Origin of the sequence: Kitasatospora sp. NBC_01287 (genome assembly GCF_026340565.1) — a bacterium.
Taxonomy (GTDB): Bacteria; Actinomycetota; Actinomycetes; order Streptomycetales; family Streptomycetaceae; genus Kitasatospora.
Genome location: NZ_JAPEPB010000001.1, coordinates 2,339,001 through 2,396,671, shown reverse-complemented (window position 1 = coordinate 2,396,671; position 57,671 = coordinate 2,339,001). Strand labels below are relative to the sequence as shown.

Annotated in this window: 27 protein-coding genes (2 of these 27 cut by a window edge); 14 read left to right on the top strand and 13 right to left on the bottom strand. The window is 72.7% G+C overall.

Annotated elements, in window-relative coordinates:
- The 10 genes from OG455_RS09990 to OG455_RS09945 all read right to left on the bottom strand — a co-directional run.
- Positions 1-632, bottom strand: partial view of a phenylacetate--CoA ligase family protein gene (locus OG455_RS09990; RefSeq protein WP_266292240.1) — the 5' portion only. Its footprint begins 625 nt before the window's first position; the window shows 632 of its 1,257 coding nt (coding positions 1-632); the start codon lies at positions 630-632; its stop codon lies beyond the left edge, outside the window.
- An 8-nt stretch (positions 633-640) separates the two neighbouring features.
- Positions 641-1,552 (bottom strand): SDR family NAD(P)-dependent oxidoreductase, encoded by a 912-nt coding sequence (locus OG455_RS09985; protein ID WP_266292238.1) that lies wholly within the window; start codon positions 1,550-1,552, stop codon positions 641-643.
- On the bottom strand, positions 1,549-2,844 hold the full coding sequence (locus tag OG455_RS09980; RefSeq protein WP_266292236.1) for an MFS transporter: 1,296 nt from the start codon (positions 2,842-2,844) through the stop codon (positions 1,549-1,551). The genes OG455_RS09985 and OG455_RS09980 overlap by 4 nt, the downstream gene beginning before the upstream one ends.
- Positions 2,841-4,067: a phenylacetate--CoA ligase family protein gene (locus tag OG455_RS09975; protein ID WP_266292234.1), complete on the bottom strand. Its 1,227-nt coding sequence runs from the start codon at positions 4,065-4,067 to the stop codon at positions 2,841-2,843. Before OG455_RS09975 ends, OG455_RS09980 begins: the two co-directional genes overlap by 4 nt.
- Positions 4,064-5,170, bottom strand: coding sequence for a RimK family alpha-L-glutamate ligase (locus OG455_RS09970; RefSeq protein WP_266292232.1), 1,107 nt, complete (start codon positions 5,168-5,170; stop codon positions 4,064-4,066). The genes OG455_RS09975 and OG455_RS09970 overlap by 4 nt, the downstream gene beginning before the upstream one ends.
- A gap of 21 nt (positions 5,171-5,191) precedes the next feature.
- The gene (locus OG455_RS09965; protein WP_266292230.1) at positions 5,192-6,595 is read right to left on the bottom strand and encodes a KamA family radical SAM protein; all 1,404 of its coding nucleotides are present in this window, start codon (positions 6,593-6,595) and stop codon (positions 5,192-5,194) included.
- Between the two features lie 6 nt (positions 6,596-6,601).
- Complete coding sequence (locus OG455_RS09960; RefSeq protein WP_266292228.1) at positions 6,602-8,308, bottom strand: class I adenylate-forming enzyme family protein; 1,707 nt, start codon at positions 8,306-8,308, stop codon at positions 6,602-6,604.
- 199 nt (positions 8,309-8,507) lie between these two features.
- A complete protein-coding gene (locus OG455_RS09955; RefSeq protein WP_266292226.1) occupies positions 8,508-9,839 on the bottom strand; it encodes an FAD-dependent oxidoreductase in 1,332 nt (443 codons plus the stop codon).
- Positions 9,836-10,243: an acyl carrier protein gene (locus OG455_RS09950; protein ID WP_266292224.1), complete on the bottom strand. Its 408-nt coding sequence runs from the start codon at positions 10,241-10,243 to the stop codon at positions 9,836-9,838. Before OG455_RS09950 ends, OG455_RS09955 begins: the two co-directional genes overlap by 4 nt.
- Positions 10,240-11,841, bottom strand: a complete 1,602-nt coding sequence (locus OG455_RS09945) for an AMP-binding protein (protein WP_266300714.1) — start codon at positions 11,839-11,841, stop codon at positions 10,240-10,242. Before OG455_RS09945 ends, OG455_RS09950 begins: the two co-directional genes overlap by 4 nt.
- A 906-nt stretch (positions 11,842-12,747) precedes the next feature.
- On the opposite strand from OG455_RS09945, the gene OG455_RS09940 reads away from it, so the two are divergent.
- Complete coding sequence (locus OG455_RS09940; RefSeq protein ID WP_266292222.1) at positions 12,748-13,035, top strand: hypothetical protein; 288 nt, start codon at positions 12,748-12,750, stop codon at positions 13,033-13,035.
- A gap of 434 nt (positions 13,036-13,469) precedes the next feature.
- Positions 13,470-14,264, top strand: coding sequence for a hypothetical protein (locus OG455_RS09935; RefSeq protein WP_266292220.1), 795 nt, complete (start codon positions 13,470-13,472; stop codon positions 14,262-14,264).
- Positions 14,265-14,318: 54 nt separating this feature from the next.
- On the opposite strand, the gene OG455_RS09930 is transcribed toward OG455_RS09935, so the two are convergent.
- The 3 genes from OG455_RS09930 to eccCa all read right to left on the bottom strand — a co-directional run bounded on the left by OG455_RS09930 (position 14,319) and on the right by eccCa (position 23,951).
- Positions 14,319-17,243, bottom strand: coding sequence for a BTAD domain-containing putative transcriptional regulator (locus tag OG455_RS09930; protein ID WP_266292218.1), 2,925 nt, complete (start codon positions 17,241-17,243; stop codon positions 14,319-14,321).
- Positions 17,244-17,467: 224 nt separating this feature from the next.
- The gene (locus OG455_RS09925; RefSeq protein WP_266292216.1) at positions 17,468-19,972 is read right to left on the bottom strand and encodes a hypothetical protein; all 2,505 of its coding nucleotides are present in this window, start codon (positions 19,970-19,972) and stop codon (positions 17,468-17,470) included.
- A 40-nt stretch (positions 19,973-20,012) separates the two neighbouring features.
- Positions 20,013-23,951, bottom strand: a complete 3,939-nt coding sequence (gene eccCa / locus OG455_RS09920) for a type VII secretion protein EccCa (protein ID WP_266300713.1) — start codon at positions 23,949-23,951, stop codon at positions 20,013-20,015.
- Between the two features lie 229 nt (positions 23,952-24,180).
- On the opposite strand from eccCa, the gene eccD reads away from it, so the two are divergent.
- From eccD to OG455_RS09860, 12 genes are all read left to right on the top strand, one after another.
- Positions 24,181-25,563 (top strand): type VII secretion integral membrane protein EccD, encoded by a 1,383-nt coding sequence (gene eccD / locus OG455_RS09915; protein ID WP_266292214.1) that lies wholly within the window; start codon positions 24,181-24,183, stop codon positions 25,561-25,563.
- A 62-nt stretch (positions 25,564-25,625) separates the two neighbouring features.
- Entirely contained in the window at positions 25,626-27,110 is a 1,485-nt protein-coding gene (gene eccB / locus OG455_RS09910) for a type VII secretion protein EccB (protein ID WP_266292212.1), read from the top strand.
- A 59-nt stretch (positions 27,111-27,169) separates the two neighbouring features.
- Positions 27,170-27,520, top strand: coding sequence for a hypothetical protein (locus OG455_RS09905; protein WP_266292210.1), 351 nt, complete (start codon positions 27,170-27,172; stop codon positions 27,518-27,520).
- Between the two features lie 51 nt (positions 27,521-27,571).
- Positions 27,572-27,862: a WXG100 family type VII secretion target gene (locus OG455_RS09900; RefSeq protein WP_266292208.1), complete on the top strand. Its 291-nt coding sequence runs from the start codon at positions 27,572-27,574 to the stop codon at positions 27,860-27,862.
- Positions 27,859-28,338, top strand: coding sequence for a hypothetical protein (locus OG455_RS09895; RefSeq protein WP_266292206.1), 480 nt, complete (start codon positions 27,859-27,861; stop codon positions 28,336-28,338). Before OG455_RS09900 ends, OG455_RS09895 begins: the two co-directional genes overlap by 4 nt.
- Before the next feature lie 137 nt (positions 28,339-28,475).
- Positions 28,476-30,701 carry a hypothetical protein gene (locus tag OG455_RS09890; protein ID WP_266292204.1) on the top strand — a complete coding sequence of 742 codons (2,226 nt, stop codon included), beginning with the start codon at positions 28,476-28,478 and terminating at the stop codon, positions 30,699-30,701.
- A 125-nt stretch (positions 30,702-30,826) separates the two neighbouring features.
- Complete coding sequence (locus tag OG455_RS09885) at positions 30,827-31,270, top strand: YbaB/EbfC family nucleoid-associated protein (protein WP_266292202.1); 444 nt, start codon at positions 30,827-30,829, stop codon at positions 31,268-31,270.
- Complete coding sequence (locus OG455_RS09880; RefSeq protein WP_266292200.1) at positions 31,263-31,568, top strand: hypothetical protein; 306 nt, start codon at positions 31,263-31,265, stop codon at positions 31,566-31,568. The genes OG455_RS09885 and OG455_RS09880 overlap by 8 nt, the downstream gene beginning before the upstream one ends.
- A 110-nt stretch (positions 31,569-31,678) precedes the next feature.
- Positions 31,679-54,661: a protein-glutamine glutaminase family protein gene (locus OG455_RS09875; protein WP_266292198.1), complete on the top strand. Its 22,983-nt coding sequence runs from the start codon at positions 31,679-31,681 to the stop codon at positions 54,659-54,661.
- Positions 54,662-54,764: 103 nt separating this feature from the next.
- On the top strand, positions 54,765-55,211 hold the full coding sequence (locus tag OG455_RS09870; RefSeq protein ID WP_266292196.1) for a hypothetical protein: 447 nt from the start codon (positions 54,765-54,767) through the stop codon (positions 55,209-55,211).
- Positions 55,212-55,270: 59 nt separating this feature from the next.
- Entirely contained in the window at positions 55,271-56,878 is a 1,608-nt protein-coding gene (locus OG455_RS09865) for a hypothetical protein (protein ID WP_266292194.1), read from the top strand.
- Between the two features lie 166 nt (positions 56,879-57,044).
- Positions 57,045-57,671: the start of a right-handed parallel beta-helix repeat-containing protein gene (locus tag OG455_RS09860; RefSeq protein ID WP_266292192.1), read on the top strand. The gene runs 2,742 nt beyond the window's last position; 627 of the gene's 3,369 nt are visible here — the first part of the coding sequence; its start codon is at positions 57,045-57,047; its stop codon lies off the right edge, out of view.

Below are 57,671 nucleotides of genomic sequence, written 5' to 3'. Positions count from 1 at the left end.
GCGGCGTTCGGGAAGGCCCGGGTCAGGATCGGCCGCAGGTCGTTGAAGAGCAGGTCGCCGGCGAAGAAGAGCAGTTCGACGGAGTCGGCCCGTTGCCCGCCCTTGATGACGGCCTCGGCCACCGAGCTGAGCTTCATCGGCTCGCCCGCCAGCACGTGGATGCCGAGCGATTCGATCAGGTCGGCGACGTACTCGCCCGAGGTGAGGGCGCCGATCGACAGGCGCACGTTCTCCACCGGCGCGTGGTGCAGGGCGTTCTCGATGTAGAGGAAGCCGCCGTAGAGTTCGCCGGCGTGGAACAGGTTGGCCACCCGGTGCCCCGGCTTGAGGCCGGCCAGCGCCATGCCCGCGCCGAACGCGGTCACCGAGTCGGCGTGTTCGGTGCGGCTCCAGGGCGAGAGCTTCGGGATGCCGCTGGTGCCGCCGGTCTTGTAGACGCCGGCGTCGGTCAGCGGCCCGGTCAGCACCTGGTTGTCCGTCCAGGTGTTGGCGGCCCAGAACGCGGTGTGGTCGAGGATCGGCAGCTCGGTGAGGTGCGAGACCGTCTTGGGGACGTCGCGGTAGGCCGCCGCGTAGAACGGGGAGCGGGTCCGGGCGAAGTCGACCAGGTCCTGCAGGGATTTCGAGGGCACTGCTGCTCCTACTCGCTGAGGTGGGAAGGGATGGCCGGCCGCCCGATCCAGGTGCGGGCGAGGGTCTGCACCGTCGCGCCGTCCCGGTCGGCCAGCTTCTGGTCCAGGTACTCGGCCGCCCACGGGCCGGACGGGACCCGGAAGGCCGGGCGGTCGGCGCGCAGGGTCCGCACCACGACGTCGGCCACCTGGTGCGCCAACTGCCCGGCCCCTTCCCAGCCCTGGCTGCCGATCCAGGCGATGTAGTCGGCGAAGGTGGGCGCGTAGGGGCCGGAGTCGGCCTGGATGGTCTTGCGGTTGATGTCGGGGAAGACGCCGAACTCGGTGTCGGAGACGAAGCCCGGCACCACCACGGAGACCTTGACGCCGTGCGCCTCGGCCACCGGCGCCAGGCTCTCCATGAAGCCCTCGATCGCGAACTTCGCCGCGCAGTAGGCCTCGTTGAAGGGCTGGCCGACGATCCCGTGCACGCTGCCGATGGTGACCAGCCGCCCGCCCACCGCCCGCAGCAGCGGCATCGCGGCCCGGCTCACCTCGATGACGCCGAAGAAGTTCACCTCCAGGTTGGCCCGCAGCGCCGCCATCGTCGACATCTCCATGGTGGGGTCGAAGTTGGAGATGCCGGCGTTGTTGACCAGCGCGTCCAGGCGCCCGTGGTCGCGGGCGACGGCGGCCAGGCAGGCCGCCACCGAGTCGGCGTCGGTGACGTCCAGGGGGCGCACGTCCACCGCGACCCCGGCGTCGGCCGCCGCCGTCCGCAGTGCCTGGGCCCGGTCCGGGTCCCGCATGGTGGCCACGGTGGTGAACCCGGCCCGCGCGGCGGCCACGGCGGTGGCCAGCCCGATGCCGGAGGAGGTTCCGGTGATCAGCAGGACCTTGTCCGGCGCGTCGCCGCGATGCTCGAACTGATGCTCCGTCATGACGCGCTGTCCGCCAACTCGGCTTCGGCGTCCGCCTGCTGGGCGGACACCCGGGTCGCCGCGTCCAGCAGCGGCTGGATCCGCACCGCCGACACGAAGGAGAGCGCCGCCAGCAGGGTGCCGCCGGCCATCACCGCCCGCGCCGCGTCGAGGATCCCCAGTGAGCCGGTCAGCAGGGTGACGGCCACGCCGCCGACCAGCGCGGCCAGCGGGATCACGCCCCAGGTCAGGGTCCGGTAGGCCGCGTGCATCACGCCCTGGTTCTCGGCGGACATCCGGGCCTGGCGGGTGGGCGCGCTGCAGACGTTGATGAAGGACATGAAGAAGCCGTAGCAGCCCATCGTCACGGCGATCACCGCGCCGGCCGGCAGCGCCGGCGCGGCGAAGACACCGAGGCCGACCAGGCAGTGCAGCAGCAGCGCCCAGGCGAACGTCCGCCCCAGGCCGAGCCGTTCGCTGACCTTGGGGGCCACCACGGCGCCGATCAGCGCGCCGACCGCCGCCACCGACATGGCCGCGCCGTAGGTGGCGACCGACAGGTGAAGACCCCGGTAGCCGAGGATCGGCAGCACGGTGACGAAGATCGGGCCGCCGCTGTTGAGCGTCACCGCGGCGATGACCACCCGGCGCAGCACCGGGTCGGCCCAGTTGAGCCGGAAGCCCAGGGTCAGCCGCTCCCGCACCGAGCCCGGCACGACGGTCCGCTCGCCCCAGGGCCGCATGGAGCGGAAGCAGAGGGCCGAGACGAGGTAGCTGGCCGCGTCCACCACCAGGGCGGCCACGCCCAGCACGCCGTAGAGGCCGGCCGCGATCGAGGGGCCGGCCACCGAGGCGACCGAACTGCTGCCCTCCAGGCGGGAGTAGGCGCGGACCAGGTGGTCCTGCTCCGGCACGACGGCCGGCACGGCCACCAGGTAGCCGACGTTGAAGAAGATCGTCGCGCCGCTGGTCACCGCCACGCAGGCGAAGAGCAGGGGGGTGGAGAGCCAGCCCTGCCAGTACGCCAGCGGGATGACCAGCACCGCCACCAGCCGGATCAGGTCGCAGGCCAGCATCGTCCAGCGCTTGTCCCACCGGTCCACCAGCACCCCGGCCACCGGGCCGAGCAGCGGGATGCCCAGGTACTGTGCCATCGAGACGATGCCCACCTGGAGGGCGGACGCGTGCAGCGCGAAGATCATCAGGGTCGGCACCACGAACACGGTGACCTGGTCGCCGACCATGCTGACCGTCTGGCCGGTCCAGAAGACGCTGAACCCGCGTCCCAGGGAGGGCGGCAGCCGCAGCTTCACGACTCCTCCCGCACCACGAAGTCGGCGGTCTTGCCGGTGCGGTCGTTGCTGACCAACTGGTCGACCGCGCGCACCTGGAACGACTCCGGGTCGTGCTGGAACGCGGTGCTGAGCGTGAACGTCGCGGAGAGCACCTCCTTGCGCAGCCGCGCGAGGTCCACCGCGGCGGCCCGGTCGGTGAGCAGCAGGACGTCCACGCCGCCGACCCGGCCGCCCTGCTGGGTGATCACCACCTGGGCCCGGGAGACGCCCGGCTCCCGCTTCACCCGCGCGATGATGTCGTCCACGTGCAGCCCCAGGCCGCGCACCTGCACCACACTGTCCCGCCGCCCCAGCACCCGCATCGCGGCGCCGGGACGCCCGCACGGGCAGGCGACCAACCGGCCCGCGTCGCCGGTGCGGTAGCGCAGCACCGGGTTCAGCATCTCGGGGTTGAGCGTGGTGAAGTCCAGCAGCTCGTCCGGGCCGACGTGCACCAGTTGCTCGGGCAGCGGGTGGAAGGTGTCGGCCGGGCAGTCGGGGGTGTTGGTGCCCACCACCCAGGTCTCGGTGCTGCCGAACATGCCCCAGCGGCGTGCCTCGGGCGCCACCTCGGCCATGTCCTCGTCGAGTTGGGGCTGCCAGGCCTCGCCGAGCCAGAGCACCTTGCGCAGCGCCGGCAGCTTCAGCCCGGCGGCCCGCGCGTGCGCGAACCAGAGCCGCAGCACGCTCGGCGTGCCGCCGATCGCCGTCACCCTCCGGTCGGCGAAGAAGGCCAGCCAGTCGGCGTACTCGTCCTTGGTGACCGAGCCCAGCGCGATCACCTGGCACCGGGCCAGGTCGGCGAGCGCGGCGACCAGGAAGTGCGCGCCCCACATCCGCCCGGCGCCCCAGGCGTTGACGAAGACGTCCTCGCGGTCCAGCGGCTGCCAGTGCGCATGCACACCGGCCATGTAGAAGCCGGTGGGCGCGTAGCCGACCTTGGGCGCGCCGGTGCTGCCGCCGCTCTGGAAGAGCCAGGTGGCGCCGTGCTCGGCCTTGGGCTCCAGGTGGGCCAGGGCGGTGTTCAGGTCGTCCTTCAGCAGCGGTGCCAGCGCGGCGAGGTCCGCCAGCGTCTCCACCGGGGCGTGGCCGGCGTAGCGCGGTGCCAGCGCGGGCACCGTCTTCAGCTGCTCCAGCGAGTGCCGGGCCACGTGCAGCAGCGGCTCGGCGTCCTGCGGCGGGAGCGAGAACTCCTGGGTCATCGTGCGTCCGTCCCCGTGGCGCGGGCGCCGGCGGCGCGCTCGGAGTCGGTGCGGCCGGAGTCGGTGCGGCCGGAGTCGGCGCGCTCGGCGAGCCACCTCGCGTGGGCGTCCCGGTAGGCGGTGAACCGGGCGCGGGTGATGTCCCGCTGGATCGAGCGGTTCGGGTCGTCGAAGTCCGGCAGGATCACCCCGTCCGGCTCCAGTTCGGAGAACCAGAACCGCTCCCCGTCGAAGAGGAAGTCGACGCAGAAGAACGGGATCGCCAGCCGCTCGGCGAAGTAGGCGGTGGCCGCGGCCAGTTCGTCCGGGATCTCCGGGAACTCCATGGTGGCACCGCGGCTGGCGTTGGCCACCAGCGAGCCGGCCTCCGGCACCCGCTTGATCACGGCGTACGGCTTGCCGTCGATGACGTACACCCGGTAGTCGACCGTGCCGTCACCCAGGTAGGGCTGGACCACGAGCGTGGTGTCGCCGCCCTGCGCCAGGCTGGCCAGGCCGCGCAGGTCCTCGGAGTCGCGGGCCAGGTTGATGCCGCCGCCGCCGCACCACCCGGCCGGCTTGACGATGGCCGGGAAGGTCAGGTTCTCCAGTGCCACCTCGTAGAGGTGCCGGCCGATGTCCCGACCGGTGCCGATCCGCAGCGACGGGATCGCGGGCACCGGGGAGTCGGCGAAGAAGAGCAGGGTGGCCAGCTTGTCGTTGCCGATGAGCGACACCTGCGGCGGGAACGGCAGGTAGAAGCCGGCCTGTTCGAGCACCGCGTAGAGCGCGTACTGGTTGAAGATGTCCATCGACTGGTACGGCAGCGAGTAGAGCGCGGTGATGAAGAGCGTGTCCTGCGGGGTGACCAGCTCCTCGTCCACGTAGACCCGCGGCGCGCCGGGCACGGTGGCGTCCACCGTCACCGCGTCGGGGGAGTGGCGGGTCCAGCTCAGCCCCAGGTCCTTGGCCACCTCGGCGTAGAGGTCCCAGAAGAAGTCCTGCCAGAACGCGGTCGCCCGGGTCGACTCCCGGTCGGGGAAGATCCAGCACAGGCGGCGCAGGGTGCTGGGCAACTGCGGCGCGGGGGAGGGTTGTTGGCTGCTTGCAAGGGTCGGGTTCACTGCGGTCCTTCTGGGGGAGGGTCAGGAGCGAGGTCCGCCGGGCTGCCCGGACCACCAGCGGCGGCCGGGCTCCGGGAGGGTGTCCACCGGGTCGTAGTAGGGGTGGCGCCGGTCGAGCGGGTCGTCGGCGCCGGCCTCGTCGGCCCCGCCGGCCGCGTGGACCTCGCGCTCGGTGCGGTAGTTCTTCGTCCAGTACGAGATGCCGCGCTCGCGGTCGTAGGCCACCGCCTGGTGGACCCAGCGCTTGCCCAGGTCCGGCACGTCGCAGACCAGCCGCGGGGTGGCGTAGCCGGGCAGGTAGCCCATGATCGCCTCCTGCAGCAGCTGGGCCTGGTGCACGGAGGTGCGCCAGTGCTCGGCGTTCGGGATCATGTCGCAGAGGTAGAAGTAGTAGGGCAGGATGTTCGCTTCGCCCTGCAGGGCGAAGCAGAGGTCGAGCAGGTCCTCGGGAGTGGCGTTGACGCCGCGCATCAGCACGCCCTGGTTGCGCACGTCCCGCACGCCCGCGTCCAGCAGCGCCCGGGCCGCCTCGGCGACCAGCGGGGTCACCGACTGCACGTGGTTGGCGTGCGTGTGCACGGCGAGGTTGACCGCGCGCCGGGCCGCGAGCGCCGCCACCCGGCCCAGCCCCTCGACCACCCGGGGCTGCAGCCAGTGCTGCGGCAGGCCGACCACCGCCTTGCTGGCGAGCCGGATGTCGCGCACCGAGCCCAGCTCCAGCAGCCGTGTCAGGAAGGACTCCAGTTGCGGCCAGGGCACGTTGGCGACGTCGCCGCCGGAGACCACCACGTCGCGCACGCTCGGGGTGCGCTTGAGGTAGTCGAGCATCTGCTCCTGCCGGTCGGCAGGGCGCAGCACCAGCTTGGTCTTGGTCACCTGCGGCGTGGAGGTGCCGACCAGGTCCATCCGGGTGCAGTGGCCGCAGTACTGCGGGCAGGTGGCGACCAACTCGGCCAGCACCTTGGTGGGGTAGCGGTGGGTGAGCCCCTCCACCACCCACATCTCGGCCTCGTGCAGCGAGTCTCGCTCGGCCTTCGGGTGGCTGGGCCAGTGCGGGTGCCGGTCCGCGCGCACCGGCAGCATGTAGCGGCGGACCGGGTCGGCCAGGAACGCGTCGGTGAACGCGGCCGGCACGGTCGGGGCGTGCGGCGCCATGGTGTTGAGCATCTGCGGCGGCAGCAGCATCGACATGGTGGCGAACTGTGCCTGATCGGCGGCGAGTTCCTCGTAGAACCGGTCGGTGAGCAGCTCGCCGGCCACCGCCCGCAGCTGCCGCGGGTTCTTGACGCAGTGCGCGCGCTGCCACTGGGCGTCGCGCCACTGCGCTTCGGTGACGTCGCGCCAGCCCGGCAGCCGGCGCCAGTCCGGTTCGACCAGGGGGGTTCGGGCGTACGCGTAGGGCTGCCGGATCGTCTGCTCGTCCATCGGCTGCTACTGGCCGGTGAAGAGGGTGGCGAAGCGGGTGCGCAGCTCGCGCTTGAGCACCTTGCCGGTGGGCCCCAGTGGGAAGTCCTGCGGGGTGGTGGCGATGCGCACCGCGGCGAGGGTGGCCAGTCCGGCCCCGGTCAGCGCCTTGTCGGCCGCCTCCCGGACCTCCTCGGCGGTGCGGTGCGCGGCCTCGGCCTGCAACTGGACGACGGCGATCGGCCGTTGGCCCTGCCCGGCCGGCCCCGGCACGCCGACCACCGAGCAGTCCCGCACCAACTCGGCGCAGTCGGCCAGCAGCACCTCCTCGATCGGCAGGCTGTGGACCGGGCCGTCGGCGGTGTCGATGACGTCCACCGTGCGGTCGAGGTGGTAGAAGTTCCCCTCGGCGTCGCGTCGCGCCAGGTCGCCGGTGAGCCAGTAGCCGGCCAGCTCGAAGGTGCTGGTGAGCTTGGCGTTGTTCCAGTAGCCGGGGGTCCGCGAGGGGGTGATGACGGCGAGCATGCCGACCGTGCCGTCCGGCACCTGCGCGCCGTCCTCGTCCAGCACCGCGGCCTTGGTGACCACTTCGAGCGGCTTGCCCACGCAGCGGTCGTTGCGGGTGCTCTCCGGGGTGGTCACCTGGCCGAAGAGCGCCATGCCCATCTCGGAGGAGCCCAGGCCGTCGATGAACTGCGAACCGGGCAGCGCCGGGCGCTCGTCGCGCTGCTGCGGCAGCAGCCAGGGTTCGATCAGCCCGGCCGGGCGCTCGCCGAGCCCCACCAGCCGGCGGATGTGCCCGTAGTGCGCGCTGTCGCCGGTGTTGAACCAGGAGTGCACCTTCGCCGCGCCCTTGACGGGCAGCTCGCCGGTGGCCAGCTCGACGAAGGTCCGCGGGAAGGAGGCGACCATGGTGGGCTGGAAGGCCTCCATCACGGGCTCCACCACCGAGCGGCGCCAGTCGGACATCACCACGGTGGGCAGGCCGAGCAGGGCGGCGGTGAGGAAGTAGCTCAGGCCGCCCGCGTGGGTGTGCGGCATCAGCGACATCAGCCGGTCGTACGGCTCGGCGGGGAAGCGCACCATGCGCGGCTGCTTGCCGTCCCAGAACTGGCGGTGCGCCAGCATGGTGGCCTTCGGCGTGCCGGTGGTGCCCGAGGAGTGGATCAGCGCGACCACGTCGTCCGCGGCGTGCTGGTACGGGTAGGCCTCGGGCAGGTGGGCCGACGCGAGGTCGAAGGCCTGGATCTCGGCCGCCATGGCGATGAAGCGCGGACGGCGCCGCGGGTCCTCGCGGTAGGCCGCGGCGAGCCGGGTCGGGTCGTCCGCGACGATGCCGACCACGCCCACGTGGTTGAGGTAGCGGACCATGACATCGTGCCGCATGGCGTCGTTGATCAGCGCCGGGACCGCGCCCAGCGCACTGAGCGCGAGGAAGTGCAGCAGCGGCTCCAGGCCCTCGCCGACCACCACGCCGACCGGCTCGCCGGGGCGCACGCCGTTCGCCCGGTACCAGGCCGCGTAGTTGTCGCGCAGGGCGGCGAGTTCGAGCAGGCTGTGACCGCGCAGCACCACCGCGCCGCGGTGGTCGGTGTGGTGGCTGTAGGCGAACGGGACCGCGCGGTTCGGGTTGACCGCGATGGCCCGGTCGAGGAAGTTGCCGGCCCCGAGGGTGGGATCGGTCATCAGCTGCTGTCTGGCGGCGAGGGGGGCGATGGATGTCTGGTCGCTCATGGCGCTCTCCCAGGGCGGGGCGCCCGACCTGGGTTCTCGTGAAACCGGGGTCGGGCGAACGGGGGGTGACGAGAAGCAGTCCGTGGCGGACTGGTGGATCAGCGGCCGGGGGGGGTGGTGCTACGGCGGGGAGGGTGGCTCAAGGGTGCGGGCCCGTGGGGGAGCGGGGCCCTGCGGTCGGTCCGGTGCCGGACAGGGTTCAGGGCCGGGCGAGGATCTCCGCGGCCACCCGGTGGCCGGAGCGGATCGCGCCCTCCATGAGGCCGAAGTACTCGGTGCTCGTCTCGGTGCCGGCCCAGTGCACCCGCTGGTGCGGCTCGGTCAGCGTCGGGCCCTGTCGCAGCCAGTCGCCCGGGCCGAAGAGCGCGGCGTAACAGCCCTTGCTGTACTGCTCGTTGACCCAGTCGGTGACGTGGTAGCCGATCGGCTCGGGCAGCATCGGGAAGAGTCGGGCGGCCTGCTCGACGGCCGCCGCGCGCTGCGCGGCCGGGTCGAGGGCCGCGAAGCGGTGCGCCTCGCCGCCGGTGACGAAGCCGGTCAGCACGCCGACCCCGCCCTCGGGCGGCGAGTCGTCCACCGTGGACAGCAGCGGGCCCTCGGCGTTGACCGACCAGCCGGAGAGACCGTGATCGCGCCAACCGGGCGTCGGGTACACCAGGTTGATCTTGACCGCGCAGCCGGGGGCGGTGCGCCCGCTCGCCCGGCGGGCCGGCGCCGGTGGCCGCTGCTCGATGGCGTCGGCCAGCAGCGGCGGCAGCGCCAGCACCGCGACGTCCGCGCGGTGGGTGCCGAGCGCGGAGCGCACGCTGACCCCGTCGGCGTCCTGGTGCAGCGCGGTGACCGGCTCGCCGAGCCGCACCCGGGCGCCGAGCCGCTCCGCCAGCCGCTCGCAGGCCAGGTGGGCGCCGCCGGCGATCCGGTCCTGCTGGGCACCGCCCTCGAAGGCGTTGAGGTAGCGGATGCCGCCGCCCGAGCGCAGGTAGAACGCCATGTGCAGGACGGAGACGTCGGCCGGGTCGGCGGCCATCATCTCGCCGAGGAAGAGCGGGAAGAAGAGCCGGGCGTCCGGATGGGCCAGGTGCTGCTCGGCCCACTGCGCGGCGGTCAGCGTGTCCAGCCGCTCGGCGTCCGGGGTGAGCCACGGCGCCTCGGGCCGCACGGCGGCGGTGAGTTCGTCCAGCAGCTCGAACATGTCGCCCAGCGCCACGGCGTTGAGCGGCGGGAACCGCCCGTCCCGGGTGGTGTCCTCGGCACCGAGCGCGAAGCGGCTCGCGCCGGTCATCGTGGTCGGGGTGGTCTTGAGGTCCAACTCGGCCATCAACGCGTGAAGTTCGGTGTGCCGCTCGCCGAGGTAGGCGGCGCCGGCGTCGATCCAGCGCCCGGGCGCGACTTCGAGGCCGTGGGTGCGGCCGCCGACCCGCTCGCGCGCCTCCAGCACGGTGACCTCGATGCCGCGCGCCAGCAGGTCGGCGGCGGCGGTCAGGCCGGCCAGCCCGGCCCCGACCACGACGGCACTGGTGACGCCGCTCATCGGGCACCCGCGCTCCGGGTTGCCACGCTCCGGGTTGCCACGCTCTGGGTTGCCACGCTCTGGGTTGCCATGGTCCGGGTTGCCACGGCCTGCGCGGTCACGGCCTGCGCGGCCACGATGTGGGCGGCGAGGCCTTCGGGGGTGGGCGCGAGCAGGAAGTCCTCGAAGGACAGCTCCACCCCGTGACCGCGGGCGATCGCGCTCAGCACCCGGGTGGCGATCAGCGAGTCGCCGCCGAACCGGAAGAAGTCCGAGTCCGCCGTGACCTCCTCGCTCTCCAGCACCCGGCGGAAGACCGCCACCACGCCCTCGACCACGGCCTCGGTGGCGGGGCCGGCCGCGGACACGGCGGCGGGGTCGGTGGCCGCCCCGCCGGCGGTGGGGGCAGTGGTGTCAACGCTCATCGGAGGTCTCCTTTGACCTGGTCGGTGGTTGCGTGCAGCTGGTGCGAGGCCGCGCGGTCGACCTTGCCGCTCGCGGTGTGCACGAGGTGGGGGACGACGGTGATCCGGCCGGGCACGAGATGGCCCGGGACCCGCTCCCGCAGGTGCTCCAGGAGGTCGGAGTCCAGCGTCCGGGCGTCGGCGCGCGGCCGCGGCACCACGTAGGCGACCAGCGTGGACCGGCCGGCGCGGGTGACGCCCGCGACGGCCACGGCGGCCACCGCGGGGTGGCCCGCGATGTGGGCCTCGACCTCGGCCGGGTCCACCCGGATGCCGCGCACCTTGAGCTCGTGGTCCAGCCGGCCCTGGTGGGTGAGCACGCCGTCCGGCGCGCTGCTCACCCGGTCGCCGGTGCGGAACCGCCGCTCGCCGTCGACCACGGTGAACCGGGCTCCGGTGGCCTCGGGCAGCCCGAGGTAGCCCAGCGCGAGCGCGGGCCCGGCGATCAGCAACTCGCCCTGGTCGCTGATGTGCTCGACGACGTGCGGCAGCGCCCGGCCGATCGGCGCGGCCACGCCGGCGCCCCACCGCCGACCGGGGGCGGGGACCTCGGGGCCGTGCAGGTCGACGGCGTGCGTGATCAGGGTGGTCTCGGTGCAGCCGTAGGTGTTGACCAGCCGGATCCGTCCGGTGTCCAGGCCGCTCCAGTCGGCCAGCCGGGCCCCGCTCGCCGCCTCGCCGCCGATCACCAGCAGCCGGACGCAGTCGGGCAGGGTCAGCCTGTCCTCGGCCAGGTGGAGCACCAGCTCGTGCCAGAAGGCGGTGGGCAGGTCGAGGACGCTGATCCGCTCCCGCTCGACCATCCGCAGGAACCGGGGGAACGAACCCGAGTGCGCCTCGGCGTCGAGCACGAGGGCGGCGCCCGTGGTCAGCGCGGGCAGGATCTCCTCGAAGCAGGTGTCCCAGTTCAGCGAGGCGAACTGCAGCACCCGGTCGTCGGGCGTGAGCTCGAAGAGCCCGCGCAGTGAGTGCACGGTGGCGGAGATGGCCCGGCGCGGGGTGACGACGGGCTTGGGCTGCCCAGTGGAGCCCGAGGTGAAGAGGATGTAGGCCGGCGCGTCCGGGTCCACGTCCGGGTCCACGTCCGGGTCCACGTCCGCCTCCGGGTCCACGTCCGCCTCCGGGTCCACGTCCGCGTCCGGGCAGCGGCCCTGCGGCGCGCTGACGGCAGTGGCCGCGAGAGGGCCCGGGGCCACCTGGGCCAGGCCGAGTCGGGCCGCCTGGCCCGGATCGTCGGTGACCATCGCGCGGGCGCCGGCGGCCGCCACCATCGCCCGCTGGCGCTGCTCGGGAAAGGCCGGATCGATCGGGCAGTAGGCGCCCCGGGCCGCGAGCACGCCGAGCAGCCCGATGACGGTCTCCGGTGCGTGGGTCGCCCGCACGGCGACCACCCCGGGACCGGGACCCAGACGCGCGGCCAGCTCGGCCGCCCGCTCGCCGAGTTGGCGATAAGTCAGGGCGTGTCCTTGGTGGACAATCGCCGGGCGCTCCGGATATCGGCGTGAAATTTCCGTGAACGCGTCAAGCAGGTCGGAAGTGACCTCAAGGGTGCCGTACATCATTGACATGCCCGCCCCAAACAATGCCCGCGAGCGCTCATCCGTGCTCGGCGAACCGGGACTCTACCTTCGAACAAGCGTTGCCACAATGGGCTGGTAAAGGCCTTTGAGTTTGCGTCAATTCTCTTTACCCGAAGCTGAATCAATCAACTCAGTGACCTGACAAGGCAGTTCTGCGGGCCCTTCGCGCGTGGCGGCCGGGTGGCCGATGCCCGGCCGCCACCCGGCGCCGTGACTCGCGTGGGCTTTGGGGGGTTTGGGGTCTTCGCGTGCCTTGCGGGCCCCGCGTTGCGCACGGGTTCGGCAGAGGTGTGGACCGGCAGACCTGCGCGGAGCCCGCGGGGCGGGCGGGGTGCCGGAAGCGCGGCGCCGAGCTGCCGAGTTCATGCGGGGCAACCACTGAGGGGCGATCAGCTTTCGTATGCGGAGCTCTTGTTCCGGTCGAATGGTGGAATGCCCGCCGCAATCATGCGGGGAACGCGCTGCGACGGTCCTGCCGAATGCCGGTGGACCAGCGGTGAAGCTCGCGTGTGGGCCCCCGCGCACCCAGCAGGCCCTCGTCCGTGTACCAGCTACCCCGGGCGGCTGCCGGTGGCGTAATTGTCCCAGCTCCGGCGCGGAATTCCGCGATGGGACGGAAAGGCGGTCAACTGCTCGGCGCCACCCCCCGGTCCGGTGGCCGTGGCGGCTTCACGGAAGCGGGGGGAATGGTGGAGTGCCGCTGGTGTGGAAAGGCCGGTCGCGGAATTCCCTTGCCGCGAACGGGTTGTGGCGTCGCTCCGCTCGGCGGGTGGGCGGGCGCAACCGGTGGAGGGCGGCGGGCGGTGTCAGAGCCTGCCTTGAGGTACGGGCGGCGCCGATCTGTCACGCTGGCCGGAGGGGGCTCTCTCGACGGAGGTGCGACGCATGGACGGTGGCGGACATTCGGGTGGCGGCGACTTCGGCGGTCACCATGGCGGGCACGGGGGCGGTCACCATGGCGGGGGCCACCACGGCGGTCGCCACCACGGCGGTCGCCACCACGGCGGTGAGCAGCGCGGCTTGGACCAGGGCTGGTTCGTCAGCAGCGGCAGCAACGTAGGCGTCGGGCCGGACGGCCGGAGGCGGCGCTCCGGCCGGTCACCCCTGCTGCGACCGCCGGTGGCGCTCGTGGTGGTGGCGGCGGTGCTCCTGCTGCTCTGGGCGGCGCACTGATGGGCGCGGCGCCCGCGGTCAGTGGCTGACCGCGGGCGCCGGTAGCGCGGTGGCGGGGGTGGTGACGGTCGTGCCGAGGCCACGGTGGAGCACGGGCACGGTGGGACCCTTCGGGAGTGGCCGGCTCCAGGGAGCGGGCGCGGCCGGGTGGAACCGGAGTGGCTAGGTGCCGCCGTCCATTTCAGCGGGTGCCTGAACCTGCGTCAGCAGCCACCGTGAATCGCTTGGACGATTGGCCGGAACTGCTCGCCTGGTGGCTGGAATCTGCCCGTCCGGCGCTTCCCCGGGCGGGCGGACCACGGGGAGGCCGTGCTCCCGGGCCCGGCCGATGCCGACGGGACGGTGGGTCGAACCCCGGGTGCGCGGGTGGCCGTTCCCCTGGGTGGAGGGGTCCGGCGCCGGACCCCGGCGGCACGAGCGCGGAGGTGGCTCCCATGGCCTGGTACGAAGGCCCCTGCAGGATCACGGTCGTCGGCGTGACCGCGGCCTGGCCGCAGCGCGTGGTGGTGCGGATCCGCCACGGCCGCACCGTGGTGATCCCGGGCACGGTCGGCGCGAGCGAGGTCATCGACGACGGCGGCTCCGGGCACGGCTGGGACCTCGCGCTGGAGCACGAGTACGGCGGCCAGTGGCGGCCGAACATCCGCGCGGTCCAGGGCAAGTGGACGGAGGCGGACAGCGGGCGCAGCCAGCTGATCCGGAGCAAGGACTACGACTGGCCCAACCGCTCCAACCGGGAGGACAACCTGGTGATCCGGATCGACCGGGCCGCTCCGCCCCGGCAGGCGGCCCCCGCGCCCGAGGCCAGGCCGGTGCCGGTGGGCACCGAGTCGACCTCGGGCCAGGGGCAGCAGCACCTGGTGCCGGCGATGCGGGTGGGCATGACGATGCGGACGGGAGCGCTCGCGCAGCCTGCGGTGGCACCGGGAACGGCGCCGGCGGCCGGGACGGAGACGGCACTGCGGCGGTCGGTGGCCGGGGTACGGGCGACCGCCGCGCGCGAAGCCGTCCCCGCCGCCGGGCGGGTGGCGACGAGCGGCGGCGCGGTGCCGGCCGACAACGGCCGCCCGACCAGCGGCGGGGGAGCCGCGGCCGACAACGGCCGCCCGACCACCAGCGGTCGCCCGACCACCAGCGGCGGGGGAGCCGCGGCCGAGAGCGGTCGGCCCGCCACCAGCGGCGGCGGCGCGGCCGGCGCCAATGGCAGGACCACTTCGTCGAGCGGCTGAGCTGCGGCCGCTGGACCGCTGGACCGCTGGACAACTGCCGCTCACCGGCCGCCGTCAGCCCGTCAGCCCGTCAGCGGGCGCGGCGCGGTCGGTGTCCGCGAGGGTGGCCTCGATCATCGCCAGGCGCTCGGTCACCGCGTCCGCGAGGTGGCCGTGGAGCTGGTGCAGGTCGATGGCCGCGCGCAGGTGCGCGGCGGCGTCCGCCGGGCGGCCGATGTCGAGCAGGTAGTCGGCGAACCCCTGCTCGCCGGAGGCCTGCAGGTGCAGGAAGCCGGCATCGCGGATGGTGGCCAGCATCGAGGTCCAGATCGGCTCGGCATTGGCGGACAGGCCCAACTGGTGCAGGGCCTGGGCCTCGTTCATCATCGCCCAGAGGCGCACGGTGGCGGCCGGGTAGGCGGCGAGCAGGCGGCAGGCCTCACGGGCCTGGCCCAGCGCGGTCGCGGAGTCGCCCGCCATGTTGCGGACCGCGGCGGCGTAGCTGAGCACGGCGGCCCGGTGTTCGGGCAGCAGGCCGTCGCCGCTCAGCGCCAGGGCCTGGGCGGACACCGGCAGGGCCGCCATCGCGTCGCCGAAGGTGGCGGTGATGAGCGCGAGCGTGTAGAGGGCGCGGACGTGGGTGTTGCCGTCCGCGGGGCTGGTGCGCTCGATCGCCTGCTGGACCAGCCGCACCGCCTCGGCGGAGAAGCCCACGCTGTACAGGGCGTTGGCGCAGGAGCCCTCCAGCACCGCGATGGCCTGCGGTGATCCGGTGCGCTCGGCGGCCCGCAGCCCGGCGAGCAGGCAGGTGAGCGAGTCGTTGAGCCGGCCGGCGCCGTAGTAGAGACTCTCCGAGATCCGGGCCAGCCGCCAGGCCCGCTCGTGCCGGCCGTCGTCGGCGCTGGTGGTGACCAGTGCGCGGATCGTCGACTCCTCGGGACGGAACCAGGCCAGCGCCGCGCGGCTGTCCGGTGGCTGCGGCAGGCTGAGCGGCGGGTGCTCCGGCTCGCCGAAGCTCTCGATGCCGGGGTCGAGGTGGTCGGCGGCCACCCGGGCGGCCACCAGGTAGTAGTCCAGCAGCCGGTCGGTGGCGAGCCGGCGGAACTCGGCCGGCTCGGCCGCGAAGAGCTCGGCACTGAAGAGCCGGATCAGGTCGTGCCGGGTGTAGCGGCCGGGGGTGTTCTCGGTGAGCAGGTGGTAGGCGGCCAGCTCGCCGAGGGTGCGCCGGGCCGCCCGCAGCTCGCCGCCGAGCAGTGCCGCCGCCGCCAGGGCGTCCACCTCGCGGCCCGGATGGGCGGCCAGCAGTGACAGCAACTGGGTCGCCGTGGAAGAAAGATGACGGTACGTCAGAACCAGGGCGGTGCGGACGCTGACCGAGCCACGGTTGTCCAGGGCGAGCAACCTGGTTCGCTCGTCGGTGAGTTCGGCGACCAGGTCGGCGATCCGCCAGCCCGGACGGGAGGCCAGCCGGGAGGCGGCGATCCGCAGCGCGAGCGGCAGGCGGTCGCAGAGCGCGATCAGCCGGTGGGCCGCCTCGGGCTCGGCCTGCACCCGACCCGCCGTCAGCGCCCGGTCCAGCAGCCGCAGGGCGTCGGCGTCCGGCAGCGCCTCCAGCCGCAGCAGCGTGGCACCCTCGGTGACCACCAGGTCCTCCAGCGTGTTGCGACTGGTGACGACCGTCGCGCAGGCCGGGCCGCTGGGCAGCAGGTCGACCACGTCGGCCGGCCCGCGCGCGTTGTCCAGCAGCACCAGCAGCCGCCGGTGCTCGGTCCGTTCGCGGTAGAGGGCGGCCCGGTCGGCCTCGTCCTGGGGGACGGCGGCCTCCGGCAGGCCGAGCGCGAGCAGGAACTGCCCGAGGACCTCGCAGCGGTCCACCGGGCCGATGGGGTCGAAGCCGCGCAGGTCGGCGAAGAGCAGGCCGTCGGGAAAGCCCGGGGCCGCGCCGTGCGCCCAGCGGATCGCGGTGGCGCTCTTGCCGACCCCGGCCGGCCCGACCAGGACGGCGAGCCCGCTGCCGGTCCGGTCCGGCCCGCACTCCTGGTCCAACCGCCGGAACTCCTCGCCGCGCCCGACGAATCCGCTGCTCTGCCGCGGCAGGTGGCGCGCGATGCCGGGCGCCGGGGCCGGCGCCTCGCGCGGGGCGGGCGCGGGGGTGGGGGCGGGCCCAGGCGCGGCGGAGGGCTGCGGGGTGGTCGGCGGCACCACTGTCGTCGGACCCGGGTTGCTGCCGCCGCCGCTGCCCTCGCCGCTCCCCTTGTTGCTGCCCTCGCCACCGGCCGTGCCACCGGCCTCGGCGAACGCGGCGCGCAGCGCCCGGCCCGGCGGCAGGCCCAGCTCGCTGTCGAGCCGCTCCCTGGCCTGGTGGTACACGGTCAGCGCGTCGGCGGACCGCCCGGCCTGGTGCAGGCAGCGGATCAGCAGGGCCACCACGGGCTCGCGCAGTCCGTCGGCCCGCACGCTCTGCTCCAGCGCCGGGACCGCGCGCACGCCGGCGTCCAGCCGCAGGCACCGCTCCGCCCAGCTCATCAGCACGCCGGTCCGCGACTCGTCGAGCTGCTCCGCCAGCGTCCGGCGCAGCGCGGTGTCGGGCAGATCGCCCAGCGCGGCGCCGGCCCAGAGGCCGAGCGCGTGCTGCAGCAGGCGGGCCGCCTCGCCGTCGTCGGACTCGTCCGCCGCCCGGGCCGCGAGCCGCTCGAAGCGCCGCGTGTCGACCTGGTCGGGCGGCCCGAGCAGCAGGTAGCCGGGCGCCCGGGTCTGCAGGATGAACGGTCCGGGCGCCAGCAGCTTGCGCAGCGCGGCGATGTGCCCCTGCAGCGCGGCCCTGGCCTGGGCCGGGGGCTGCTCCGCCCAGAGCAGCTCGACGAACCGGTCCACCGCGACCACTCGGTCCAACTCCATTGCGAGCAGCGCGAGTACGGCGCGCCGCTGGGGGCCGGCGATCTCGCCGAGGCGTCCGTCGGCGGTGCGCAGCTCTACCGAGCCGAGTAGTCGAATGTCCATCAGGTGTCCATCAGGCCTTCTCGCGACTGGAGCGCCGGCACGATCCGGCGGGGGAGTCTCCGCGCTCATCGTTGCACGGGCCGTCAGATCACCGGTGTCGCGGGTGCGGCCGAGGAGCGGACCGACCGTGACGGGTCGGCCCGCTGAGTCCTGCCTGCGCCGGGGCGGCGGTGTCGGCGGGTACGCCTGATGATGTCGCTGGTCAGCGGCCGTTCAGCTGCTGTTCAGTCACTGTTCGACTGATGCTCGGTCGGTGCTGCGGGGGCGGCTCCCAGGTCGAGGTGGAAGTGGGCCGGGTTGGCCGGGCGGACGCGGTTCTCGGGGGCGGTGGCGTCGCGGCGGGCCAGCCAGCCGCGCAGCCGGTCGGGGGCCGCTCGCAGGCCGGTGCTCTCGTGCAGCAGGACCCGGGCCGGGCGGCCGCTGTCGGCGTCCGCCGGGTCGAGCTCCAGCACCTCGAAGGCGGTGCCCGGCGCGAAGACCACGGTCGGTTGCTCACCGGGCTCGCCGAAGGCCGAGGTGCGGCGCCCGGTGGCCGACCAGACGGCGAACTCCAGCTCGATGCCGTCGCCGAGGTCGGCGCCCACGGTGGAGAGTCCGCTGACCGGGGCGGGTTCGCGGAGCACCGTGCCGGGGGCGAAGCGGGTCAGGTCGAGAGGGCCGGGCGGAGCCGCGAACAGGACGGCGCCGTGGTGGCTGGGCAGCCGGCGCAGGCCCGCGGCGAGGCAGCGCAGGTACGGGCGCAGCGGACCGTCCGTGCCCTCGCGGGTGGCGGCGACGAGCTCGGCGCGGGAGGCGGGCACCGGGGAGTCGGCGTGGTGGAGCAGCACGGCGACCAGCTCGGGGCGGGGGTCGTCGCCGCCCGCCGCGCGCAGGCCGGGCAGCCGGGTGGCGACCTGGTCGGCACGGCTGGCCCAGCGCTGGTACGGGGCGCCGATCAGGGCCTGCAGGGCGTCCCGGTCCTGGGCGGGGGTGGTGGGCGCGGGTGGGGGCGTGGGTGCGGGTGCGGGTGCGGGGATGGGCGCGGGTTCGGGCGCAGGCTCGGGCTCTGGTGCGAGCGAGGGCGCGGGTTCGGGCGCAGGCTCGGGTTCGGGCGCAGGCTCGGGGATGCGGATCGCTGCCATGCTGAGGGTGGGCGCCTCCGTCGACGGCGTGACGCTCAGCAGCAGGGTGGGGTGGTCGGACGCGGTGGGGATGGGCAGGGGCGCGGGCTCGGGGAGTTCCGGCTCGGGTGCGGGTGCGGGTGCGGGTGCGGGTGCGGGTGCGGGTGCGGGCTCGGGAACGGGTGCGGGCTCGGGAACGGCTTCGGGTGCGGGCTCGGCAGCGGGGCCGGCCATGACGGCCACCCGCACCGGCGCGGCGATCGGCTCCACCTCCGGCTCCACCTGCGGCACGGCCACCGGCTCCCGCTCCACCGTCCGCACGGCCACCGGCTCCGGCACCGGCAGAGCGGCCGGCGCGGCCGCCACCGCCACCGCGGCCCTCGCCCCCGGGTCCGCGCCCAGCCAGGTGAGCCGGTGGATCCGCGCGCTGAACCGCCCCACGGTCTCCGACTCCGCGTCCATCGTCCCGGCCACCGTCACCGCGAGCCGCACCGCGGGCCCGGCGCCGAGCGACGGCAGCCCGGCGAGCAGCCCGCCGAGGTGCTCCCAGACCTCCTCGGTGACCGGGTGCCCGGGGGCGCCGATCACCAGCACCGGCTGCGCCGGGTCGGGACGGCGCAGCCGGGGCGCGCGCTCCACCGTGGCGCCGGCCGGGCGCAGCCAGAGGCCGGCCGAGACCGCCTCCAACTCCCAACCGGGGAAGGCGTGGTAGCGGGCCGGACCGGCGGGCGTCCAGCCGCCGGGGTGCTCGCGCCAGCCGACCGCGGTCACCGTGCGGGCGACCGGGCAGGCGGTCAGCTCGGTCAGGTACGGCTCCCAGCCGGGCGTGCCGTCCGCGGCCAGGTGCATGCCCCGGTGACCGGTCGCGGTGACCAGCGGCAGGCCGATGGCGGCGTGCACCTCGCGGTCGAGCGAGGCCGCGAGCACGGCGGACAGCTCGACCAACTCGATCGGTTCGGCCCAGGGCGCGCTGAGCAGCAGCCGCTGCTCGCCGGTGGCGGTGAGCAGTGCGGACGCGGCGGTGGCGAGCCGAACGGCGGTCGGCAGCGGACCACCGGGCTCGCCGAGCACCAGCAGCAGGGTGCCGATCGGCGCCGAGGCGAACTCGAGGATGGCCGGCACGGTGGTGGGTGTGGCCCGGGTGAGCCAGAACGCGCCGCTGCGCAGCGGGCTGATCGCCGCGCCGCCCGGCCAGCGTTCGCCGAGCGGTTCGGCACCGCCGCCGGGCCGGCAGTACCACCAGGAGCCGCCCGCCGCCAGCAGCGTCCCGTCCGCCTCGACGGAGACCACGACGTCGGGCGCGACCACCGTCAACCCCGTGCGCCGCGCCAGCAGTTCGGCCGGCCGGCGGCCGTCGGGGCCGCTGGCGGCCAGGCCGGAGGCGGCCAGCACCAGCGTGTCGGCGCCCCGGGCGGTGGCGATCCGGGTCAGCTCGTCCAGCGAGGCGCGCAGCACCGGGGCGGCGTCCACCGCCGCGGCGAGCAGCACCAGGGTCTGCGGCTCGACCCGCACCGGGTCCAGCACCGCCGCGAGGCCGGCCTGTTCGGATCCGGGCGGTGCGATGACGAGGTGCGCTCCCACCGGGCGCAGCGTGGACCGCGCGGTGAGCTGGGATGGTGCCGAGTCCATGGCCGGCCTCCGGTCTGCTGAGAGTGGGCCCCTGCCGGGACTACGGGCCGGTCACCTCCAGCGGTTCACCGTCCTTGCCCAGGTGGCCGGTCTGCACCTGCACGTTGCGTCGCCGGGTGATGTACAGGCCGCGTCCGGTGGGCAGCTGGCGCGGCTTGACGTTGCCGAACAGGTGGCCCTCCGAGGGCGGGCAGGAGAGCAGCAGCGCGGGCGAGTTGACCTCCTGCAGCTTGCGCAGCAGCGGGTCGCCCATGGCGCGGCCGATCCCGTTGGCGCCGCGTGCCACGATCAGGTGAAGCCCGATCTCGGCGCCCTGGGCGAGGTTGTCGAGCACCGCCGCGAACGGGTGGCTGCCGGCGCCGGTGCTGACCAGGTCGTAGTCGTCGACCAGGATGAAGAGTTCGGGCCCCTCCCACCAGTCGCGCAGCTTCAGGCGCGCGGGGCTGATGTCGTCGGGTGGGATCCGGTTCTTCATGGCGCGCGCGGCGCCGTCGACGATCTGGCGCAGCATGTCGACGGCGACCGCGTAGCCGAGCTGGTACTCCTTCGGCACCACGTCGTACAACCCGCGCCGGTAGTCGACCACCATGATCCGGGCCTCGGCAGGCGTGTAGACCTGAGTGATCGACCGGGCCATCAGCTTCAGCAGGTTGGTCTTCCCCGCCTCGCTGTCGCCCACTACCAGCAGGTGCGGGTTCTCCTCGAAGTCGTGCCAGAGCGGGGCGATCTCGGCGTCGTCCACGCCGATCGGCACCCGCAGGCGCCCCTCGGGGGCGGGCAGCTCGGTGGCGTCCAGGGTGAGCGGCAGCATCCGCACCTCGGGCGCGCGCGGCCCCTCCCAGTGCGCGGCCACGGCGTCCACCAGGTCGGCGATGCCCTCGGCGAGGTCCTCGGCGGTCCCCGATCCGTCGAGCCGCGGCAGTGCGGTCAGGAAGTGCAACTGCTCGTCGGTCAGGCCGCGGCCCGGGGTCTTGGGCACCCGGGCCGCCGCGCGCATGTTGATCACCGAGTCGACCGCGTCACCCAGCCGCAGTTCGAAACGGGTCTGCAGCTGGTCGCGCAGGCTGCCGGAGATCTCGCCCCAGCGGGTGGTGGCGATCATCAGGTGCACGCCGTAGTTGATGCCGCGCTGGGAGATCAGGGTGAGCGGCTGGACCAGGTCGTTGAACTCCTGGCGCAGCGTGTTCCAGCCGTCGATCACCAGGAAGACGTCGCCGTGCGGGTCATGGGCCAGCTCACCGGCGGCCTTGCGGCGGCGGAAACCGGTGACCGAGTCGATGCCCAGCTCGGCGAAGTACTTCTCGCGGCGGTTGATGATGCCGTTCACCTCGGCGATGGTGCGCAGCACCCGCTCGCCGTCATGGCGTCCGGTCACCCCGCCCAGGTGCGGCAGCCCGCGCAGAGTGGAGAGCGTGCCACCGCCGAAGTCCAGGCAGTAGAACTGGACCTCGCGCGGGGTGTGGGTGAGTGCCAGGGAGGTGATCAGGGTGCGCAGCATGGTGCTCTTGCCGCTCTGCGGGGCACCCGCGATGCCGACGTGGCCGCCGGCCCCCGAGAGGTCGGCGGTCAGCAGGTCGCGCAGCTGCTGGAACGGGCGGTCGACCACGCCGACCGGGATGTTGAGCGAGCCGTGCGCCTTGCTCGCCTCGGTGGTCAGGCCGCGCGCCGGGTGCGGGGCGAGCGGCGGCAGCAGCTCGTCCAGGGTGGGCGGCACGTCCAGCGGCGGGAGCCAGACCCGGTAGGCGGGCGGGCCGACGTCGTAGAGCTTGGCGGCGGCGATCTCCAGCAGCGACTCGGCCGAGGTCTCCTCGACCGCTTCCTCCTCGACCGCCGTCGGCAGGTGGCGGGGCGTCACGTACGTGGTTCCGTAGGCCACCACCTGGCCCTCCAGCACCGCCTGCTGGGCGGCGCGGCGCTTGGGCCGGTAGGGGCCCGAGACGTAGGCGGCCTTGAAGCGGGTCAGGGTGGAGATGTCGCTGCGCAGGAACCCGTTGCCGGGGGCCGAGGGCAGCTGGTAGGCGTCCGGCACGCCGAGCACGCCGCGGCTCTCCATGGCGGAGAAGGTGCGCAGGCCGATCCGGTAGGACAGGTGGGACTCCAGCGCGTTCATCCGGCCCTCGTCCAGTCGCTGCGAGGCCAGCAGCAGGTGCACCCCCAGCGAGCGGCCGAGCCGGCCGATCATGACGAAGAGGTCCATGAAGTCCCGGTGCGCGGCCAGCAGTTCGCTGAACTCGTCGACCACCACGAACAGCGTGGGCATCGGCTTCAGCGGGGTGCCGGCGGCCCGCGCGCTCTCGTACTCCAGCAGCGAGGCGTAGTTGCCGGCGGCCCGCAGCAGCTCCTGGCGGCGGACCATCTCGCCGTGCAGCGCGTCGCGCATCCGGTCCACCAGCGCGGCCTCGTCGGCCAGGTTGGTGATCACGGCGGAGGTGTGCGGCAGCGCGTCCAGGCCCAGGAAGGTCGCCCCGCCCTTGAAGTCGACCAGGACGAAGTTGAGCACCTCGGAGGAGTGCGTCACGGCCAGCGCCAGCACCAGCGTGCGCAGCAACTCGGACTTGCCCGAGCCGGTGGCGCCGATCAGCATGCCGTGCGGGCCCATGCCGCCCTGCGCGGACTCCTTGAGGTCCAGGTCCACCGGGCGGCCGTCCGGCCCCAGGCCCAGCGGCACCCGAAGCCGCTGCGGGATGCCGCGCTGCGCCCAGAGCGCCTCCACGTCCAGCTTGTGCAGGTCCGGTATGCCGAGCAGCGCGGTCAGGTCGAAGTCGGTGGCCAGCGGCTCGGCGGCCTCCACCGCGTCGCCTATCCGGTACTGGGCCAGCGAGCCGGCCAGTCGGGTGATCTGACGCTCACTCAGCGCGTCGGGCCGGCCCAGGTCGGTGACGGTGTCCTTGCGGTTGCGGTCCGCGCCGATCATCGCCAGCCGGCCCTCGGCGATCCGCAGCCGCAGCGTGGTGCGGGCCGGGCGCCACTCCAGGCTCTCGGTCAGGTCGATCAGCACGGTGTTGCGGTAGCCGGTGAGCGCCGCCCGGCTGCCCGCGTGCGCGCCCGCGCCGTCGAGCACCAGGACGGTGAACGGCTCCTCGCGGTGCGGCACGGCGTCCGGCTCGTAGGGCGGGCGGCCGGTGAACTCCTCGCCGAGCAGCTGCTCCGCCTCGCCCAGGCTGCCCGCCACCAGGCGCAGCGGCCCGGCCCCGTCGCTCTCGCCGGGGTGCAGCGCGTGCGGCAGCCACTTGGCCCACTCCCACGCGCCGCGGTGCTCCGGCTCGGCGACGATGGCGATCCGCAGCTCGTCGGGGCCGTGCACGGTGGCGAGTTGGGCCAGCATCGCGCGCACCAGCGCCCGGGCGGCCGACTGGTCGTCGGTGCGCAGCAGCACCTGGGCGAAGCCGCGCAGGTGGATGGCGATCGGCTGGTCGTCCAGCGTGTTGTAGGCGTGGATGAAGCGGCGCAGCGCGTGGGCGCAGAGCGGTTCCAGGTCCTCCACCGGCTTGGTGGAGAGCGGGGCGAGCCGGGTCGCCAGGCGCTGCGGGCCGGTGCCGATCCGCACGTCGCTGAAGTCCGGGTGGGCGGCCCGCCGTTCCCACAGCCGCGTGGTGCCCACCAGCGACCGCAGCTCGTTCGGCGCGGGGTGGCGCCAGGCCAGTGCCTGCTGCTGCGCGGTGATCGACTTGCGCACCTGGCGGCGGATCTGCGAGAGGTAGCGCAGGTAGTCGCGGCGCTCGGCGCGCAGCAGCTGCTTGCGGTCGCTGGAGCCGCGGATCAGCTGGGTGACCAGCATGCCGATCGAGGAGAGCGCCATCATGCCGATGCCCACGTAGGCGAGCGCGCCGCTGCCCTCGCCGCCGCTCGGGCGCAGGAACATGAAGACCATCGAGAGCGAGCCCAGCGCCATCGGCGCCATGCTGATCATGCTCGACATGCCGCTCTGCTTCTCGGGCAGGACCGGCGGCTCCTGCAACTGGATCTCGCCGTCCGGCATCTCGGGCCCCGGACGCCGCGGCGTTCGGTTGACCAGGACCACACTCACCTCAGGGCTCCTCCCTCACACCACCGTCCCTGGGTGTGACGGGCGGCGCACCGGGCCGGGTTCACGACGTGGCTGAAGGCGGCTGAAGACGGGTGAACGCGGCACGCCGTCCGGTCCGTTCTGCAGTCGGAGACCGAACGCGCAGGGGTCGCGGAGCCGGGTCGCGGAGTGGGGGAGTGGTGTGAACAGCAGTGCCGTCGCCGGGCTGTGCCGGTTGAGGTTCCACGCGCCGGGCACGGCCTTCGAGCTCGCCGTCCCCGCCGACGTGCCGCTGGCCGACCTGCTGCCCGCGGTCCTCGGCCACGCGGGCCCCGACCTGGCGGAGAGCGGCCTGGAGCACGGCGGCTGGGTGCTGCAGCGGCTCGGTCAGGAGCCGCTCGACGAGGAGCAGAGCGCCGAGGCGCTCGCGCTGCACGACGGCGACACGCTGTACCTGCGCCCGCGCCGCGAGGCCCTGCCGGTGGTGCACTTCGACGACCTGGTGGACGGCGTGGCCACCGGCATGCGCGAGCGCGGCGACAGCTGGCGGCCAGCGCTGACCCACCGCCTGTCGCTCGCGGTGGCGCTGCTGGCGCTGGCCGGCGGCTGGGTGGTGCTCGCGCTGCCGGGCCCGACGGGTGTGCGCGAGGCCGCCGCGGCCGCCGCGGCGCTGCTGCTGCTGCTCGGTTCGGCCAGCGCGGCGCGGGCGATGGCCGACCCGGGCGCGGGCACCGCGCTGGGCGCGGCCGCCGTGCCCTACCTGGCACTGGCCGCGCTGCTGCTGCCCAGCGGCCCGAGCGGAGAGGTGCTGCTCGGCGCCCGGGTGCTGGCGGCCGCCTCGGCGGCGGCGGGCGCCTCGGTGCTGGCGGTGGCGGCGGTCGGCGGCTCGGCGCCGCTCTTCCTCGGCGTGGTGCTGGTGGCGGTGCTCGGCGTGCTGGGCGGCGCCCTGGTGCTGGCCGGGCTGGCGCCCGAGCAGCTGGTGGCGCTGATCGCGGTGGCCGCCGTGCTGATCGGCGCCCTGGTGCCGTCGCTGGCCTTCCGGCTCTCCGGTCTGCGGCTGCCGATGCTGCCGCGCAACGCCGAGGAGCTGCAGGAGAACATCGAACCCTTCCCGGCCGCCGGCGTGCTGACCCGCAGCCTGGTCGCCGACGACTACCTGATGGCGCTCTACACCGCGATCGGCGTGGTCTGCGCGCTCTGCCTGACCCTGCTCGCCTTCGCCGGCGGCTGGGCGGGGCCGGCCGCGACCGGCGCGCTCAGCGTGCTGCTGCTGCTGCACGCGCGGGCGGTCGGCAGCATCCGGCAGCGGCTCGCCCTGCTGCTGCCGGGGCTCCTCGGCGCGGTGGTCCTGGTGGCCCGGCTGACGGCCGCGCAGCCGGCGGCCGGGCGGTCGGCGGTGCTGGGCGGCCTGCTGGCGGTGGGCGCGGCGCTGCTGGTGGTCGCCTGGACGGTGCCGGGGCGGCGGCTGCTGCCCTACTGGGGGCGGCTCGCGGACGTGCTGCACACGCTGAGCGCCGTCGCGCTGCTGCCGCTGGCGCTGCAGGCCGGCGGGGTCTTCCACGCGCTGCGGACGATGAGCGGCTGAGTTCCCATCAGCTGGGTGAGCACTGGTTGAGCATCTGAGGGCCGAACCGGAGGAGAAGCAGGATGCAGTCCCGACGCGACCAGGTGCAGGCGCACCTGTTCGTGATGAGCAGGCTCGGCTCCGGCATGCTGCGGGCCGAGCCCGACGCGCCGGACACCCCCACCGGGCGCACCACCAGGGGTGCGGTCACCGGCCTCGCGCTGGGCGTGGTGATCGCACTGGTGGTGGCCCTCTACGGGCTGCTTAAGCCGGCCGCCACCACGGGGTGGGCCACGCCCGGCGCGCTGGTGGTGGTCAAGGAGAGCGGGGCGCGCTACCTCTTCGTGGGGGGCCAGCTGCACCCGGTGCTCAACGAGACCAGCGCCAAGCTGCTGGCGGGCTCCCAGATGACGGTGCGGCAGGTGAGCGCGGCCTCGCTCGCCTCGGTCGGGCGCGGTGCGCCGGTGGGCCTGGTCGGCGCGCCGGACGGGGTGCCCGCGGTGGGTCAGTTGGCCCAGGGCGGGTGGCTGGCCTGCGGGGTGCAGCCGCCGCCGGCGCCCGGCAGCACCGGTGGTACCGGCAGCACTGGCAGCACTGGCAGCACCGGTAAGCCGCAGCTCGTGCTCAGCATCGCCCCCGCGGAGCAGGGCACGGCGCTGACGGCCGCCCAGGGCGTGCTGGTCGGCGCCCCGGACGGGACGAGCTACCTGCTCTGGCAGGGCCGCCGGCTGCGGGTGGACCGCCAGAACAGTGCGCCGCAGGCGCTCGGCTACCCCACCGCCGCCCCGTTCCAGGTCCCCGCGGCGCTGCTCGACGCGCTGCCGGCCGGCCCCGACCTGACCGCGCCCGACATCCCCGGACGCGGCAGCCCGGGCCCGGTGCTGGCGGCCAGGCCCACCCGGGTCGGCCAGCTCTTCACCGACCCCAGCGGCGGCCGCTACGTGCTCACCCGCACCGGGCTGACCCCGCTCAGCGTGCTCCAGTACGACCTGCTGCGCGGCGACCCGCGCACCCAGAAGGACGCCTACGCGGGCGCGGCCGGCGACCCGGCCCCGATCGGCCCCGAGGACCTCGCCGCGCACACCGCCCCCGGCCCCGGCCTGCCCGGCGGTCTGCCCGCCACGCCGCCCGCGCTGCTGGCCGCCGGCCAGGCGCAGGCGGTCTGCGCCGACCTGCGCCCCAGCGACGACGGCAACCCCGTCACCACCGTCACCGTGCTGGACGCCGCGGCCCTGGGCGGTGGCGCCCCGGACAGCGAGCCCGGCGTCACCCCCGGCTGCGCGCCCGCCGACCGGATCGCGGTGCGCCCCGGCGCGGCGGTGCTGGCCCGCGCGCTGTCGGCCGCGGGCGGCGGTTCGAGCGAGTACCTGGTGGCGGAGAACGGTGTGAAGTACCCGCTGCCCTCGGCCGACGCCGTCAAGCAGCTGGGCTACACCGGCGCCCCGACCCAGGCGGTGCCGCAGGCGCTGCTGGCGCTGCTGCCGAGCGGGCCGAGCCTGGACCCGGTGGCGCTGGCGACCGGCCAGTTGGTCCCGCCGGCGACTGGCACCAACCCCTGTTCCGGTTGAACCGCCCTGCGCGGTACGGCCGTTCTCATCACTGACCGATTCCCGACAGAGGAGCTTCGATGACCACTCCCAGCAGTCTGTCCACTGAGGACCAGGCGATGAGCAAGGCGCTGGCCAGCCTGGAGAAGCACGGCAGCGCGATGATCACCTCGGGCCAGACGGTCGAGCAGATCAACCAGGAGATCCGGGCCCACTACATCTCCGGCGCCAGCAGCAGCTTCCAGGGCAAGGTGCAGGACTGGGTCGACCGCTACAAGACGGTGATGAACGCCTTCCAGCAGCTGACCGACGCGCTGGACCAGTCGGGCAAGTTCCTCGCCCAGGCCGAGGCGGACGCCCATGACGCGGGCGGCAACTGGGGTGCCTCGGAGAACGTCTACCACCTGCTCAACGGCACCACCACCAGCTGACCGGCTGCCCCCTCCCTCCGACTTCCTCAGAGACCCAAGGACGAGATCGCCATGGCAGACATCTACCTCAACCACGAGGCGCTGAACGAGGCCGTCGAGGAACTGACCCGCGCGGCCGGGGTCATGGACAGCAACCTTGAGGAGCTGCAGTCCGAGCTCAAGGTGCTCGAAAGCCAGGCCGGGCAGTACAAGGAGGCGTTCGAGGCCTTCTTCGCGGTGGTGAGCGCCAACCAGGCGGAGATGCGCGCCGACCTCGCCAAGGGCGCGTCGACCCTCTCCGACATGCACGAGACGATGAGGCGCGCCGACATCTCCGGGGCGATGGCCTTCGAGCAGCGATGAGCGGTGACCTCAAGATCACCGACGATGACCTGAACAATTTCGTCAAGAACGAGATCCCCGGGTTCATCCTGCGCCTCAAGGGCGGTGACACCACCAACGACCCGCTGGGCGCGATGGTGATCGCCGCCCTGACCGACTTCGCGGCCAAGCAGCAGAGCGGCACTTCCACGGTCTCCGGCTTGAGCGGCACCTACACCAAGCTGGCGGGCGGCCAGGCCCCGCTGGCCGAGTCGGTGACGCTGCAGACGGACTTCGGCACCTTCTGCGCCGGGATCAAGGCCCAGATCGACCTGCTGGTCGCCGGCATGAACAAGGCCGGCACCGCGCTGCACGATGCCGGGACCACCCTGCACAACGCCAATGACGAGGCGCTGAGCCTCACCCAGATGATGACCATCCTGGCGGGCGCCACCCCCACGCAGCCCAACTCTTCGGGGACGGGCGGGACTGGCGGGACCGGCGGGACGGGCAGTTAGTCCCGCTCCGCCGGATCCAGCCGCGTCCAGCCGGGTCCGCCCGGCGACGGGCCGGGGCCCGTCGCCGGGCGTCGGCCCTCCCTCCGTAGCCGTACCAGCCGTACCAGCCGCACCAGTCGAATCGGGAGCCGTCTCGGATGTCCGCACCAACTACGCCGGTGAACAGCGCCATCACGTGGGAGGAAGCGCTGACGACCATGGTCGGAGCCGGGCGCAGTGACCTGCCGCTGGTCGATCGGCACCAAGCGGCCGCCACCGGGACGTACAACTGGATGAGCAGCCACAACGTCATCCAGCAGGCCTCCGACAGCATCGACAAGGACAGCCTGTCGCCGATCTTCAGCCTCTGGTGGGTGTCGAGCGGTCCGATCTCCGACGGCAACTACGTGGTGGTGGGGGCCGTCGGCAACTGGGACGAGTGGGACCGGGACAAGGCCAACAGCAAGTACCTGCACTTCGACCTGAATCCGGGGCCGCTGCTCGACGTCCTCAGGAACGCCCCCCACCAGAACGACTACGTGTCGCAGCCGAGCTTCTTCGCGGCCAGCGACATGATCGCCAAGCTGGGCAACTGGATCCCCGAGCTGCAGGGGACGATCAAAGGCTGGACCGACAAGATCGACGTGGCGGACAGCGACCTGCAGGGCAGCGCGGCCGGCAAGTTCAAGGAGTACCTGGAGAGCTACTCCAAGGACCTCGGCGACCTCTGGTTCTCGGTCTGCAACTTCAACCCGCCCGCGGTGGGGACGCAGAGCAACCTGGAGAACATGCTGGAGGCCGCCGGCACCGCGCTGGTCACCGCCGCGCAGGCCCTGTGGGACGCCTGGAACAACTGGCGGATGGCCCCCGACGGCCTGGCCTACCCGGCGGGCTGCCTGACCCAGGCACTGGCCGCCCTGCTCTCCAGCGGAGTGACGGTGGGCACGGGCAGCAACGGCACGCCCACCTACTCCAGCAACAACGTGGACATCACCACCGACAGTTTCTGGCACACGGTCGAGGACAACGGGAAGCAGGTCTGGCTGGACCACCTGGTGAACGCCCTGGACGTGCCCGCCAAGAACGCCATGGGCGCGCTGGCGCTGGCGCTCTCGAACGTCGACGCGGCGCTGTCGACGATCTCCCCGGAGACCCCCGGGGTCTCGCAGCCGACCCCGCCCGGCCAGACGCCGCCGGGCGGTGACGACGGCAAGACCCCGCCGGGTGGTGACACCGGCCAGACCCCGCCGGGTGGCGACACCGGCAAGACCCCGCCGGGTGGCGACACCACCCACCTGCCCCCGCCGCCGAGCCACGTCAACGGCGGTGGCGGCAACAGCTACACGCCGCCGGGCGCCGGGGGCGGCAGCACCGTCCCGCTGCTCGACAAGGACGGCAAGCCGGTGACCGGCAAGGACGGCAAGCCGCTGACCGCGCCGGCCGGTTCGACGATCGGCGCCAACGGCGAGGTCTTCGGCCCGGACGGCAAGCCGGTGCTCGGCCCGGACGGCAAGCCGGAGTACGTGCCGAAGGGCGGCAAGCTGGGCGCCCCCAGCTCCAGCACGACGTCCGGGTCCGCCCCGTTCAGCGTCCCGCCGGGCTCCACCCTGAACGCGGACGGCACCGTCAACGGCCCCGACGGCAAGCTCCTGCTGGACGCCGGCGGCAACCCGGTCTACCTCGGCAAGAAGGCCACCATCGGCAAGGACGGCAAGGTCCTTGACAGCAACGGCAAGCCGATCTCGCAGCAGGCCCAGTACCTGGCCGACGAGGAACACGCGCTGGACCAGGCCTCGATCAACCCCCCCGTCACCGGCGGCGGATACACCGGTGGGGGATACACCGGCGGCGGATACACCGGCGGGGGATACACGGGCAGCGGTTACACCGGTGAGGGGAGTGACTGGCCCGGTACCGGGTCGTTCAACTCGACCTCCTCCAGCTCCGGTTACACCGGTGAGTCGTTCGAGCCCGATCTCGGCACCGGCTCCGGTGACTTCTCGCTGGGCGGCGGCATTCCGAGCGGCCCCGGTGCGCCCACCGTCGGCGGCACGCTGCTGCAGGGCACCACCGGGTACGCCGACCGGTCGCTGGCCCAGTCCGGTCAGTTCCCGACCGGTGCGGCCGGCACCTCGGAGGTCCCCGGCGAGGAGGTCGCCGGGGAGGCGGCGGCGGGCGAAGCCGCCGAGGAGGCCCAGATGATGGGCCGTTCGGTCTCCACCACGGGCGGCTCGGGCATGCCGATGATGCCCGGCGCCGGGATGGGCGGCATGGGCGGGCAGCAGCAGGGCAACCAGGAGCGGCAGCGCACCACCTGGCTGGCCGAGGACGAGGAGGTCTGGGGCACCGAGAGCGGGGCGGTCGGCGGTGTGATCGGCCGCTGAACCGTCCGGTCGCTGAACGGTGCCCGGCCTCGCAGCCGTTGGTACCGAGTGACGACCCGTGCGCCGCGCGCACCGGGCCTGGTGTCCCCGGGCCCGGTGCGCGCTGCCAGATCGAGAGGTACGAGATGTCGGCGTCCCCCTTCGCGGACCAGATCGAGCAGGCCGTGGCGGCCCTGCGCGAACAGCAGGCCAAGATGGCCGAGACCACCAGGGAGCTGCAGGAGAGCACGGCCTCGGTCACCTCCAAGGACCGGATGGTCACCGCCGTGGTCGGCGCGCAGGGCCAGGTCGTCTCGCTCACCTTCCACACCACCGCCTACCGCTCGATGGCCCCCGCCCAACTGTCCGGCCTCCTCACCGACGTGCTCAACGAGGCCCGCGCGGACATGGGCGCCAAGGTCACCGAGTCGATGCGCTCCTTCGAGGGCCTCGGCGAGCTGCTGCGCACCTCGATGACCGGCGGCACCGAACTCGACGAACTGCTCGCCCCGCTCCAGGCGATGCGCCCCGGCCACGCCGAGGCCGAGGCCCGCCGACTCCGCGGACGCCAGGAGGAGTTCCGTGGGTAACCTGACCGCCCTGTCGGATCTGAAGACCAAGTTCGTCCAGTTCGGCAACATGTCCGACCTGCTCAACTCGATGCTCGACCAGGTCAACCAGATCAACGAGTTCAACAAGAACTCGGCCGGCTCGGACGACATCGGCAAGCAGTACCACGCGACGGTCGACCAGCCGACCAAGGACCTCACCGACCTGCTCACCCAGGCCCGCACGACCATCGACAAAGCGGTCGACGGCGGCACGCAGACCACCGCCCTGTTCGACAACACCGACCAGGACCTGACCGACAACAACAACGGGTCCTGACCGACAGCGACAACAGGTCCTGACCGACGACAGAGGCGGTCCTGACCGACGCAGCAACGGTTCCTGGCCGGCCGCTCAGGAGCTGATGGACACCCAGGAGTAGTGCCGACATGGCGATAATGATCCCGAGCGGGCTTGCCAAGCTGTTCTCGATCGTGACCGGCATGAGCTGGCCGCAGGCGAACGAGGACGACCTGCGCACGGCGGCGGACGACTACCTGAAGGTCTCCCAGGAGATGCCGCAGCTGGAGGACTACATCAAGTCCATGGTCAACCAGTTCGAGGGCCAGTTCGAGGGCCAGGCGGCCACGGCGTTCTTCGGGACGATGAGTCAGCTGGTCGGTCTGGGCGGCGGTGACGACTACCTCGGGCTGGCCGGCAAGCAGGCCGCCGACCTGTCCAAGACCGCGTACGACACCGCCAACCAGGTCGAGTACGCGAAGTGGATGACGATCGCCCAGCTGGTCCAGCTGGCCGCCGAGATCGCCTGGGCGATCGCCATGCTGCCCTTCACCGGCGGCGCGTCGATGGGCGAGATCGTCGCCGCGAAGCTGATCGCGGAAGGGGTGATCCGCAAGATCTTCGCCTGGCTCCTGGACCGGATCGCCATCCACACCTTCATGAGCATCGCCGGCGGTGTCGCGCTGGACGCCATCATCCAGATCGCGCAGATCGCCGAAGGCCACAAGAAGTGGAGCGACTGGGACACCAAGTCCACCCTGCAGGCCCTGGAGTTCGGCGCGCTCAACGGCCTGGTCGGCGGACCGCTGGAGCTGCTCGGGGACAAGATCGGCAGCATCTTCAAGGGCGCGATCGGCAAGAGCCTGGGCAAGGACGTGGGCAAGGACCTCGGCAAGGCGTTCGAGGATGTCTCCAACGGGCTGGCGAAGGACACGCTGTCGACCTTCGAGAAGGACTCGCTGGCGACGCTGGAGAAGAGCGGCATCTCGACCGTCGGGAAGGACACTCTCAACTCGGCGGAGAAGAGCGCCGAGGAGAGCGCCGAGGCGAGCGCCGCGCGGGCGGCGAGGACCGCGGAGGAGACCGCCGAGGAGACCGCCGAGCAGACCGCCGAGCGGAACGCCGAGCGGACGGCGGCCAGGACCGCGGCGGAGACGGCGGAGCAGACCGCCGAGGAGACCGCCGAGCGGAGCGCGGAGGAGAGCGCGACCAGGGACGCCGCGAAGGAGGCCGAGCAGGAGGCGGAGGACGCCGCGAGCGAGACCGCGAGCCTGGCCGAGACGCTCGTCGACGACGCGGCGTCGATCGCGGAGAGCACCGTCACCGTGTTCGAGGGCGCCCTCTCGCAGGCGACCAAGGACGGCGAGGTGTGGCTGGAGAAGGACGCCGCGAAGGCCTTCGGCGAGGAGCTGGGCCAGACGATCGGCCGCTACGCCAACGAGTTCGGCAGCGGGTTCAACGGCAGCCTGCGGGAACTCCGCGACACGGCGGTGGCCCGCTTCGAGACCGACATGGGCAAGACCTTCGAGAAGCACCTCGGTGAGCTGGTCGGCAAGGACGATGCCAAGGAACTCGGCCAGGGCTTCGCCAAGGCCTTGGCCGAGAACGGCGGGCAGGGCGCGAAGGGGCTCGAATCGCTGCAGACCGCGATCAAGGACTCGCTCGGTTCCTCCGGACTGCACGACGGCGCGATCGGAGAGCTGGTCAAGCAGGTGCCAGGCCTGCTCGACCGGGTCGGCGGCGACACCGCGTTGTTCAAGCTGGGCGCCGCGATCGGCAACTACCTGAAGTCCGGAGTGACCAACAGCCTCACCGAGGGCTTCTACAACCTCACCTTCGGCCCCGACCACACCTTCTCGATCACCTGGGAGACCTTCGTCTCCGGCATCGGCATGGGCTTCCTCGGCGACATGGGGCACCGGGCGACCCACCCGATCGCCGAGCGGTACAAGGAGTGGGCGACCAAGAAGCTGGCCGACCCGAACTGGAAGGAGGGCGACGACGAGTACTACGGTCCGCTCCACCCGCTCACCCTGCTCTCGGTGATCGGCAACATGAGCGGGCACCCCACGCCGTTCCCCATGCGCCGGCCGAGGTTCGACACCCAGCCCGAGGAGGGAGACGGGACATCACGGGCGCCGGGCGCGTCGGGCTCGTCGAAGTCCTCGGGGTCGGCGAGCAGGTCCGGCCGTCCGGCCACCACCGGTGGCGACGAGAAGAGTTCGACGTCGAACGCCGGGGCGGGGGACGGCGGTGCGCCGAAGCCGGCGCCGATGAAGACGAGCAGCAACGGGCCCGCGGAACCGAAGCAGTCGGGGTCCGGGTCCGAGTCCGAGTCCGTGGCGCCGCCCGTGCAGCGGGTGCCGACGGAGTCGGTGACCACGGAGCAGCAGGAACTGGAGCAGGAGCGGCAGCGGCAGGAGCGGGAGGAACAGCAGCAGCGGGAGGAACAGCAGGAACAGCAGCGGGAGGAGCAGCAGTCGGCGAAGACGGTCACGGCGACCGCCGGGGCCGCCCCTCAGGTGCCGCGGCCCGTCCGTACCCGGACCGCGCACTCCGAGTCCGAGCAGTCGCAGCTGTCGGGGCAGTCGGGGCAGCCGAGGCCCACGGAAGAGCCGAAGTCGGGGCCGACGCAGCAGCCCAAGTCGGAGTCGCCGTCGCGGCCGGATCCCAAGACGGCTCCCAAGACGGATCCGGCGCCTACGCCGGTGCGGAAGCCTCCGGTCGAGCCGAAGCAGCCCGGCCCGCCGAACACTCCGCCGCGGGACCGACAGCGGGGGAAGGTGCCGCCGGTCGACCCGCCGATCGACCCGCCGCGCCAGGACCCGCCGTCGACCGATCGGCGCAGTCGCACGACCGCGCCGCAGAACACCGCCACGCACCAGGAGCGGCTGAAGCCTCCGGCCGAGCCGACCCCGCCGGTCGAGCAGCACGTCGCGCGCCCCGAGCAGGCGGCGCTGTCCGTCTCGATCGAGGACGTCCTGAACGCCGCCCCGCCGAACCACCAGGACCCGCTGGCCGGCCGCGTCAACCTCTGGCTCCCCCATCCGGACATGAGCGACGCGGCCCGCGCCCGGATGGAGGAGGCGCTGCCCCACTTCCCGGTGGACGATGACCACTTCGTCATCGCCATGGAGGTCGGCCCGGGCGGTCCCAGGTACACCGCTGACCAGCTGGTGACGATGCTCCACGAACTGGCGCGTACTGACCGGTGGGACGGCCAGACCCCGATCCGATTCGTCGCCTGCGGTCTGGCCCGCACCTTCGACTCGGACTACGTCCGCGCAGTGGTCAACGGCCTGGCCGACAGGCACGGCCTGTCCATCGACGCCCTCGCCGCCACCGGCCCGGTCTGGTTCGTCCCCAGGGACGGCGGGGGAGCCGGCGACCTGGTGGTGGCGGAGAAGGTCGGCTTCACCGCCGACGGGCACGTCGTGGTCTCCGGTGTCGGCCACTGGGTGGAGTTCAGCTCCAACCGGCGGGAGACCGAGACGGAGCGGTCAGTTCTTCCGGCGGACTACGAGGAGGTGAAGACCCCGGAGGAGGTCCCCGAGGAGACCAGGGGCGCCGTCCGCTTCGGTGGAGGGGGGACCGAGCACACCACCGAGGAGGAGAGCTCCGGAGACGAGGACGCCGACACGCCGGTCGAACAAGTGGCGGAGCACCCCGACCCGCCCGCCGAGCCGAACATGTCGCGGGAGCAGGCGCCGGTCACCACTGAAGGTCAGGAACAGCCGCTCACTGATGAGGAGTTGACTGGTCGGGGGGATCAGGGGGAGGACCGGACCCACTCTCAGTCCGAGGCGCGGCCGGCGACCGAGCAGGAGCGCGTCGCAGCTCAGGAGACCGCCCGGGAGACCCAGCGGCTGGAAGACGAAGAGCGGGAGCGGCTCGCGGCTGAGCGCCGGAAGCAGCTGGCGGCTGAGAGGGTGGAGCATCTGGCCGCCCGGGAGCGCGAGCGTGAGGCGGCCGAGGAGCAGCGGGAACGTGACCGGCTCGCCGCCGTTGAGCGCGAGCGGGCAGCGGCCGAGGAGGGTGACCGGCTCGCCGAGGAGCAGCAGCATACGGTCGAGGGGCAGCAGGACACCGTCGTTGAGGAGCGGGAGACCGACGAGCGGCAGGTTGTCGCTGTTGAGGAGGAGCGCGCCGAGGAGCAGCAGGACACCGTTGTTGAGGAGCAGTACTCCGATGAGCGGCAGGATGTTGCTGTTGAGGAGGAGCGCGCCGAGGAGCAGCAGGACACTGTCGTTGAGGAGCAGTACTCCGATGAGCGGCAGGATGTTGCTGTTGAGGAGGAGCACTCTGACGAGCGGCAGGTAACCGTCGTTGAGGGGGAGCACTCCGAGGAGCAGTTGGATGTTGCTGTCGAGGAGTTGGTCGCTGTTGTTGGGCGGCAGCATGCCGATGGGCGGCAGGATGTTGCTGTTGAGGAGGAGCGCGCCGAGGAGCAGCAGGACACTGTCGTTGAGGAGGAGCACTCCGATGAGCGGCAGGATGTTGCTGTTGAGGAGGAGCGCGCCGAGGAGCAGCAGGACACTGTCGTTGAGGAGCAGTACTCCGATGAGCGGCAGGATGTTGCTGTTGAGGAGGAGCACTCTGACGAGCGGCAGGTAACCGTCGTTGAGGGGGAGCACTCCGAGGAGCAGTTGGATGTTGCTGTCGAGGAGTTGGTCGCTGTTGTTGGGCGGCAGCATGCCGATGAGCGGCAGGACGTTGCTGTTGAGGAGGAGCGCGCCGAGGAGCAGCAGGACACTGTCGTTGAGGAGGAGCACTCCGATGAGCGGCAGGATGTTGCTGTTGAGGAGGAGCGCGCCGAGGAGCAGCAGGACACTGTCGTTGAGGAGGAGCACTCCGATGAGCGGCAGGATGTTGCTGTTGAGGAGGAGCGCGCCGAGGAGCAGCAGGACACTGTCGTTGAGGAGCAGTACTCCGATGAGCGGCAGGATGTTGCTGTTGAGGAGGAGCACTCTGACGAGCGGCAGGTAACCGTCGTTGAGGGGGAGCACTCCGAGGAGCAGTTGGATGTTGCTGTCGAGGAGTTGGTCGCTGTTGTTGGGCGGCAGCATGCCGATGGGCGGCAGGATGTTGCTGTTGAGGAGGAGCGCGCCGAGGAGCAGCAGGACACCGTCGTTGAGGAGGAGCACTCCGATGAGCGGCAGGACGTTGCTGTTGAGGAAGAGCACCCCGACGAGCGGCAGGACGTTGCTGTTGAGGAAGAGCACCCCGACGAGCAGCAGGACACCGTCGTTGAGGAGGAGCACTCCGACGAGCGGCAGGATGTTGCTGTTGAGGAGGAGCACGCCGACGAGCGGCAGGATGTTGCTGTTGAGGAGGAGCACGCCGACGAGCGGCTGGACGTTGCTGTTGAGGGGGAGCACTCCGAGGAGCAGCAGGACGCTGTCGTTGAGGAGCGGGAGACCGACGAGCAGCAGGTAATCGTCTTTGAGGAGGAGCACTCCGAGGAGCAGCAGGACGCTGTCGTTGAGGAGCGGGAGACCGATGAGCGGCAAGATGTCGCTGTTGAGGAGGAGCACTCCGAGGAGCAGCAGGACACCGTCGTTGAGGAGCAGCACACCGACGAGCAGCAGGACACCGTCGTTGAGGAGGAGCACTCCGACGAGCGGCAGGATGTTGCTGTTGAGGAGCAGCACTCCGACGAGCGGCAGGATGTTGCCGTTGAGGAGGAGCGCGCCGATGAGCGGCAGGACGTTGCTGTTGAGGGGGAGCACTCCGAGGAGCAGCAGGACGCTGTCGTTGAGGAGCGGGAGACCGACGAGCAGCAGGTAATCGTCTTCGAGGAGGAGCACTCCGAGGAGCAGCAGGACACCGTCGTTGAGGAGCAGCACACCGACGAGCAGCAGGACGAGCAGGATCAGCCCGCCGCCTCCCAGATCCTGCCCGCAGGTCAGGAGCAGGCGGTCCACACCGAGCCCGACCCCGACCCCGATCCCGATCCCGATCCCGCGCTCAGGCCGCCCGAGCGCTTCGGGCAGCACCAGCTCGCCGCTTACGATGTGCTGCTCGGCCTCGATCACGACGAGGCCGTCGTCCTGACGGACCTCACCGAGCGCTTCACAGAGGCTCTGCACGGCGACAAGGCGGCCGCCCGGACCCTGGCCCAGGGCCTGTTCGGTGGCGAGACCCTGCAGCCGAAGCTGTCCGCGCTCTCCCGGGGCGATGTCTGGGACGTTCCGTTCGCGGCCGGCAACTGGTCCGGCACGGTGCGGGTGCGGGCCGCTGTCAGGGAGGCCACGTACGACCACGAGGTCGCCGCTTTCGAGTTCGAGTACGGCTCGGAGCAGCAGTCCTCGGTGGGCGTCACCGGGGACCAGCTCCGGCAGCTGAGCCTGGGTACGCAGGCGAAGTTCAAGTTCGGCAGCAACGGCGATCTCACCGAGGCGTTCACCTACCAGCACGGCTGGACGCGGGGCAGCAGCAGCGCCGATGCCAGCCGGACCATCGCCCGCGGCAAGACCAGCGAGCTGGCCGCACTCTTCAACACCAAGTTCGGGCTCTCGGTGGAGTTCCTCGATTCCGAGCACCTCCGTGTCGCCAGGAAGACGGTGCCGCCCGTTCGGGGACCGCTGGAACTCTCCGGCGTGGTCGCCGTCCCGGCCCGCGAGATGCCGGGTCGGCAGGCCGGCCGCAACCCGTACTTCCACGGTCCCGAGCAGGTCAGGCTCCAGCGCCGGCTGGCCGGTCCGCACATCGTCAGCGATGTCTGGGTGCCCAGGCGCGACCCCGAGCACGCCGAGGCACCCGAGACCGAGCACACCGAGACCGAGCAGGCACCCGGGAACGAGCAGCCCGACCTCTTCGCGCGGCGTCCGCTCGACGAGTTCGTCTCCGAGTTCGAGGATCAGGCCCGGACCTTCTTCGGCGACCAGTGGCCCGAGCTCAAGGACAAGTTGCTCGCCGAGGTCGATCTCGTCACCCTGCACCAGGAGCTCAAGGGCCTGATGTCGGGTCAGGAGCTCTCCGTCGAGCTGGTCGGGCCGGCCCTGCTGGGCAAGGACGGCCTGACCGGTCTGCCCGGGGACATCGCGGACCGGGTGTCGGGCGCCGGCCAGAACACCGCCGGAGGGCCGGGGGCCGACCAGCGCACGACCGGTGGTGGCCTCAACCGCCCGAGTTCGGTGATCACCTTCAAGCGGGCGACGATCGACACGATGGCGCCGGTGGACGGGCTGGGGGAGACCGAGTTCAACGTCGGTACCGGCACCTCCCGTTCTCGTACGGAGCAGGTCGTGAGCAGCGACACGCTGCAGGTGCCGCTGCCGGCCAGTGGCAACGGCTACAAGGGCACGGGGACCGCGGGTGCCACCGGCGGCGGGCAGTTCGGTCGGGACAAGGTGCGCCTGAAGGGCACCGGTGACGACCTGGCGCTCACCAGCAAGATCAAGTCGGCTGCTGCCGTGCTCTTCGACGGTACGGCCAAGCTGCAGATCGAGTTCCGTCAGACCTCGCGGTTCGGTGTGGTCAAGACCGGTGGTGGCGACGCGCAGGCCACGCTGGGCTTCCGCACGATCATCGACGCGGCGGAGACCAGGATCGCCGATTCCACGGACGCGGCCGGCGAGCCCATCGCGCCCCCGGTCTTCATCACGCACGAAGATCCGCCGCGCGTCGTGAACGAGCAGCCCCAGAACGAGCAACCCGAGATCGAGCAGGCGCCGATCGGGATGAACCCGAACGACGTCGAGCTGACCCAGCTGTCGGCTGCAGCGTCGTCGGCCTCGACCCAGCACGTTTCGATCGAGGCCGACCAGGCAGGCGAGGCCAACCAGGCAGGCGAGGCCGACGAGGTCGTCGCCACGTACCCGAGCCCGCCCAAGCAGCTGTGGACCAGCACGCCAGAGGGCTGGGACTACCCGACGACGGAGACGGACCCCGGCCTGCCCGACACCACCACCGTCCGCGACCTGCGGGACATCGCACCGCTCCACTCCCGCCTGGACGCGGTCGGCCCCGGTCTGTTCGGCGGGGAGGAGGCGTGGCGCGAGGTCCGCGCGGAGATCCTGCAGACCTTCTCGCACTCGGCCGTCTCCGCCCATCTGACCGCGATGACCCGCGATGTGGCGCTGCGCACCCAGGAGGTGACCGAGGGGCCGTTGAAGGACGCGCACGTCTCGGTCGTCGCCCGGGTGCGGGAGATGAGGCACATCCGGCCGCAGGGCACTGCCGACCTCAACACCGTGCGGGAGAGCAGCACCGTCGAGTCGGAGCGCCGTCTCCTCTCGGACAGCAAGAGCCTCCAGGGTGTGGTCGGCGGCAAGGTCCTGCTGCACGAGGAGGCGCCGACGGAGGAGGCGGCCAAGCCGTTCAAGGACACCCTTCAGATCACCCCCTCGGTCAGCGGCGAGGTCCGCGACCGCGACGGCTGGCGGGCCGGCGAGTCCACCAAGAGCTACGCCAGCGGCAAGTTCCGCAGCGGCCAGGAGCTGTACGACTCCGAGGTCGAGCTGCGGGTGACCGTCACCGCCGGTGGCCGCACCGTGACGTTGGACCCGTTCCGCCTGCACGCCGAATTCGGGCTGGAGCACAAACTCACCGTCGCCCACCCGGAGGGTGCGGAAGGCCAGGGGACGAACGGCGTCTTCACCCGTCGGGTCACCGCCGAGCCACCCGCCCCGGCCGCGTCCGCGGTGGCTCCCCCGGCGCGGTTGGCCGCGGGGCGGATGGGGCAGTCCGATGTGCTGGTCGGCCTCGGTGCCGGCGAAAGCAGGGTGCTGAGCACCGTCAGGACGGCACTGGCACCGCTGGGGAGGCTGCCGGAGGACCTGGCCGGGCGGCTGGCCCAGCGGCTGGACCCGTTCGCGCTGAAGTCGCAGCTGGGCCGACTGAGTCGGGGCGGCGAGATCAAGGTGGCCGTCGACCACGGCGGCTGGAGCGGCGAGGTGGTGGTCAAGGCCCGGCTCGACAACCTCAGGCACCAGGAGGAGGTCACCGGCTTCGAGTTCGAGCTCGGCAGCCAGCAGCGCACCTCGGTCGGCTTCACCTGGGACAAGCTCACCCGGATCCGCAAGAAGCTCGCGTTCAAGGCCACGGTGCCGCACGCGAGCGTCAGCGCCGACTACACCCGCACCTCGGACTCGGTGCGGGGGCTGAGCGTCGACCGGACCGGCGGCACCGGCAGCCGGGCCAAGGCCGTCGAGGTGGCCGACCTGTTCAAGGGACAGGCGAACTTCAGCGTCGAGTTCCGGCCGAGCACGCGGAGCCGGCTCCTCGCACCGAGGCGCCCGAACGAGGTGCGGGAGCCGGTCGCGGTGACCGCCACCATCGCGGTGCCGCACCGGGATCTGACGCGGAGCGACCAGCTGACCGACGCGGACGGCGCGAACCTCGCCCCCGAGCTGAACCACCGGTTGGGCTCCTCCGACATCGTCGCCAGGGTCTTCGCGCACACGCCGCTGGAGCGGGGGCCGGTGCGGCAGCTCGCGGGGGAGCTGGACGGCATCGCCTCGCGGACCGAGGCGCCGGCGGTGCGGCTCGCGGTGCAGCGGCTCACGGGGGACCTGAACGGAATCGCCGAGCGCGTCGAGGCGCTGGCGGGGCAGCGTGCGGTGCGGGAGTTCACGCGAGGGCTGAGCAGGCCTGCCTCGGCCGCCGAACGGCTGGCGGTGGAACAGGAGGCGCGGCGGAAGGCGCGCCAGGAGGTGCGGGCCCTCGGAGAGGCGTTGACCGGGCTGGACTCCCGCGCCGGAGGGCCGACGGCGCGGCACGAGGCGCTGACGGTCCTGCAGCGGCTGAAGTCGATCGCCTCGCGCATCGAGGAGCCGGCGGCGCGCGAGCAGGTGCAGGGGCTCGTCGACCACTGGAACGAGATGCTTCCGCGCACCGAGGTGCAGGAGCTCACGCGGGTGCTGAACGGGATGGCCTCGCGCACCGGTGTCCCGCTGGAGCGGCGTGAGGCGCTGACGGTCCTGGAGGGGCTGAACCGGATCGCCTCGCGTCCTGAGGCGGCTGAGGCGGTGCAGGGGCTGATCACCCACTGGACCGAGACCATCACGCGCACCGAGGTACCGGCCGGGCAGCACGAGGCCAAGGTGGTCGTCGACAGCCTGGAGTCGCAGGGACGCAAGGTCCTCGGGTCCCGCTGGCCGGGGATGGCGAAGAAGCTGACGGAGGAGCTGGACTTCGAGCGTCTGCACTCGAAGCTCAAGTCGATGACGGCGGGCCACGAGATCCTGGTCGAGCACGGCGGGGTCAAGGCCTGGGTCTCGGCGGACATCACGGAGCTGAGGGAGAAGGGCGCGGCGGGGACGGCCGAGTTCAACCTCGGCACCAGCGCCCAGACTTCGCTGACCAGCTCCGACGGTGGGACCAACACCGGTGGCGGCAAGGGCAACTCGATCACCGTCGGCGCGCAGGGCAGCGGTGACCCGCTCGGGATCGCCGTGGTCGGCGGCAGCCTGACCGGTGCGTGGGGCACCGACCACCTGGAGCAGCAGAGCTCGTCGGGCGTCACCGGCATGGCCGTCAAGGCCAAGTACCCGGCCGGCGTCCTGGGCGGCACGGTGCGCCTGAAGATCCGGTTGGAGGGCAGGCCGCTGGTCAAGGTGGCCGGCACGGACCAGGTGCTCCCGGACTGGGTGCGACGCTCCCAGGACCGGCGCTCCCGGGCCGACCAGGCGCCGCCGGGGAGCGTCTTCGGTCAGGTGCGCAAGGCCGTCGCCGACGGTGCCGAGTGGGTGAAGGGCGCGGCCGCCGACGGGGTCGTGCGGTTCGGCTACTACAAGCGCTCGCTCATCACCACCGAGCTCGGCATCGACGTGCTCACCGAGACCTCCCGGGTCACCGGGGCCCGCGACCGGCAGCAGGAGGGGCAGGCCGGGCAGCAGGACGGTGTCGAGCTGCCCGACAAGAACGTCCAGGTGCCGCCGGCGGAGGTCTTCGGCGACGGCCTGCGCAACCTCGACGTGCTGCGCTGGCTGGAGGACTCCTCGGGCGTGCAGGACGTGTTGAGGTCGTTCGGGCGCGACTTCTTCGGCGAGTCCACCTGGGACAAGATCCAGGGGCTCGCCCGCAACGCGCAGAGCCACGCCATGCTCTCCTCCCAGTTCGGCCCGGCCACCCGGGGCCACGCCCGCCCCGAGGAGCGTGAGGCGCCCGTCGAGGGTGGCGAGCAGCGCGCCGCCGGGCAGGACCCGGCCATCGGCCAGCAGATCGCCACCCCCTCCTCGGGCCACCGCAGGCTGGTCACCGACACGGACGTCACCGCCTCGATCAAGGTCGTCGAGCTGGAGTACACGGGCGACAACAACAGCGCCCAGCTGAGCCCCGCGAACGAGAGCTCCAGCGGCGGGCAGCACATCCGGCTCGACTGGTGGCAGCTGGGCGGGCAGGTGCAGGGCGGGGCCCAGTTCGACCTGCGCGGGGGCAACGAGGCCACCGCGCTGGGCAGCGTCGGCTTCTCCCAGCGCTTCCGCGAGGGGCCGGCCGCGGCCACCGGCGGCAGGACCGTGGCCAACGCCAAGTTCCCGAGTCCGATGGCCCGCTACTCCGGCTACGCGCAGGTCGAGATGACCTTCAAGGAGGGCACCAGGACGCGGACCGAGCGCGGCCTGGTGCCGATCGAGCTGGAGATCCCGAAGACGGACACCCGGCTGGTCACGGTGCCCGGTCACCGCACCATGTCCTTCACCGCGGAGGACCCCGGCGGCGCGGTGGAGGCCATGGCCCAGGCCATGCGGACGGCGAACCAGCCGAACGGGGTCCACTGGCTCAAGGACCCGTCGATCGACGAGGCCGGTCATCGCGAGACCGCGGAGGCGATCGGGCACATCCCGCCCGACGAGGACCACCTCACCATCGCCTACCACGCCACGACCGACAACGGCGCGCCGACCTGGCGCGGCCGGCCGCAGCTGCCGGGTGAGTTCGCCGAGGCGCTGCTCGCCCTGCACGGCCCGGACGTCTGGGACGGGCGCCCGCTGCGCTTCGTGGCCTGCGGCGTGGGCGCGGGCAACGCGCGCTCCTACGCCGCCGACGTGCTGAGGGAGTTGCAGAAGCGGCGCCCGAACGAGGTGTTCGAGGCCGACGTGCCTTCCGGACCGGTCTGGGTGATGAGGCCGGACCCCGTCAGCGGGCTCCCGAGGCCCATGGTGGTGGCCGAGAACGTCGGCTTCGACGCCAACGGCGTGCCGCGGGTCGACCAGCGGGGGGACTGGCTGCGCCTCTCGGTGCCCGCCAACGGCGACCTGGTGGTGACACCGCTCGTTCGCGCGGCGGATCATCTGCAGCCCGCCGACGAGGCACATCCGATCGTCGACCCCGACCCCGCGGCGACCCGCTTCGGCCGGGGTGGTGCCGGCCACCCCGGGCCCGGCGAGGCCGGTCAGCAGGGCCCGCCCCCGCCCCCGGAGCACCCCGGAGCCGGGACGTCCCAGGTGGCGCACCCCGCGCCCGCCCAGCCCGGTGCGCCCGGGCACCACCCGCCCGTGGTTGCGCCCTTCCAGCACCTGACACCGGATCAGACCAGCGCGCCGCACGAGGTGCAGCAGCGGTTCGACGAGGTGCGGAGCCTCACCTTCACCTCGAACGGCACGACCTTCGACGTCCCGTTCGAGCACCCCGAGGAGGGCTGCTTCAACCGGGCGCACCTGATGGCCGAGCACCTCACCGGTCAGGGCGTCTTCAACAAGAAGATCTTCGCGACCTACCGGACCGGCACCACGGCGCAGTGGGTGCAGGGCCTGAGGGTCGACAGCGGCCATGCCAGGGAAGCCCTGCCGGACGCACCCGGGACGATCGTCTGGGGCTACCACGTCGCGGTGGTCGTCTACGAGCGGGACGCCGCCGGCAACACCGTGGAGCTGGTCCTCGACCCGTCGGTCGACCGTGAGCGCCCGCTGCCCACGGCCGAGTGGATGCAGGCCATCGGGGCCGGTGGGGGCGAGCGGATCGGCGAGTCCCACGACGAAGCGGTCGCGAGCCTGCAGCGGTTCGCCCAGGACCACCCGGACGGCACCGTCGAGGGGTACCCCCTGAACCGGCCGACCGTCTTCACCACCGAGAACCACGTCTACTTCAGGCCGGTGCTCGACCACGCGGGCCAGACGCAGCGGCTCTACCACAGCATGGCGGACGCCAGGTTCGAGTGGGACATCCGGGGCCGCGCCGCCACCGAGCAGGCCGCGCGAGAGGTCGAGATCAGGAGGCTGGTGCGGACCGCCATCACCGCACCGCCGGTGGTGCTGCGCGACAGCGGCCTCCAGCCCTTGACCCTCGTCACCACCGACACCGCGCGGTACGCCCGCGATGACGACGACTCACGGCCGGTCGCCGCCACCACCACGCTCCAGAACCGCCCGCTGCCGGTGCCCGGCAACCTCTTCGACGCGCAGGGCGAGATGGTCCCGCCGGGCGCGAACACGCTCTACGGTCCGAACGGCGAGGCCCTGCGGCCGGTCGCCGTCACCAGCACGTTCTTCGACAACCGCGGTGACCCGCTGCTGCCGGCCGCCGCCACCACGCTGCTCTTCGACCATCACGGCAACCCGCTGCGGCCGGCCACCACGACCGCCACGACGTTCTACGACACCCACGGCGTCCCCCTGCTGTCCACCGCCGCCACCACCATCGTCTACAACCGGCACGGCGTTCCCATCGAGCCGAGCGGCACCAGCACCGCCTTCCACCAGCCCGCCGGCGACCCGCCGGCCGGCGGGGTCCTCCAGCCGCCGGTGGCCACCGAGACCGAGGTCCTCGACCTGATCGGTACCGAACTGCCGCGCACCGCGGGCACCCTCACCACCCACGGCGCGAACGCCACCACCGTCATCACCCATGCCGCCGCCGCTTCCGACGGCTCCGTCCCTGGTGCTGCCGCCGCCGGCACCGCCGCCCAGCGGCGGTTGTTCGCCCGGGTCGACGACAGCTCCGGCCTGCTGGGCAGCACCGAGCCGCCGACCACCACGATCTACGACCGCCAGGGCAACCCCCTGCTGCGCGTCCAGGTCGTCTCCAGGGTCCACGGCGTGCACGGCGGCATCGTGCGGTCGACCAGCACGGTCTACGGCGAGCAGGGCCACCCGGCGCGGTCGACCACGACCGAGTACGGCGACCAGGGCAACACGGAGCAGCAGACCGTCACCGGCTACGACCCGCTGGGCAATCCCGTGCAGTCGACCAGCACGGTCTTCGGTGAGCACGGCAACACCGTGCGCTCGACCGTCATGGACTTCGACGCGTACGGCCCCTCGCAGTCGACCGTCACGGAATTCGGCCAGCACGGCGCTCGCGTGCAGCTGACGGTCACGGCCTTCGACCAGTTGGGCAGCCGGCAGCGGTCGACCGTCACGGAGTTCGGGCCGCAGGGCAACACCGTGCGCACGACCGCCACGGAGTTCGGGCCGCAGGGCAACACCGTGCGCACGACCGCCACGGAATTCGGCGAACACGGCGGCCCCACGCAGTCGGTCCTCACCGAGTTCGACCAGCAGGGCAACACCCTGCCGCTGACCATCACGGCCTTCGACGCGCAGGGCAATACCGCGCACACGAGCGTCGTGGTCCACGACGCGCAGGGCAATCTCGTGCAGCTGACCTTCACCGCGTACGACCAGCAGGGCAACGCCCTGCCGCCGATCACCACGTTCTACGACGAGCACGGCAACGCCCTGCCGCCGCTCGGCGACGAGCCGATGGACCTCGCCTGGCTCGACGAGCTCGACCTCGCCCAGCCGGGGGCCGGCATGGACGTCGACATGGGTGACGCTTCACAGCACCCGTCCGCGCAGGCCTCCGAGCAGACCGGGGTCCCGTTCACCCATGACCAGGACGGCCCCGACTGGAGCCACCCGGGTCCGCGTCCGGTCACCCCGGCGCAGTGGCGCGCCCGCCGCGGGGCGGCACCGTTCGCGGTGCGCCACACCGAGCGGTTCCAGCCGGGCATCAAGAAGGTCGAGCCGGGCGCCAAGAGGGTCGAGGAGTTCCCGCCGAAGAAGCTGGACGGGCGGATGGTCTACGTCCGCAACACGGTGCGCCGGATCCAGGCGGACGACGGGCGCTGGGTGCGCAACATCTCGTTCCACCTGCCGGTGAGGTTCGGCACGGGGATGTCGCGCGAGCGGCTCCAGGGATTCCAGGAGCGGGTGCGGGGGCTGGTCGACCGGCACCTGAACGTCGGTCATCTGCTGCCGCGCTCCGGCGACCAGTTGCACTTCGACGTCTCCTTCAGCCACCTCCCCGCGCACCGGGAGGCGATCGAGCTGACCGGCACGCCGTCATCGAGCGGCAAGGGGCCGGGCCGGGCCGACCAGCACCACCTGGACCTGGCGCACAGCGACGCGGTGGTGCTGCACGAACTCCTGCACTACGCGGGCCTGACCGACGAGAAGCAGAGCGACCTGTCGCTCTTCCGCAGCACCGATGCGAAGTCCTGGCCGAGCGGGCTGATGGCGGACGTCGTCACCGCGCCCACCCAGGCACTGCCCCACCGCTACCTCGCCGACATCGAGACGCTCAGCGAGGACGGCTCGGTCCTGTACGACCACCCGCTGACCGCCGAGGAGGAGCGGCCGCCGGTCGACCCCCTGCCGCCCGTGGACCCCCTGCCGCCCGGCGACCAGGAGCCCGAGCACCCCGCCGCGCAGGCCCCCGGTGACGACGACGAGCCCCACATCCCCGGCACCTCCGAGTTCCAGTTGGACCCGCCCCCGGTCGCCGGGCCCGTCGCGCACCCCGCGACGCACCCCGTGCAGCCCCCGCACCCCGCCGCGGCCGTGGTGCGGGGCATGCTGCCCGCGGCCGTGCGCGACCTGGCCGCCGAGCTGCACCGCACCTTCGGCACCGAGCCGCTCGACCCCTCCCGGATCTACGTCCTGCTGGACAGCCTCGACGGCGACCCGAGCAACGTGGCCGTGCTGGAGCGCAGGTACCGGAGCGACTTCGGCACCTCGCTGAGCCAGACCCTCTTCGAGGCGGCGCACCAGGGCAGGCTGGGGGCCGATCCCGCGGTGGCGCAGCAGAGCGTCTCCGACCTGCTCGGGCTGACGCACACCTTCGCGCTCGACGGGCTGCGGGAAGTGCCCTCGACCGACGCCGAGTTCGCGGCGCTGGCCGGCCACATCCACGCCGCGATCACCGCGAGGGACCAGCACGGCCTGCTCGGGCTGATCCGCCCGCTGCGCCGCGACCTGCCGGTGCTGTGGCGGCTCTCCGAGACCTACCAGAACCTGCACCACACCTCCCTCTCCGACCACGCCCAGGGCGGCTTCCCCGACGCGTTCCTGCACTCCTACCTGCTCGGCGGCGAGGCGCTGGAGCGCCAGGTCCTGACCCGGGCGCAGGCCGACGACGTGTTCCAGCGGATGGCGGACCTCCACTTCACCGACCAGCACGGCGTCACCAGGCCGGTTCCGTTCGACCACCCCGAGACCGGGTGCGCCGACCGGGCCCACCTGATGGCCATGCACCTCACCAGGCTGGGCGTCGCGAACAAGAAGGTCTTCGTCAACCTGCTGCGCTCCGACGGGACCGGCCTGACGGCCCAGTCCGAGCACGCCGAGGGCGCCCTGCCCGGTGCGCCGCTGCCGGTCGAATGGCGCTACCACGTCGCCGTGGTCATCCAGGTCGAGCACGAGGGGCAGGCACCCGACGAGATGGTCATCGACCCGTCGCTCGGCACCGGGCCGCTGACCACCGCCGAGTGGCTGGGCCTGATGGGCATCCAGCCGCAGGACACGATGAGGGTCGGGGAGAGCTACCAGGAGACGCTGGCCCACCTGCAGGCCGTGGCCGAGCACAACGTCCTGGCGCTCGACAACTTCGTGATGAACGGAGGGGACTACCAGCCGCTGAACACGGAACCCGACACCGGCTACCTCTTCGACGTCCCGACCGTCTTCACCACGGAGCGGCACAGCTACAACAGGCCGTGGCTCCAGAACGGTCTCCCCGGCCGGCGCGAGGCGGACCTGCGGGCCGCCGACGAGTACTTCAGGACGGTGGGCGTCCAGACGGCCGAGGCACACGCGCTGGAGGCCGAGCGCCGGCGCGACGAGCGGGCCCAGGTCGAGGCGGACTGGAACGGGCTGCAGGACTTCCTCGACCAGCTGGAGGCACCCGCGCAGCAGCCGCAGCAGCACCAGGAACCGCAGCCGCAGCCGCAGCCCCAGTCGCACCAGGAACCGCAGCCGCAGTCCCAGCCGCACCAGCAGCTGCCCGGCGCCTACCAGTTCGCGCTGCCGGAGCGCGACAGGACCGTGCCGTACCAGCACGATCACGAGCTGTTGGACGACCTCACCGGCTCGACCACCGTGCCGGACATCCGGGAGCTGGCCCCGCCGGGGCCGCTCGGCACCGACCTGTTCGGCATCCTGGAGCCGGGCCCGGTGCCGGCCTTCCTGACCGATCCGGTGACCGGGAGGGCCTACGACTACAGCGGCCTGACGGCTGATCAGGTCGTCCACTTCCTGGACCGGATGGACATGGTCGCCGGAGGCCCGCACGCCGCCGTGATGGACCCGGCAGCGCCGGAGTGGCAGGTGGATCCCGGCAGCGCCAGTACCGTCCACGAGCGGCAGAGCGCGAACTGGGCGCCGGGCTCCGAGGTGCCCGCGTTGACCTCCCCGCGGGTGGAGATCCCCAAGGTCGTGCACGCGATCTGGTTCGGCCCGTTCCGTGAGTACGGGCCCTCGGGCAGCTTCTGGAACAAGTACGGGGACGCGGCGGAGCGGCTCCGAGGCGAAGCCTCCTTCGTGCTCTGGACCGATGTGCCCCGTGAGCGGTTCGAGGCCGTGCGCGATCTGACGGAGGAGCCCGCGGATCCCCTGCAGGCCGACGCCTGGTGGATGCTCGGCTGGGCCCAGGAGAAGGGCATCCGCCTGGTCAACCCGTTCGAGGTCTTCCACAGCGAGCGGCCGATGAGCCTGCACCGCGAGGTGCTGACCGAGCTGGCCAAGCAGACCGGACCGGGCAAGGCCGCGGCCAGTGACGCCTTCCGGCTGGTGATCGGTGAGGAGTTCGGCGGTCTCTACAGCGACGGCGACAACGAGATCACCGGTCTGGACGACCTGGTGGGCACCGCGCGCACCGAGGCGGCGTTCGCCGTGCACGCCAAGGCCGGTGAGGGCGGCAAGGTGGGCACCTTCGGCAACTCCGCCTTCGTCGCCCCCAAGGGGCACCCGTACATCCTCGCGCTCCGCGACGAGTTGCGGGCGAACTACGACAAGAAGCAGACCGAGCTCTACCACGAGACGCTCCCGTGGATGCACAAGGCCTTCCACATCAACCCGCAGATGAGGGTCCGGCGGAACTCGGTGATGCTGCGGACCGGCCCGGAGGCCGTTCCGTCGGTGGCCAAGAAGCTCGGTTATGCGAGCGCCTTCGACCTGCCCGCGCTGGACCAGACGAAGATCAGCATGGAGTCCGACGGCAGCTGGCTGGACCCGGAGGACTTCGAGGCCCCGCGGGACTGGTCGGCCCAGGAGACGCTGGAGTTCACCCAGCGCGTGGTGCACACCCTGGTCCGGGACCTGTACAACCGCGACGGCGACCTGCACCTGACCCAGGTGCACACCGCGATCTCCCAGCACCCGCAGCCCGAACTGGTCTGGCACGCCGCGCTGAGCTACCTGGCGGGGCGCGAGGACCTGCGGGAGCTGGTCAAGGGCGTCACGCTGACCCGCAAGGAGAGCCAGGGGCCCGACCTCGTGGTCACGCTCCCGGCGAGCGTCGCGCACCTGCTGCAGCTGCACGAGGACGGGCCCGCGCCGATCGGCCACGACGGCGGCTGGTGGCTCTCCGAGCAGTCGGTGCCCGCCAGGCTGCTCGCGCCGGAGCCGACCCCGTCGCACGAGTTCGGTCCGCTGGACCCGGCGGAGCACGTCGGCCTGCCGCTGGCGCACTTCGGCGGCCCGGCCAACGGGCGCTGGATCAGCAGCTCCTCGGGGTCGCCGGAGGGTGACGAGGCGGTGCGCCAGGTGTTGGCGCACCTGCCGGTGCGCGAGCACACCTTCATCCTCGCGATGCACACCGACCCGAGGACCGGGGTCCCGATGCGGGACGGCCGGCCCCTGCGGCCGGAGGACCTGGCGGCGATCCTGGTGCAGTTGCGCAACGACAAGGTGTGGAACGGCACCGACCGGCTGGAGTTCGTCTCCTGCGGGCTCGGCGCGACCAACGGCCGGACCTATGTGCCGCAGGTGCTGGCCGAGTTGGCGAAGCACGGCATCCACGTCGGGGCCCGCGCGGCGGACCAGCCGGTCTGGTTCCTGCCGAAGGTGGACGGTACGGGTGATGTGCTGCCGGGCGGCGAGGGCCACCTGGTGTCGGCCGCGATGGTGGGCCGGGTGGGCTTCGGTGCGGACGGCCGGCCGGCGATCACCCCGGACGGGCACTGGCTGGAGTTCGACAGTGCCACCGCGCCGGTGCGCGAGGTCGCGCAGGAGCTGCCCGCCGGCTACCGGCACGCGGCGCGGGAGGAGATGACCGCGACCGGGGGTTCGCCCAGCTTCGCGGAGGCACCTGACCAGCACGAACCGACGGACTCCGGGTCCGCGTGGGGGTCCGGGTCCGAGCCGGACCCCGAGGCGGATTCCGCATGGGACTCCGATCCTGACTCCGATCCTGACTTCGAGCCCGAGATCCCTGGCACCGTGCAGTTCCAGGCGGGCCCGCCACCGGCCGGCGCCGCCCCCGCGCACCCCGCGGTCGCCCCGGCACCGGCCGAGCGGCTGATGCTGCCCGCCGTGGCCCGGGACCTCGCCGGGCAGCTCCACCAGTTGCTGGGCCGATCGCCGCTGGACACCACCGCCGTCCACCTCCTGCTGGACAGCCTCGGCGGCAGCCGGGGGAACGCCGACCAGCTGGAGGCGGTCCACCGGGAGCTCCACGGCAGTTCACTCACCGAGCGGCTGGCGCGAGCCGCGCAGGACGGGGAGTTGGGCTCCGATCCCGCCCAGGCTTGGGACTCGGTCTCCGAACTGCTCGGGCTGACGCACACCTTCGCGCTCGACGGCCTGCGCGGGGTGCCGGTCAGCGATGCCGACCACGGCGCACTGGCCGGACACCTGCACACCGCGATCGAGGCGCGGGACCGGGGCGACCTGCTCCGCCTGCTGCGCCCGGTCCGCCGCAACCTGCCCGTGCTCTGGAAGCTGTCCCGGACCTACGAGGGTCTGCACGGCAGGCCGCTGGCCGACGCCGCCCGGGAAGCCCTGCCTGAGCTGCCGTTCGTGCACTCGTACCTGCTCGGCGCCGAGGCGCTGGAGCGGCCGGCCCTCACCGGGCCGCAGCTGAACGAGGTCTTCAGGGACATGGCCGCGCTCCAGTTCGTCAACGAGCAGGGCGTGCTCACCCCGGTTCCCTACGACCATCCCGAGACCGGGTGCGCCGACCGGGCCCACCTGATGGCCATGCGCCTCACCGAGCTGGGCATCGCGAACGAGAAGGTCTTCGTCAACCTCAGCGGCCCCCACCACGCGCTCACGGTCAGTTCGGCGAACGCCCATGGCGCCTTCGCCGGCGCGGAGCGGCCGGTCCAGTGGTGGTTCCACGTGGCGGCGGTCGTCAAGCTGGAGCGGGCGGACGGCGGAACCGAGGACAGGGTGCTCGATCCGGCCCTGGCCAGGGGGCCGTTGACCCGCGAGCAGTGGATGAACCTGATGAACGTCGATCAGGCGCAGCTGCACGACATCGGACACGGCCTCCAGGCGGTCGGAGCCTACCTGCAGGGCGTCAAGGCGCGGGGTGAGGCCAGGAACGAGCAGACCGGGTACCCCCACGGGGTTCCGGTGACCTTCACGACCGAGCGCCATGCCTACGGCTTGCCGTGGATCGACAACCTCACTGCCATGGGGCACGACTTCCAGGCCGCGGAGGACTCCTTCCGCAGGGAGGGCGTGCGTGACCTCGCGGCACATGCCACAGAGGCCGAGAGCCGCCGGCTCGGCCGACTGGTCAACGAACTCTTCCCCGAGATGGCGAACGAGCTCACCCCGCAGCCGAACGCCGCGAACCAGCCGCCGCCGGGCGGCCCCGGGCCCGCCCCGATGGCCCTCGGCCTCGACATGAACGGGGTTCTCGACCTGGGCCCCGGGGTGGACGAGGACTTCGACATGGGTGGCGGCCTGCACCTGGGGACCGGGGCGGCCGAGGACTTCGACATGGACGGGGGCTTCGGCCTGGGCCCCGCGTTCGACTTCTCCAGCCTGGACCTCGACATGGGTGCCGACCTGGGCCCGGAGTTGGACCTGGGCTTCAACCTCGACCTGAACCAGGGCTCCGACCAGCAGGGCGGGCCACTGCCCGACGCCCACCACTTCGGTCCCGCGCAGCCGCAGCCGCACACTTCTGCCGAGCACCCGGCACCCGTCCCGCACCCGGCACCCGTCCCGCACCCGGTGTCCGCCCCCGCCGAGCACCTGACCGCCGAGCTGCTCGACTCCGTCCACCACGACCCCGCGTCCGGAGCGCACTGGCTCGACGACCCGTCGGCGTCCCCCGCGGACCGGGAGCGGATCGCGGCCACCCTGGCGCGCTTCCCCGCCGACGAGCGCTTCTTCACCCTGGCGATGCACACCGGCGCCGACGGTCGGCCACGCTGGCGCGGTGCGGCTCTTGAGCCGCACCAATTGGCCGACCTTTTCGTCGAGTTGCACGAGAGGAAGATCTGGGACGAGGACAAGCCGCTGCAGCTGGCGTCCTGTTCGCTGGCCAGGGGCGGTGAGGACTCCTACGCCGCCGAATTCCTGGGCGAGTTGCACCGCCGGCTGCCCGGCCTCGACCTGCGGGCCTACGTCGCCGACGGGCCGGTCTGGTTCGTGCCCAAGGCGCTCGGGGAGCACGGGGTCGAGCCGAGCGGACCGGGTCACCTGGTGGTGGGCAGCACCGTCGGCTTCGACCGGAACAACCGTCCCGTCCTGGTCGAGGGCGGCGGCTGGCTGCGCCTGTCGATCGCCAAGGACGCGCCCGCCGAGGCGAAGCCGGAGGTCGAACGGCTCGGCGCCCACCTGCTGGTCGACGCGGACCCGGAGCCGAAGGCGGCCGCGGCACCGTCCGGCTACCGGGTGCGGCACACCGGACGGGCCGTGCAGGAGGAGCCCACGCACCGAGGAGACCCGCACCGACCCGCCGTCGAGGACGAGAGCCTGCGGATCGAGCAGATCCTCTCCGGTGCCCACTCCTTCGCCGTCGATCCCCCGGAGAGCCGCCTCCTGGCGGAACTCGTTCCGATCGCGCTGCGCAGGAACGAGGTCGACTCCACCTTCGCCGCCGTGGGTCTGCTGGTCGGCGACCGCAAGTGGATCGCCCCCGAGGACTTCAACAGCGGCCCGAAGCAGTTCCCGGGGGTGACGGACGTCGCCGGGCACAACGCGGTGTTCAAGGATGACAAGAGCGAGGAAGGAACGCGGCAGTGGAAGGAGCAGGAGAACAAGCTCAAGGACTTCACGACGTACCAGGACGCCGTCACCTGGGGCAAGGAGGTGGTCGTCAAGACGTGGACGGCCGCGGGTAAGTCGGAGACGGAGCTGAACTCGTCGAGGGACGTGCTGCGGACCCAGGTCAAGGATGCCGAGGTGCACGCGGTCGAGGCGGCGTACGAGAAGATGGCCGAGTGGGGCTACCCGAGGTCGGGTGATCCGGACGTGGCGGGCGTGCTCGCGGTCTTCTCCAACCGCGGCACCTGCGACAGCTGCAAGGCGGTCATCGACGGATTCCAGAAGAGGTTCCCGAAGATGATGCTCATGGTGGGCTATGAGAAGAGCACGCCGAAGAAGGTGTCGAGGAACGAGCGGGAGATCACGCCGGCGGGTGGGACGGACCCCCTCAAGATGTGGATCAAGTACGGCTACTCGGACGCTCAGCCGTTCTCGACGGACACCCTTACGAAGACGCCGAACGGGAAGGACATCCTCTTCAAGAGGATCCCGGGCGAGCTGTCGGCCCAGCAGCAGCTCGAAGGCTGGCTGACACCGATTCTGCTCAAGAGGCTGGACACGTTCGCCGAGGAGTTCGGGAAGGAGAAGCCGGCCGGCACCGAGACGGACTTCGCCGACGCGTTCGTGAAGAAGCTCGGTGACACCTGGGGGATGCTCGCGCCGAAGAAGCCGGCGACGGAGGCCGAGCAGAAGGCGCTCAGGGCCTGGTACAAGGCCAAGCGAGCGGCCGCCCTCGTGGCCAAGTGACCGCGTCCCGGTGCCCGCGCCCCGCACCCCCGGGTGAACCCGGCCGGGGCCGCGGGCCGTCGGTCGAAGTGGGAGAGCAGCCGAGCGCGAGGGAGTGGACGGTATGGCGGAGACGACAGTGGGTGGCTTCCGGCTCGCGGCGGTGTTCGACAAGGTCGACCCGGTGACCGGGCCGGCCTTCGAGCGGGACCATCCGCGGCTCGCCGACGGCCCCGAGCGGGCGGTGGTGGCGGACTACCTGCGGTCGGGGCCGCACGTGCTGATGACCCCGATGCTGATGGACGACGTGCTGGACCCCGAGCGGCGCGGGGTGGTGCCGATGAGCTACCGCACCGACGGGGAGTGGATCTGGACCGACACCATCGCGTACTACCTCGACGAGTACGGCCTGGCCCCGGAGTCCGGGCTGCTCGCGCACATCCGGGCGCAGGGCGAGGGGCCCCGGGCGGAGCCGCCGTACGAGGTGCTCGAGCAGGCGGTCGCGTTCATCCTGACGCCGCCGGAGCCGGCGGGCGAGCCGGTCTGGAACGTGGGGCAGGAGCAGGGCTGAACCCTGCCCGCGTCGCCGTCCGTCACTCCGGGCAGGAGTGTTGTCGAGGGCAGGGGACGATGGTGGGCGAGGAAGAGCGCGGCGCGGGGGAGCAGCCGGCGCGCGGATACCAGCTTCCCGAGGTGAGCTGGGCCTTCGAGGAGGAGGCCGAGCCGGCGGCGGAGCAGGAGCGGGCACCCGGGCAGGAGCGGCAGCGCGAGTCCGAGGGGGCCGCGCGGACCGCGCAGGCCGAGGCCGAGGCCGCCCGGAGCGGGTCCGGGGCGTCGGCCGCGATCGGTGCGGCCCCCGGGCTCGCCCCCGCACTGCCCGAGGCCCCGGTGCCCCCGGCGGGTCCTGCCGCCGCGAGCACCGAGGCCACCGCGCACGCGGAGGCGGCCCGGCTCGAACTGGCCCGGATCGAGAGCGCCCAGACGGAGGCCGCCGAGGCGCTGGTCGCGACGGCCGAACCGGCTTCCGCCGCCGCCGGGGCCGAGGCGCGCCCGGGCCGGATCTCCAAGCCCATGATCGCCACCGCCGTGGCCGTCGGTCTGGTGCTGGTCGGGGTGCCGCTGGGTCTCACCCAGCTCGGCGGCGGCCCCAAGCCGCCGCACGGGCCCGCCCAGGGCGGTGCGCCGCTCGGCTACAGCCAGCAGGGACCCACCGGCGGCGGCAACGGCTTCGTGCCCGGCTTCGACGCGCACGGCGACACGGGCGGCGCCCCCGCCGCGCCCGGTTCGACGCCCGGCGCGGTGGCGCCGGTGGCGGCCGACGGTTCGACCTCGCCCAGCCCGTCGAGCCCCGCCACGCCCGCGGCCGACCAGGGCGGTGGGTCGGGCAGCTCGGGTGGCACCGCGTCTTCCGGGCACTCCCCGACCCACCCGGCCGGCGGTTCCGGCTCCGGTGGCTCCAGCGGTGGTTCGAGCGGCGGTAGTTCCGGTGGTTCGAGCGGCGGCTCCGGCTCCGGTGGCTCCAGCGGTGGTTCGAGCGGCGGTAGTTCCGGCGGTTCGGCCGGCGGCTCCGGCTCCGGAGGCTCCAGCGGCGGTTCCAGTGGCGGCAGTTCCAGCGGTGGCGGTAGCGCCCCCCAGCAGCCCGCGCCCCCGCAGCAGCCGGCGCCGCCCACCACCGCGGCGGCTCCGCAGCTCCCGCCGCAGGGCCCCGGACCCGCGATCCCGCCGACGACCCAGGCGCCCGCCCCCGTGGTCGCCGTGGCCGGCCCGTTCTGCGGCGGCAGCGGCGTGAGCTTCAGCCAGAACGGCTGGTTCGACCAGGGCGACTCCGGCTGGAAGAGCAACTCCGGCGGTTGGAGCAGCAACGGCTGCAACGGCACCTACACCTCGATGCCGATGTCGGGCGACGCGAACAAGGACATGGGCAACTCGGTCGTCTGGAACTTCAAGCTCAGTTCGGTGAGCAGCTGCGACCTGGCCGTCTTCATCCCGGGCAGCGGCGACGTGAAGCAGGTCGGCGGCAACCCGACGTACTACACGGTCAACAACGGCGGCGGCGGGATCGGCTCGTTCTCGATCAACCAGGTCGGCAACCGGGGCAAGTGGGTGGACGAGGGCAAGTTCGCCTACAACGGCTCGCTCTCGGTGACGATGCACGACCGCGGTCTGGACTGGTCGGGCAACACCAAGACCTACGCCCACCACGCCGCCGACGCCATCCGCGCCACCTGCACCTCCTGACGCCCTCCTCCTGCGATCCCTGCGATCCCTGCGATCCCTGCGATCCCTGCGATCCCTGCGATCCCTGCGATCCCTGCGATCCCTGAAGTCCCTGAAGTCCCTGAAGTCCCTGAAGTCCCTGACCCCCCGCAAAAATGCCCACCACCAACGAAGGGAACCCCTGGCCATGTCGCGCCCGGTGCTGACGGTCTGCGCGGAGCAGCGGGAGTCCGGCTCCTACCGCACGATCGGTGACGCCCTGCAGGCGGCCCGCAGCGGCGCGGTGATCTCGGTGCGCCCCGGCCGCTACGAGGAGAACCTGGTGATCACCAAGATGGTGACCATCACGGCCGAGGACGTGCGCGGCAGCGTGCGGATCAGCCCGCGGCGCGGGGCGGTGGTCCAGGTGGTGGCGGAGGCGGTCCAGCTGACCGGCCTGGTGCTGCACGGGCAGGACGACGACCTGCCGACCGTGGACGTGCCGCGCGGCCAACTGGCGCTGCAGGACTGCGAAGTGGTCGGCAACTCCTGGACGGCCGTGCTGACCCGCCAGCAGGGCGCGCTCGCCATGCGCGGCTGCCGGGTGGTCAACCCGGCCGGCGCCGGGCTGGTGGAGACCTCCACCGGCACCAGCGTGATCGAGGACAGCGTGATCGAACACCTGGGCACCTCCGCCCTGGTGATCGGCGAGAAGGCCAACCCCACCGTGCGGCGCTGCGTGCTGCGCGACGCGCGCGGCAACGGCGTCTGCGCCAACGGCGAGGCCCGCGGGGTGATCGAGGACTGCGAGATCTCCGCGACCGACAAGCCGGCC

Excerpts from the sequence above, each read along its gene's own strand:
- OG455_RS09985 (WP_266292238.1), bottom strand. The coding sequence starts at position 1,552 with ATGACGGAGCATCAGTTCGAGCATCGCGGCGACGCGCCGGACAAGGTC.
- OG455_RS09975 (WP_266292234.1), bottom strand. The coding sequence starts at position 4,067 with ATGACCCAGGAGTTCTCGCTCCCGCCGCAGGACGCCGAGCCGCTGCTG.
- OG455_RS09965 (WP_266292230.1), bottom strand. The coding sequence starts at position 6,595 with ATGGACGAGCAGACGATCCGGCAGCCCTACGCGTACGCCCGAACCCCC.
- OG455_RS09960 (WP_266292228.1), bottom strand. The coding sequence starts at position 8,308 with ATGAGCGACCAGACATCCATCGCCCCCCTCGCCGCCAGACAGCAGCTG.
- OG455_RS09955 (WP_266292226.1), bottom strand. The coding sequence starts at position 9,839 with ATGAGCGGCGTCACCAGTGCCGTCGTGGTCGGGGCCGGGCTGGCCGGC.
- OG455_RS09950 (WP_266292224.1), bottom strand. The coding sequence starts at position 10,243 with ATGAGCGTTGACACCACTGCCCCCACCGCCGGCGGGGCGGCCACCGAC.
- OG455_RS09945 (WP_266300714.1), bottom strand. The coding sequence starts at position 11,841 with ATGTACGGCACCCTTGAGGTCACTTCCGACCTGCTTGACGCGTTCACG.
- OG455_RS09940 (WP_266292222.1), top strand. The coding sequence starts at position 12,748 with ATGGACGGTGGCGGACATTCGGGTGGCGGCGACTTCGGCGGTCACCAT.
- OG455_RS09935 (WP_266292220.1), top strand. The coding sequence starts at position 13,470 with ATGGCCTGGTACGAAGGCCCCTGCAGGATCACGGTCGTCGGCGTGACC.
- OG455_RS09930 (WP_266292218.1), bottom strand. The coding sequence starts at position 17,243 with ATGGACATTCGACTACTCGGCTCGGTAGAGCTGCGCACCGCCGACGGA.
- OG455_RS09925 (WP_266292216.1), bottom strand. The coding sequence starts at position 19,972 with ATGGACTCGGCACCATCCCAGCTCACCGCGCGGTCCACGCTGCGCCCG.
- eccCa (WP_266300713.1), bottom strand. The coding sequence starts at position 23,951 with ATGCCGGACGGCGAGATCCAGTTGCAGGAGCCGCCGGTCCTGCCCGAG.
- eccB (WP_266292212.1), top strand. The coding sequence starts at position 25,626 with ATGCAGTCCCGACGCGACCAGGTGCAGGCGCACCTGTTCGTGATGAGC.
- OG455_RS09905 (WP_266292210.1), top strand. The coding sequence starts at position 27,170 with ATGACCACTCCCAGCAGTCTGTCCACTGAGGACCAGGCGATGAGCAAG.
- OG455_RS09900 (WP_266292208.1), top strand. The coding sequence starts at position 27,572 with ATGGCAGACATCTACCTCAACCACGAGGCGCTGAACGAGGCCGTCGAG.
- OG455_RS09895 (WP_266292206.1), top strand. The coding sequence starts at position 27,859 with ATGAGCGGTGACCTCAAGATCACCGACGATGACCTGAACAATTTCGTC.
- OG455_RS09890 (WP_266292204.1), top strand. The coding sequence starts at position 28,476 with ATGTCCGCACCAACTACGCCGGTGAACAGCGCCATCACGTGGGAGGAA.
- OG455_RS09885 (WP_266292202.1), top strand. The coding sequence starts at position 30,827 with ATGTCGGCGTCCCCCTTCGCGGACCAGATCGAGCAGGCCGTGGCGGCC.
- OG455_RS09875 (WP_266292198.1), top strand. The coding sequence starts at position 31,679 with ATGGCGATAATGATCCCGAGCGGGCTTGCCAAGCTGTTCTCGATCGTG.
- OG455_RS09870 (WP_266292196.1), top strand. The coding sequence starts at position 54,765 with ATGGCGGAGACGACAGTGGGTGGCTTCCGGCTCGCGGCGGTGTTCGAC.
- OG455_RS09865 (WP_266292194.1), top strand. The coding sequence starts at position 55,271 with ATGGTGGGCGAGGAAGAGCGCGGCGCGGGGGAGCAGCCGGCGCGCGGA.